Origin of the sequence: Mesorhizobium sp. M0243, from assembly GCF_040321775.1 — a bacterium.
In the GTDB taxonomy this organism is placed as follows: Bacteria; Pseudomonadota; Alphaproteobacteria; order Rhizobiales; family Rhizobiaceae; genus Mesorhizobium.
Genome location: NZ_JAMYSF010000033.1, coordinates 1 through 57,671 on the forward strand (window position 1 = coordinate 1; position 57,671 = coordinate 57,671).

The window sequence follows — 57,671 nt, forward strand, 5'->3', positions numbered from 1 at the left end:
ACGGAAGTCTCCCTCCCCCTTGTGGGGAGGGGTTAGGGGTGGGGGTCCGTGCCGGGCAGACATCTCAGGAATTCCATATGCGATAGCCCTGCCACTTGTGGGGAGATGCCGGTAGGGCAGAGGGGGGCGTGAAGGAACGCCAGCTTTGGTCACTTTCGAATAGCTGACAAGCTGTCAGGTGGCGCATTCTAGCCAATAGAGACGCCGGCGGGACAGCGCCCCCCTCTGGCTTGCCAGCCATCTTCCCCCACGAGGGGGAGATCGCCAATCTCCTACCTTTGCGCCAGCCGGCTGCTTTCCACGGCAATGCCGAGCAGCGCCTGCCTTGCCAATGCGACGGAAAGATCCGGCCGCCGCCTGGTCTGCAGCACCGCCGTCTGGAGCCGGGTCAACGCGCGGCTGAGCGCGTCGACGTTCCAGCGTTCCAGCGCCTTCTCGACCAGCTTGCGCCTGGAGAAAAACACCGGCGGGCGGGCGGCGGCGACGACCGAGGCGGCGTTGCGGTTGCTGGACTCCATCTGGCCGCGCATGGTCTGGATCTGCTGCAACTGCCGCATTGCCGAGGACAGCACCAGAAAGGGCTGGCCGCCGGACTGGCAATGGCGGGTGAAGGCGATATCGAAGTCGCCGATCTTGCCTTCGAGAAGCGCGTCGACCGCGTCGTCGAAAGAGGCGCCGGACACATCACCCGACATGGCCTTGACCTCTTCCAGGCCGATCTCGTTCTGGCCATGGGCGTAGAGCACGAGCTTCTCGATCTCGCCGCGCGAGGCCAGCCGGTCGCCGCCGAGATTGCGGCGCAGCGCCTGCCTCGCCTCCATGGTCATCGACATGCCGGCCTTGCCCAGTTCGGCATCAATGACGCCGTCGATGTCGCGCGCCTCATCGGCATAGCACGGCAGCGCCATGGCATTGTCCGCCGCCTCGACGATGGCGCGCAGGCCGACACCCTTCTTGAGATCGCCGGCCTCGATGAGAATGATGGCATCGCGCGCGGGCTCCGCCGTCAGCGCCTTGACGTCGTCGGCCAATGCCTTCTGGCCGCTGGCATTGCGCACCCATAGCAGCCGCCGGTCGGAAAACATCGGCACGGTGCGGGCTTCGTCGAGCAGCCGGCCCTCGTCGCGGTCGACCTCCGAACCCTCGAGCCTGACCACCGAGAAGGGATCGTCGAGAGGCAGGCCGGTCTTGCCGGCAAAGGCCTTCGCCCGCTCGGAGACGAGGCCGCGATCGGGGCCGTAAAGCAGGACGATGGAAATGCGCGCATCAGGCCGCGCCAACCACCCATCGACCTCATATGCTTTCTTCTGTGCCATGGCGGGTTGGTTAGCATGATGCGGGGGCGGGGTGAATGGAGGTTGGTGATTGGGGCAAAGGATGATGCGCGTGATTTTCTCGCAGCGTGGAAGATTGGCAAAAGCGGCGGAGCGAGTAATCTCCCCCCTTGAGGGGGAGACGTCGCCGAAGGCGACAGAGGGGGTCGTTGCGCGTGGAGCGCTAACCTTCGTCTGCCGCAAGGAGTCGCATCCAGTCGAACCGACCCCCTCTGGCCTGCCGGCCATCTCCCCCTCAAGGAGGGAGATTACGCTTCGCCGCCTTCGCCAATCACCTTATCTTCCGGCAAACCCAGCCCAACCTTCTCCCTAATTGCGCGCCGTCCCCCAACATCGACAAGAAATTTCGTCGACATATCTTCATCTTGGTGCTGGGGAGGCTGGATCGGCCGGCGCGGCCGGGACCGACGTCCGCAGGCTACCCCGACGAATTCGCACTGGCCTGGCGGCGCAGATATGCAAATATCGGCACCAGGCAACATTGGAGGACAAAGGTCATGGCCGATGCTGGGATGTTGCGTTTCCACGTTCCGGAACCGGAAGTGCGGCCGGGCGGGATGCCTGACTTTTCCAATGTGCCGATCCCCAAGGCCGGCTCGGTGCCGCGCCCCGAAATCTCCGTCGATCCGCGGACCATCCGCGATCATGCCTTCTCGATCATCCGCGTGCTGAACCGCACTGGTGAGGCCGTCGGTCCCTGGGCCGGCCTGCTTTCCAGCGACGAGCTGTTGGCCGGCCTGCGCCACATGATGACGCTGCGGACCTTCGACGCGCGCATGCAGATGGCGCAGCGGCAGGGCAAGACCTCGTTCTACATGCAGCATCTGGGCGAAGAGGCGGTGGCTTGCGCCTTCCGCAAGGCGCTGGCGCCGGGCGATATGAATTTTCCGACCTATCGCCAGGCAGGGCTGCTCATCGCCGACGGCTATCCGATGGTCACGATGATGAACCAGATCTATTCCAACGAGGCCGACCCGCTGAAAGGCCGGCAATTGCCGGTCATGTATTCGTCGAAGGAGCACGGCTTCTTCTCGATCTCCGGCAATCTGGCGACGCAGTACATCCAGGCGGTCGGCTGGGCGATGGCCTCGGCGATATCGAACGATTCGCGCATCGCAGCCGCCTGGATCGGCGACGGCTCGACGGCCGAATCCGATTTCCACTCGGCGCTGGTGTTCGCCTCCACCTACAAGGCGCCCGTCGTGCTCAACGTCGTCAACAACCAGTGGGCGATCTCGACCTTTCAAGGCATCGCACGCGGCGGCTCGGGCACCTTCGCGGCGAGAGGCCTTGGCTTCGGCATCCCGTCGCTGCGCGTCGACGGTAATGATTATCTCGCGGTGCATGCCGTTGCCAAATGGGCGGCGGAGCGGGCGCGCAGCAATCTCGGGCCGACGCTGGTCGAATATGTCACCTACCGTGCCGGCGCGCATTCGAGCTCGGACGATCCCTCGGCCTACCGGCCAAAGACCGAATCCGACGCCTGGCCGCTCGGCGACCCGATCGTGCGGCTGAAGAACCATCTCATCGCGCTCGGCGTCTGGTCGGACGAGCGGCACGCGCAGGCCGAGGCGGAAATCCTCGACACCGTGATCGCGGCGCAAAAGGAAGCGGAAAGCCACGGCACGCTGCATGCCGGTGGCAAGCCGTCGACGCGCGACATGTTCGAAGGGCTCTATGCCGAGATGCCGCCGCATCTCAGACGCCAGCGCCAGCAGGCGGGGGTTTGAGCCATGCCGAGACGGACCATGATCGAGGCCATTCGCGATGCCATGGACGTGTCGATGGGGCGCGACGACAAAGTCGTCGTGTTCGGCGAAGATGTCGGCTTCTTCGGCGGCGTATTCCGCTGCACGCAAGGCCTGCAGGCCAAATACGGCAAGAGCCGCTGCTTCGATGCGCCGATCAACGAATCCGGCATTGTCGGCTCGGCCATCGGCATGGCCGCCTATGGCCTGAAGCCGTGCGTGGAGATTCAGTTTGCCGACTACATGTATCCGGCCTACGACCAGCTGACGCAGGAAGCGGCACGGCTGCGTTACCGCTCCAACGGCGATTTCACCTGTCCGATCGTGGTGCGCATGCCGACCGGCGGCGGCATTTTTGGCGGCCAGACGCACAGCCAGAGCCCGGAAGCGCTGTTCACCCATGTGTCGGGACTGAAGACCGTGGTGCCGTCCAACCCACATGACGCCAAAGGGCTACTCATCGCGGCGATCGAAGACCCCGATCCGGTGATTTTTTTGGAGCCGAAGCGGCTCTACAACGGCCCTTTCGACGGCCATCACGACCGGCCGGTGACGCCGTGGTCGAAACATGAGCTCGGAGAGGTCGCCGACGGCCACTACACCGTGCCGCTCGGCAAGGCGGCGATCCGCCGGGCAGGCTCGGCCCTCACCGTGCTCGCCTACGGCACCATGGTCTATGTCGCGCAGGCGGCCGTCGAAGAAACGGGCATCGATGCCGAGATCATCGATCTCAGGACGCTTTTGCCGCTCGACCTCGACACGATCGTCGCCTCGGTCAAGAAGACTGGGCGCTGCGTCATCGTGCACGAGGCGACGCTGACGTCGGGCTTCGGCGCCGAACTGTCGGCCCTGGTGCAGGAAAACTGCTTCTATCACCTCGAAGCGCCGGTCGCTCGCGTTGCCGGCTGGGACACGCCCTATCCGCATGCGCAGGAATGGGACTATTTCCCCGGTCCCGCCCGGGTAGGCCGTGCTTTGCTTGAAACCATGGGGGCCTGAGATGGGCGAACACATCATCAAGCTGCCCGATGTCGGCGAGGGTGTCGCCGAAGCCGAGCTCGTCGAATGGCACGTCAAGATCGGCGACATGGTGCGCGAGGACACCGTGCTTGCCGCCGTCATGACCGACAAGGCGACGGTCGAAATCCCGTCGCCTGTCGACGGCGAAATCCTGTGGCTGGGCGCCGAGATCGGCGACACGGTGGCGATCGGCTCGCCCATCGTGCGGCTGAAGGTGGCAGGCGAGGGCAATGTTGCGGGTGGTGCGACGCCGGCAAAAGTCACGGCTGAGAGTACCCCCACCCCTAGCCCCTCACAAGGGGGAGGGGGACGCGCCACGGCCTCCAAGGGCGGAGCAAAATCTACTTCGCCATCATCAGAGTCCTCCGCAAAAAGCGTGCGAGCAGCGCAGACAGAATCCCCCTCCCCCTTGTGGGGAGGGGCTAGGGGCGGGGGTACTGCGCCGACGTCCGGAGTTGTCGCGCCCGCCGGCGCACCCCGTCCCGAGGGCGAAAGACCGTTGGCCTCTCCGGCCGTCCGTCTGCGGGCAAAAGAGGCGGGCATCGATCTCCGGCAGGTTGCGGGGAGCGGCCCTGCCGGGCGCATCGGCCATGAGGATATCGAGGCGTTCCTGGCGCGCGGCCCGCAGGTCGCCAGGACATCCGGTCTCGCCCGCAACGATACGATACAGGACATCAAGGTGGTCGGGCTGCGGCGCAAGATCGCCGAGAAGATGACGCTGTCCAAATCGCGCATCCCGCACATCACCTATGTCGAGGAGATCGACGTCACCGCGCTGGAGGAATTGCGCGCCGCACTCAACAAGGAGAAGCGCCCGGGCGCGGAGCGGCCGAAGCTGACGCTGCTGCCGTTCCTGATGCGGGCGATGGTCAAGGCGATAGCGGACCAGCCCAACCTCAATTCGCTGTTCGACGACGAGGCCGGCATCATCCACCAGCATGGCGGCATCCATATCGGCATTGCCGCGCAGACGCCGTCGGGGCTGGTGGTGCCGGTGGTCAGGCATGCCGAGGCGCGCGACATCTGGGAATGCGGCACTGAGGTCATCAGGTTGGCCGAGGCTGCCAAGTCCGGCACCGCGACACGCGACGAGCTGTCCGGCTCGACCATCACCATCACCTCGCTCGGCGCCATGGGCGGCGTGGCGACGACGCCGGTGATCAACCATCCGGAAGTGGCGATCATCGGCGTCAACAAGATGATGGTGCGGCCGGTGTGGGACGGCACCCAGTTCATGCCGCGCAAGATGATGAACCTGTCGTCGAGCTTCGACCATCGCGTCATCGACGGCTGGGACGCGGCGGTGTTCATCCAGCGGATAAAGACGCTGCTGGAAACACCGGCGCTGATTTTCGTGGATTGAGGGGATGAGAACCGTCGCAAAGGCCCCCTCACCCGGATTGCCAGCCGAATTGCAAAGGCAATTCGGGGCAATCCGACCTCTCCCCGAGGGGAGAGGAGGTCGTCAGCGCAGGCGCCAGTCTCTTCTCCCCAGCGGGGAGAAGGTGGCCGCGAAGCGGCCGGATGAGGGGGCCTTCCTCACCAAAAAGAGCGTATCCCCATGAAAGAAATCTCCTGCAAGCTGCTGGTCATCGGCGCGGGTCCCGGTGGCTATGTCTGCGCCATCCGTGCCGGGCAGCTCGGCGTCGACACGGTGATCGTCGAGTCGGGCAAACCAGGCGGCACCTGTCTCAATGTCGGCTGTATCCCGTCCAAGGCGCTGATCCATGCGGCGGAAGAGTTCGAGAGGGTCTCACACATGGCGGGCGGCAAGAGCCCGCTTGGCATTTCGCTCACCGCACCGACGCTCGACCTGGCTAAGACGATCACTTGGAAGGACGGCATCGTGAGCCGGCTCAACAGCGGCGTCGCCGGCCTGCTCAAGAAGGCAGGAGTCAAGACCGTGCATGGCTGGGCGAGCTTTCGCGACGGCAAGACTGTGGAGGTCGAGACCGAGACGGGAAGCCAAGTGATCCGCGCCGAGGCGATCGTCATCGCCACCGGCTCGACGCCGGTCGAACTGCCGTTCCTGCCCTTTGGCGGTCCGGTGATTTCCTCAACCGAGGCGCTGGCACTCGGTGAGGTGCCAAAAAAACTTGCCGTCGTTGGTGGCGGCTATATCGGACTGGAACTCGGCATGGCCTTCGCCAAAATGGGCGCCAAAGTGACCGTGGTCGAGGCGTTGCCGCGCGTGCTGGCGCAATATGATGCGGAACTCACCCGGCCGGTGGTCAAGCGGCTCAACGCACTCGGCATCGAGGTGATGCTGGGTGCAAAGGCCAAGGGGCTGTCGACCAAAGGCGACGCGCTGCTGATCGAGACATCCGACGGCAAGAGCGCCAAGGTCGCCGCCGAAAAAATCCTGGTGACGGTCGGCCGCAAGCCGGTGACCGAAGGCTGGGGGCTCGACCAGATCGACCTTGATATGGCTGGAAAATTCATCCGCATCGACGAGCAGTGCCGCACCTCGATGCGCGGCATCTTTGCCATCGGTGACGTCACCGGTGAGCCGATGCTGGCGCACCGGGCGATGGCCCAGGGCGAGATGGTCGCCGAGATCATCGCCGGTCACAAGCGCAACTGGGACAAGCGCGCCATTCCCGCCGTTTGCTTCACCGATCCGGAACTCGTCACCGCTGGTCTTTCACCGGAAGAGGCCAGAGCTCTGGGCGGCGAGATCAAGATCGGCATGTTCCCGTTCGCCGCCAATGGCCGGGCGATGACGAAGCTGGGCGAAGACGGCTTCGTCCGCGTGGTGGCGCGGGCCGACAACCATCTGGTGCTTGGCATCCAGGCGGTCGGGAAAGGTGTGTCGGAACTGGCGGCGTCATTCGGGCTGGCGCTGGAGATGGGCGCGCGGCTGGAGGACATTGCCGGCACGATCCATGCGCATCCGACGCAGGGCGAAGGGTTCCAGGAAGCGGCGCTCAAGGCGCTGGGGCACGCGCTGCATATTTGAGGATGCTTACCCTCCCCCTTGTGGGGAGGGTCGATCCGCGAAGCGGAGCGGGGTGGGGGTCCTCGCCGACCGTCAGCGCTCACCCCACCCCGTCTCGCAGTCTACGCTTCGCTACGCATGCGAGCCGACCCTCCCCACAAGGGGGAGGGTGAAGAACTTCAGCTCGCCAGCCGGCTCACCATCTCGTGCTGGGCATAGGCGCGGCCGAAGCGGTTGGCTAGGAATGCGTCGAGCGCGATGTCTTCCTGCTTGACGAAGCCGGTCGCCGGCAGGCTGCCGTCGGCCAGCATGTCGAGCACGGCGCAGATGCCGGATGCGGTGGTGATCTGGATGGCGCTGCGCACCGTGTCGCCGACACGCTTCGAGTAGATCTTGTTGGCGTAGGTCTCCTGCAGCAGGCGGCCGTTCTTGCGGCCCGAGACGGTGACGAAGACGATGACCACATCCTGCAGCGTCGCCGGCAGGGCGCTCTCGAAAATGTCCTTCAGCACGTCGCGGCGGTGGCGCAGGCCAAGGTCGTTGAGCAGCGCCTTCATGATCGCGGCGTGGCCGGGATAGCGGATCGTGCGGTAGTTCAGCGTGCGCACCTTGCCCTTCAGCGTCTCGGCCAGCGTGCCGAGCCCACCGGAGGTGTTGAAGGCTTCGTAAGTGACGCCGTCGAGTGAGAATTCCTCGCGCTCCTCCAGCGGCGGCACCTCGACCAGTTCGCCCTCGACGATCGCCTCGCAGGGCTCGCAATATTCGTTGATGACGCCGTCGGTGCTCCAGGTCAGATTGTAGTTCAACGCATTGGACGGGTATTGCGGCAAAGCGCCGACGCGCATGCGCACGCTTTCGAGCGTGTCGAATCGGCTGGCGAGATCGTTGGCGACGATCGAGATGAAGCCCGGCGCCAGGCCGCATTGCGGAATGAAGGCGTTTCTGCCGGAGCGCGCCAATTCCTTGACGCGGCGGGTCGAGACGACATCCTCGGTCAGGTCGAGATAGTGCACGCCGGCACTGGCCGCTGCCTCGGCGATGCGGGTGGTCAGATGGAAGGGAGCGGCGCTGAGCACCGCGAATTTGCCGGCGAGGGCGGCTTCCAGCGTGCCGGATGCCTCGATGTCGAGCTCCAGCGTCGCGACCGTGGCCGGCAGTTCGGCGGAAGCGAGCTGTGCTGCCGAGCGGTCGACGAGCGTGACCTGATAATCCCCCGTGGCGGCGAGCATCTCGGCAATGGTCGAGCCGATCTTTCCGGCGCCGACAACGACAATTTTCTTCATGACCGATCCCTCACTGATTGTAAGCCCAGATTCGCAGCTTGCCCGTCGAATGGAAGCGTGGTTTTGTTCGAAACGAAACCATCTATTGGCTAGTCTGCCGAGAAGAATCGTCGAAATGCTCAGTGACGCCGAACAAGCCCTGCTTTCCCTGCTGCGCGAGAATGCGCGCGCCTCGACCGCCGAGCTGGCGCGGCGGCTTGGCGTCTCGCGGACCACGGTACAGAGCCGGATCGAACGGCTGGAGCAGCGCGGCATCATATCAGGCTATGGCGTGCGGCTGGCGCCGGACTACGAGCAGGGGCTGGTGCGGGCACATGTGCTGCTCACCGTGACGCCCAAGCTCGCCGACAAGGTGGTGCGCGCCCTGCGCGGCCTGGCGACGGTCAGGACGCTGCATTCGGTCAGCGGCAATTTCGACATGATCGTCATCGTCGACGCGCCGTCGATCCGCGACCTCGACATGCTGCTCGACCAGATCGGCGCCATGGACGGAGTCGAACGGACTTTGTCGTCGATCATCCTGTCGACGCGGATTGATCGGTGAGGGTCGACGCTGCCAATCTCCCCCCTTGCGGGGGAGATGGCCGGCAGGCCAGAGGGGGGTGCTCAGGCGCTAGCCTCGGCCATCTGCGCCGTGTGACAGATCGACAGGTCGGCGGGACAGCACCCCCCTCTGCCTTGCCAGGCATCTCCCCCGCAAGGGGGGAGATTGGCCGTCACTTCGGCTTTCGCCAATTTCCTTACCTCAGGCATTGGACGAATGGTTCATTTCGCCTACCAATCCAGCGCCGGCGGAAAGCTCACCGCCACCTCAAGGCCAGGCCGACAATCCTCAAGCGTAATCGATGCGCCATGCAGGTCGGCGATGGCCCTGACAAGGCTGAGACCCAGCCCGCTGCCCGGCGTCGAGCGGCTGTGGTCCAGCCGGTAAAGCCTCTGGAACACTTTCTCGCGCTCTTCCGCCGGAATGCCGGGACCGTTGTCGGCGACACCGGCAACGACGCGTTCGCCCTGGCGCGTCGCCGACAGCTTTATCGTCGTGCCCGATGGACAATGGCGTAGCGCGTTCTCGACCAGATTGGCGAACATCTGCGTCAACAGCTCGCGATCGCCATGGATCAGGTCCGTCGTTTCCTGTGATTGCGCCAACGACAGCGACTTTCCGTCGTCCTCGGCCACGTCGGCATAGATCTCGGCGATGGTTTGCAACACCTCGCCCAGATCGACATCGCTGAACCGCGCCCGGCGGGCGCCGGCCTCGATCTGCGCGATACGCAGCAGCGCATCGAAGGTCTCGTTGATCTGCAGGCTCTCGGCATGCGCCTCGGCCAGTTCAGCCGCGATCTTCTGGCCCGACAGATTCTTTTCCGATGCGGTGTCGAGGATCATCTGCAACCGGTTGAGGGGCGTCTTCAGATCGTGGGCGATGTTGGCGCTGACCTGTTTCATGCCTTCGACCAGTGCCGACAGGCGATCGAGCGCGGCATTGACCTGGCTGGAGACGATGTCGATGTCGTCGCCCTTGCCGGTCAGCGGAATGCGGGTGTCCAGCCGTCCATGCGAGACATCCACCATGGTGGCGGCGATGCCGTCGAGACGGCGCTGGACTCGCGAAGCCAGCAGGGCGCCGCCGGCGACCGCCAGCCCGGTGATGATCAGGGTTCCCCAGCCAAAGCTCATCAGCACGATCCTCTCCAGCTCCTCCGTCTCGGAAAGGCTGAAGGCGACGGTCAAGGTGTTGCCGCCGACCGGGCCGGAATAGGCGCGGTACTCGGCGCCGGGCGGCACGCCGGGCATTTCGGTGTCGAACATCGAGAAGCCGTCGGGAAGCCCTGCCGCGGTGAAGTTGCCGGCCAGGCGATTGCCCGTCGCGTCGGTCAGCGAAAACAGCTGCTCCTTCTTGAGGCTGCGCAGGGAGTGGCTGCCGACGGTCTCAACCAGCTCCTTGAGATCGTTCTCGGCATAGGTCGCGGCGACGACCGCGTAGGTCTCCTTGATGGTGTCGTCGAGCCGCTCGGCAAGATCGGCGCTCATCATCTGGTAGACGATGGCGCCAGACAGGACGAAGGCCAGCACGAACAGGAAGGCGAAGGTCAGGGCCAGCCGGAACGGCGTGCTGCGCAGCAGGCGGGACCATGTTCCGGTCATGACGGCGCGTGCAGGCTGTAGCCGGTGTTGCGGACGGTGTGGATGAGCTGGGTTTCGAAGGGCTTGTCGACCTTGGCCCGCAGCCGGCTGATATGGGTCTCGACGACGCTGGTCCTGGGATCGAAATGAAAATCCCAGACGCGCTCCAGAAGCATGGTGCGGGTGATGACACGGCCTTCGCCGCGCATCAGCACTTCCAGCAGGCTGAATTCCCGCGGCTGCAGGTCGATCGGCTGGCGCTGCCTGGTGACCCGCCGCATGATCAAGTCCATTTCGAGGTCGGCGACCCGCAGGACGGTTTTCTGCTCCTGCGCCGCTGGCCGCCGGCCAAGCGCGTTGATGCGGGCGAGAAGTTCGGAAAAGGCGAAGGGCTTGACCAGATAGTCGTCGCCGCCGGCCTCGAGCCCCTCGACGCGGTCGTCGATGCCGCCGACCGAGGTGAGAAAGATCGCCGGCGTCCGTACGCCCGCGGCGCGCACCGCCTTGACCATCGACAGGCCGTCGAGACCGGGGATCATCCGATCGGCGATGATCACGTCGTAATTGCCCCGGGTCGCCGCGAACAGCGCGTCATGTCCGTTGCGCAGCAGGTCGCAGACATGGCCGGCTTCGGTCAGTCCCCTGACGATATAGTCGGCCGTCCTGTGGTCGTCCTCGACGAGAAGCAGTCGCATGAAAGGTCCGGTCCGTTGCCGAGATGGAGAGGCTATCACCGGCACGGGCTTGTTCCTAGGATGTCACGACGCGCAGGTATGGTGGCGCTTTCGTCATACATTCGCGATTGGCGGAAGCTTTCCTGGCTTCGTCCTTGGGATGCCGTGACATCTCCGAGCCGCGTAGCGATGCGGAACCCGACGCCCGCGGGACAGCACCCCCCTCTGCCCTTCCGGGCATCTCCCCCGCAAGGGGGGAGATCGGCAGCTTCGATCCCCCCACCCCTCTTGCAACTCTTGCAACATTCGAGGATTGGCGAAAGCGGAGGTACAGTCAATCTCCCCCCTTGCGAGGGAGATGGCCGGCAGGCCAGAGGGGGGTGTGAAGGATCGCTACTGAAGAAAACTTCCATTCTGCTCTGCACTTGGTCAGCGCACGCACACGCTGAGGTCAATCCGATTCCAGGAGGATCTCATCGGCCTCGTCGCCCTTCAGGGTCATGTGCAGGACGAGCGCAATGATACAGCCGAGGAAGAGCAGGCTGGTGAAGATGGTGCCGAGACCCAGGCCGCCATGCCTGGCCGACCGCGACAGCAGGTCGCCGAAGGAAGCGCCGAGCGGCCGCGTCAGGATATAGGCGAGCCAGAAGGCTTGGATGCCGTCGAGACTGAGCAGCCAGTAGGCGAGCGCTATCAGCGCGATGACGCCGCCGAACAGCAGCCCCGATGTGAGATAGCCCATGTCGAAGCTTTCGGCGACGAGGTCGCCGGCGGCGGTGCCGAGCGCGAAGGTCAGCAGGATCGCCAGCCAGTAGAAGATCTCGCGCCTGGTGGTGAAGATGGTGTGGATCGACAGCGTCCTTTCGCTGGCGTACCAGACCGCGAATGTCGCAGCGAGCGCGACCGAGAAGGCGATGGTTGCCGTCTGCAGGCGCACGCCGAAACTGTCGACGAGGCTGTCCGTCACCAGCGTGCCGACGATGCTGATCAGCACCACCGCCGGCCAATAAGCCCACGGCACATAGCGTTTCCGCGTAAACTGCAGGACAAGGGCCGTGGTCAGGACGCCGGTCATGATCAGCGAGGTGGCGGTCAGCCCAAGCCCGATTGTGTCGGCAAGATAATCCGCCGCGGTCTCGCCGGTGGTGACCGCCATCAGCTTGACCAGCCAGAAGTCGAGGGTGACCTCGGGAACCCTGCTGTGGCTCGGTGCGGCGGGTTGTTGCCTGTTGGGCGCGAGCATGGCTGAAGTCCAGAGGTCGACGGTTGCGGCGGGGCGGTGGCGATCCACCCCGCGCATCGTAAGCAAACGAGTTCACACCGGCCTGTCCGGCGGCATACAAATTCGTAAGAATGGCGCGCAAAAGACATTGGGAATGCCTGGCGGTGCGTTTGATGGAATGCGGCGCCTTGCATCCGCCATTGCTGCTCAACGGCGCGCTGATGGCGGGCGCGATGCCGGGCCCCGCACGTTCGGCCCATCTTGCGCTCTGGCGATCGGTGGTTCTAGCTGCCGAGCGGATGCGGCATGTAGCCGACGAAGCCGGCGATCTTCCAGCTGCCGCCGACCTTGCTGCAGAAATACAGCGTCTGCCATTTCAAGCGGTCGACGCTGCCGTCCGCCTTGGCAACCGAGCCGTCGAATTTCTTGTGCAGCACGGCGCGGTCGCCGTCGACATCCATGTCGCGCATGTTGGTGACGCGAAACAGCGCCTCGCGCAGCGGCTCGGCGAATTTGGTCGCCGCCGTCTCTTTGGCCTGGCGCAGCCATTCGTCGCGATAGACGTCGAGCCTTGGAAACTGCAGCCGCCAGGCGTCGGCATTGCTGAGGAAATGCGCATGCATGCCGAAGAAGCTCTCGGCGACGAAATCATCCTCGACCATGGCCCAGTCCTGGCCGATGAAGGCGTCGATGTCGCGCCGCACCAGCATTTCCCAGAGCGCGTGGCGATCGGCATCGCCTGATGAAAACGGGTTCTTGTCGTAGGTCATTGCTGCTGTCTCCGGTCCGGCAAATGCGTCTGTGCGTTGCGGCTGCAGGGCAGCCCGACAGCGCGCACGATGCAAGCGCCTCTGTAATAAAGCAACATGGATTCCGAAGAATGTTGCTTTCCAACAAGGCCCCTATGAGGATCGTCCCGATCGGGGTAAATGTCGACGCAGGCGGGCGCTGCCATGGCACCCCGTCCTGTCATCAGAGGAGGCTTGTCCCTTGCCGAAAAAGTGTTTTGGAACATCGCATGTGCCGTTGTCGCCAGCCGTGCGGGCCGGCGATCTCGTCTATGTCTCGGGCCAGGTTCCCGTCGGAAGCGACGGCATCGTGGTCAAAGGCGGCATATCGGAACAGACCGAGCAGGTGCTCGCCAACATCAAGGCCGCGCTCGCGCTGGCCGGCTGCACAATGGACGATGTGGTGAAGACCACGGTCTGGCTGGAAGATGCGCGCGATTTCGGCGCCTTCAACGCGGTCTATGCCCGGCATTTCCCCAAAGACCCGCCGGCCCGCACCACGGTCGAATCGCGGCTGATGATCGATATCAAGATCGAGGTCGAGGCGGTCGCCTACCGGCCGCTGTAGGCAAAGCAACGAAGCGGAGGTGACCCCAATGCAATTCGACCTCCTGCTGAAGGGCGGACGGCTGATCGATCCGGCCGCCGGCATCGACGCGCTGCGTGATGTCGCCGTCGCCAATGGCCGCGTTGCCGCGGTCGACGCCGATATCCCGGCGGACAGCGCCACGCGGATCGTCGATGCCGGCGGCTGCATCGTCACGCCTGGCCTGGTCGACCTGCACAGCCACGTCTATTGGGGCGGCACGTCGCTTGGCGTCGATGCCGATCGGCTGGCCGCCAAGAGCGGCACCACGACCTTCATCGATGCAGGCAGTGCGGGAGCCGGCAATTTCCTCGGCTTCCGCCGCCATGTCATGGAGCGGTCGAAGGTCCGCATCCTGGCCTATGTCAACATTTCCTTTGCCGGCATTTTCGGCTTCTCGCAGACGGTGTCGGTCGGCGAGTGCAGCGACCTCAGGCTGTGCGAGCCGCGCGAGGTGGTGGCGGCGGTGCGTGAACACCGCGATGTCGTGGTCGGCGTAAAAGTCCGTTCCGGCAAGCATGCCGGCGGCACCAGCGGCATCGCCCCGGTGGATCTGGCGCTGGAGGCCGCCGACCAGGCCGGCCTGCCGCTGATGGCGCATATCGACGAGCCGCCGCCCGGCCGCTCGGAAGTGCTGCCGCGCCTGCGCAAGGGTGACATCCTCACCCACTGCTTCCGGCCGTTTCCCAATGCGCCGGTGTTCGCCTCCGGCGCGGTGCGGCCCGACATGCGGCTGGCGCGCGAGCGCGGCGTCATCTTCGACATCGGCCACGGCATGGGCTCGTTCGATTTCGCCGTCGCCCGCGCCATGCTTGAGGAAGGGCTGGCCCCGGACGTGATCTCGAGCGACGTGCATCTCTACTGCGTCGATGGGCCGGCCTTCGACATCCTGGTCTGCATGTCGAAGCTGCTGGCGCTCGGCATGCCGCTGGTCGAGGTCCTGCGCGCCGCCACGCAAGCGCCGGCGAGGGCGATCGCGCGGCCTGATCTCGGCACGCTGGCGGTGGGCACCGTCGGCGATGTCGCCGTGCTCCGGCAGCGCCCGGGCCGCTTCACCTTTGTCGATGCGGTCGGCGCGTCATTGGTCGCCGACCAGAGGCTGGTGTCGGAAGGCATCGTTATCGGCGGCACCTGGTGGCCGAACGAGGCGGCTGATCACAACGAGACCGAGCGTTTCGTGGCGCAGGCGTCGCATACGCATGTCGAGGTGGCGGCGAGGCACTTTGGGCACCGGCATGAGTGAAAGTTCTGCGCGACTTCGTCATCCACGGGCGGAGCGGAAGCGAAGCGGACGCGCAGACCCGAGGATCCATGCCGTGACCATTGCCGAAGAATGCGACGGATCAGGATGGTTGTTCGATAGGCCCTTCATCGCCGTTGGTGCATTGAAAGCCGATTCTGGTCCGCTTTCGCGTGCACGAATGGCGCGGCATGGATCCTAGGGTCTGCGCCGCGTCGCTTCGCTCCTTGCTTCGCCCTAGGATGACGAATCCATAGGACGCTCGTTGCTTGAATTGCTCGGTGCCCCGTAAACCGGCGTCTCAATCCCTTCCATCCGCGCCTTGATCTGCAGCGCGACATATTTCGAATAGAAACGCGACAGCGCCAGATTGCCGCCGTGGAACCACAGTGCTTCCTGCGCGGTCGGCTTCCACATGTTGCGCAGCTCGCCTTGCCACGGTCCGGGGTCGCCCTTGACGCCCGAGCCGAGACCCCAGCACGGGCCGACCTTGTCGGCGACTTCGCGCGAGACGATCGCGGCGACATTCTCGTTCATCGACTGATAGCCGGTGCAGGCGATGATGGCGTCGGCGGCGAGTTCGCTGCCGTCCTCGAACAGGATGCCGCTCGGGGTCAGCGATTTGATGGCGACGCCGCTGCGGATGCCGATCTTGCCGTCGATGATCAGGTCGGAAGCGCCGACATCGATATAGTAGCCGGAGCCGGTGCGGTAGGCCTTCATCAGAAGGCCGGTCTCGTCGTCGCCGAAATCGAGGGCGAAGCCGGCGGCGCGCAAGCGGTCATAAAAGGCCGCGTCGCGCGCCTTGATCACCTCGTAAAGCGCCCGCTGGCCCTTGGGCACCAGCGCGAACGGTGTCGAGGCGACGATCATGTCGGCTTTCTCGGTGGTGATGCCGCGCGCCAGTGCGTCTTCCGAGAAGATCTCGAAGCCGACCTCCATCAGCGTGCTCGATTTGACCACCGTCGTCGGTGAACGCTGGATCATGGTGACCTCGGCGCCGCTTTCCCAGAGGTCGACGCAGACATCGTGGCCGGAGCTTGCCGCGCCGATGACAGCGACACGTCTGCCCCGGAATTTCTCGCCGCTGGCATACTGGCTGGAGTGCAGCAATTCGCCCTTGAACCGGTCGGCGCCCGGAAGATCGATCCGCCGTGGCGGGCCGTAGGCGCCGGTGGCGAAGACGATGTGCTTGGGCTTCAGCGTGATCTGCCGGCCGACGCGGTCGACGACCACGGTCCAGACTTTTTCGGCCTCATCATAGGACGCGCTGAGGCATTTGGTGGCGACCCAGTAATTGAGCTCCATGACGTGCGTGTACATTTCCAGCCAGTCGCCCATCTTGTCCTTGGGCGTGAATACCGGCCAGTTTTCGGGGAAGGGGATGTAGGGCAGATGGTCGTACCAGACCGGATCGTGCAGCACGAGCGTGCGATAGCGGTTGCGCCAGGAATCGCCCGGCCGCGCATTTTTCTCGATGACGATGGTCGGCACGCCGAGCTGGCGCAGCCGCGCCCCCAGCATGATGCCGCCCTGGCCGCCGCCGATGACCAGGCAGTAGGGCTGTTCCTCGTTGCCTAGCTCGCGCGTCTCGCGCGCCCGCGCCTCCGACCAGGTCTCGCGCTGGGGATCGGCCTTGTGGCGCACGCCGAGTGGCCGGTCTGCGCCCTTGCGCTCCTCGAACCCTTTCAGGTCTGTCATCGCCGTGAACAATGTCCGGCAGCGGCCGTCGCGCAGCCGCATGATGCCTTCGCCTGACGCCACCGCGGTTTCGAAGCTGAACCAGGCCTCGATGGTGCCCTCCTCCGAAGTTGCCTCGCCGATCAGCTGCCATGCCCTGGGCTTGGCCGTCGCCAGCGTCGTCGCCACCATGTCGGCGATCGCCTCGCGGCCTTCCATGGTCGTGATGTTCCAGGTGAAGGTCAGGAGATCGCGCCAGTAGCAGTCATCGACAAACAGGTTGGTCGCGGCCGCCGCGTCTCCCGCTTCGAGTGCCTTGGCAAAGGACCCGAGCCATGCGGCTGCCTGTTTCGATGGGGCTATCTCGAGCATGTCTTTCCCTCTTCCTGCAACACGCCGCACACGGCGTAAAAATCTCAATTGTCGAACGCGGCGCCGCCCCTCATCCGCCTGCCGGCACCTTCTCCCCGTGAACGGGGAGAAGGGAGCTAGTCTCCGAGCGGCTCCATCTCCTTGCCGGTGCGGTGGATCTGGGCGTTGTATTTGATGCGGCGCACCGTCTCGCGGGCCGAGCCGTCGAGCTTGTAGGCCGAGGCCACCGCCAAAAGGTCGATCGCCGCCAGGAAGGCGAAGCGCGAGGCCGTCGGCTTCAGCGTGTCAGGGTATTCCGGGACCGCCACCGTCAGCCTGACGTCGCAGGCGCGGGCGAGTTCGGTGTCGGGCGCGGTCACGGCGATCGCATTGGCGCGGTAGTGCTTGGCGAGTTCGACGGCCTCGATCACCTCGCGGGTGCGTCCCGTCGCCGAAATGGCGATCACCAGATCGCCCGGCTTGAGCGTCGAGGCGGTCATGCGCATCAGATAGGGGTCGCACTGGGCGCTGACTGTGATGCCGTAGCGGAACAGCCGGTATTGGGTTTCCTGCGCCAGCGCCGAGGAGCTGCCGCCGAGGCCGAAGACCGTAACCTGGCGCGCCTTGGCGATCAGCTCGGCGGCTTTCTGCAGCTGCGCCGGGTCGAGCTGCCGCTCGGCCTCCTGCAGCGCCCGGCGCGCCTCGCCGAACACGGCGTTCCAGAACGGCATGCCATTGTCATTGCTGACGGAGGGCGACTTGGCCAGATAGAGCGCGCCGACGACGAGGCTCTGCGCCAGCTTCAGCTTGAAGTCACGCACACCCTCGCAGCCGATGGCGCGGCAGAACCGGGTCACCGTCGGTTCGCTGACCCCGGCGCGCTGGGCAAGGGCGGCATTGGACGCGTCGACGGCATATTTGACGTCGTCGAGCACGACATCGGCGACACGCCGTTCGGCAGGGCGCAATTCGCTGTAGGAATCCTTGACCAGCGAGATGATGTCGGGAATGCGCCGGACAGGATCGCGCCCCTCGGTATCGGGGTCTGGAACAGGCTCGTCCTGGCTGCCAGCTTCGGTCATGGGGTCCTGGTCTTTCCCTGGGTTGCGAGGCTGTCGTCTTAGCATGTTTGCACGCCTTGGCTCCACGTGCCCGACCGCATCGCAACCGCAGCGTGTCGTTGGGGAAAGCTCACCTTCCTCCTCTCCTCTCCAGTCCGTGTCAGTCCAGAAGTATGTAGGAAAGCAACATGCATTTCAAGGGCGTGAAAATGCCATTAAAACAACCAGATAGGTATATCACCCGATTTTCGTGATACAGTTATCATCGCCGGTGCTTGACAGGAAAGTAGGATAGTTACAGACTGATTTTCGCTGGGGATGAGCCAATGGATCATCGCGCAATCTTCCCGGGGGGCAGATGAACACGGGCGATGCAAAAAAGCCGAAGCTTGGCGTGCAGGCCGCGACCAAGATCTATCACACGGCCTCCGGCGACCTGCTGGCGCTGGACCGTTGCAGCCTCGATGTCAGCGCCAACGAAATCGTCTCGATCGTCGGTCCTTCCGGTTGCGGCAAGACCACGCTCTTGTGGTCGATGTCGGGCCTGCACAGCCTGACCAGCGGCGAGATCCGGCTCGACGGCAAGGCCATCACCGGTCCGCATCCCGATATCGGCATCGTTTTCCAGGAAGCGAACCTTCTGCCGTGGCGCAATCTCGACGCCAACATCCGCTTCCCCTTCGAGATCAAGGGCGAGAAGCCGGACCGGGCGTGGATCGCGCATCTGCTCAACCGGGTCGGGCTCGACGGCTTCGGCGGCAAGTTTCCGCGCGAGCTGTCGGGCGGCATGCAGCAGCGCGCGGCGATCGTGCGGGCGCTGGCGCTTAAACCCTCGGTGCTGCTGATGGACGAGCCGTTCGGCGCGCTCGACAGTTTTACCCGCGAGGAGATGAACCGGCTGGTCGAGGAGATCTGGCTCGACACCAAGACAACCATCGTCTTCATCACCCACTCGATCGAGGAGGCGATCTTCCTCTCCGACCGGGTCGTGGTGCTGAGCGCCCGGCCGGGCCGCGTCGCCAAGGAGTATCGCGTGCCGTTTGCGCGGCCACGCTCGCTGGAGATCATGGCGACGAAAGAGGTCTTCGACCTCACCAACCGTATCAAGATGGACATTGTCGGCGAACGCACGCGGCCAAAAACGCCGGAGCGCCCGAGCGCCGAGATCGTGAGGATCAGACCGTGAGCGGAGGCGACGCCATTCCGGAATTCTCGAAGTCCAAGTCTGGCGATGGCCACGAGGTCAGCCTGACCAACCTGTCCGCCTTCGCCAGTGGCCCCGGCATCAAGTCGGGCAGGGAGGTGGCGGCCATTCTTGCCGTGGCGGTGATCATCATCGGCGGCATCGAACTGGCGCTGCGGCTGTTCCACGTTCCGCTCTACATCATGCCGCCGCCAAGCTCGATCGCCTATGCGCTGTTCGACGAGTTTCCGCTGATCGCGCCGCATCTCGGCTACACGCTGGTCGAGCTGTTGTCCGGTTTTGCGATCGGCGCGATCGTCGGCCTGGTGCTGGCCGCTGTCATCACACAGTTCCCGTTCGCCGAGAAGATCGTCGCGCCCTACATCCTGCTCTTGGTCACCACGCCGATGCTGGCGCTGGTGCCGCTTCTGATCCTGCGCTTCGGCTTCGGCTATACGCCGCGCATCATCGCGGTGGCGCTGGCCGCCGGGCCGATGGTGATGATCAATGCCGCGACAGGCTTTCGCCGCGTCGACAGCGCCAAGATCGCGCTGGCGCGCTCCTATGGCGCCAGCACCTTGCAGATCTTCTGGAAGATCCGCGCGCCGATGGCGCTGCCGATGATCCTGGTCGGGCTGATGATCGGCGCCATCTTCGGCCTGCTGACGGCGGTCGGCGCCGAGATGGTCGGCGGCGGCTTCGGCCTCGGCAACCGGCTGACCACCTATTCGTCGATGATCCAGATGCCGCAGTTCTTCGCCGTGGTGCTGATCCTGTCGACGCTCGGCATCCTGATCTACGTGCTGTTCTTCCTGATCGGCAAGAAATGGGCGAGCTGGGAGGCTTGAACACAAAGGTACGGACGGTGCCCGGGAGGCGGGCGGCAAGAGACTGACATCAAACAAAAAAGGGGAATGCCATGATCAGAAAAATCTCGATGAATCCGGCAGGGATAAGCCGCCGTTATTTCCTGCAGGTGACCGGCGCCGGGCTGGTGACCGCGACGGCGCTTGGCGCCACTGGCCTAAAGGCCAGGGCCGAACCTTATGGAAAATTCACCTGGATCTCGCCGCGCGGCACCCTCGAAGTGCTCGACGACTATCCCTACTGGGCAGCCAAGAAGGCCGGCTATTTCGACGGGCTGGACACCGACATGCAGCCGGGGCCGTCGGACGGTACCGCGACGGTGAAGTTCGTCGATGTCGGCCAGGCCGATATGGGCTTCCCGTCGCCCGGCGTGTTCTCCTTTGCCATCCAGAACGGCATGAAGCTGAAGTCGGTGTTCCACATGGGCGCCCGCGACACGTTCAGCATCGCCTTCCGCAAGGGCGAGGGATCGAACGATCTGAAGAAGCTGGAAGGCAAGACCATCCTGCTCGGCTCCGCCGCCTGGCAGTCGATCACCGACCCGCTGCTGGCCGCACAAGGCGTCGACATCAAGAAGGTGAAATATGTCGAGGCCGGCTGGCCGACCTGGGGCACGGCGCTGGCCGGCGGCCAGGGCGACGCCGCTTTGGCATGGGAAGGGCTGCGTGCCGAATGGATCGCCAAGGGGCTCGACTTTGAATACTGGCTCGGCGTGCAGAATTCCAAGCTGCCGGCCAACACCTTCGTCGTGCGCGCCGCCGATCTCGAGGATCCCGACAAGAAGGCGTTCCTGGAAAAGTACCTGCGCGGCTGGGCGATGGGCCTCGAGTTTGGCTACCAGAATCCACGCGCGGCCGTCGAAGCGGTGTTCGAGCAGTTCCCGACGCTGGCCAAGAATCTCGGACCCGAGCTCGGCACCACCTCGATCCTGCAGCAGATCAATGTCTTCCGTGGCGACATGGACAAGCGCGGCGGCTGGGGCTCGCATGACATGGCGAGCTGGCAGGGCTTCTTCGACGAGATCCACAAGATCGGCCAGATCACCGCTCCGGTGAAGGCCGAGGACGTCTGCACCAACGAGCTGATCGGTCCGGCCAATGATTTCGACAAGGCCAAGGTCAAGGCCGATGCCGATGCCGACGGATACAAGTTGTCGGAAGGTTTTGCCGCGCTCGATGTCGAGAAGATCAAGGCCCATCTGTTCGATTCGGCGATCAAGTAGGACCGGCGACAACAAGACCGGGCGGCGACACGATTGCCGCCCGCAATCCATTGAATGAAAGCGTGGAGGCAGCGGTGTCCGACAAGGTAAAAGTGCTGGTGGTGGGTCTCGGCAATATGGGTGCGTCGCATGCCAGCGCGTATCACCGGCTCGACGGTTTCGAGATCGTCGGCATTATGAGCCGCTCGATCAAGAGCAACACCAAGATCCCGGCCGAACTGGCCGGCTACCCACTCTACGAGGATTTCGATCAGGCACTAAAGGAGACCAAACCGGACGCGGTGTCGATCAACAGCTGGCCGAACACCCATGCCGAATATGCGCTGAAGGCAATCGCCGCCAACTGCCATGTGTTCATGGAAAAGCCGCTGGCCACCAACAATGAGGATGCCGAGAAGGTTGTCGCGGCGGCGCGCGCCAAGAACCGCAAGCTGGTGCTCGGCTATATCTTGCGCGTCCACCCGTCATGGATCAAGTTCATCGAGGTCGGCAAGACGCTCGGCAAGCCGCTGGTGATGCGGCTCAACCTCAACCAGCAGAGCAGCGGCAGCGCCTGGCACTGGCACAAGAACCTGATCGATTCGCTGATCCCGATCGTCGATTGCGGCGTCCACTATGTCGACGTCATGTGCCAGCTGACCGGCGCCAAACCGGTGCGCGTGCATGGCATCGGCGCCAAGCTCTGGGCGGAGGCCGACAAGCAGAATTACGGCCATCTGCACGTCACCTTCGATGACGGTTCGGTTGGCTGGTACGAGGCCGGCTGGGGTCCGATGATGAGCGAGACGGCCTATTTCGTGAAGGACGTCGTCGGCCCCAAGGGCGCGGTGTCGATCGTCGCCGGCCAGCAGGCAAGCAGTGCTGCCGAACTGGCGGAGGTTTCGAACTCCGCCGACATCGACCGCCACACCAAGACCGATGCGCTGAAGATCCATTATGCCGCTGTCGACGGCGACAAGAATTTCTCCAAACCCGACGAGATCGTCAGCATGGAGGACGAGCCCGGCCACCAGGAACTCTGCGATCGCGAGCAGGCCTTCTTCCTGCGCGCCATCCGCGAGGATCTCGACCTCACCGAGCAGATGGATGCCGCGGTCAACAGCCTGCGCATCGTGCTGGCCGCCGAGCAGAGCATCGCGCTGGGGCGGACCATCGACCTGGCCTGAGGTCGCGCCAGGCCCCTCATCCGGCGCGCTTCGCGGCCACCTTCTCCCCGTGGGGGAGAAGAGGTTGGCTCCGGCATCGACAATCTCCTCTCCCCTTGGGGAGAGGTCAGCCGAGCGAAGCGGAGGCTGGGTGAGGGGGCCGCTGCCCGAACGTGGTTATACGGCGAGACAACACAAGCCATCCGCCAGAGGAGAGAGACATGGTCACCGAAAGTCTGCTGAAAACCTATGCCGAGTCCGACGCGCTCGACTTGGCTGGACTGGTGCACAGCGGCCAGGTTTCACCGGCGGAACTGGTGGAGGCAGCGATCACGCTGGTCGAGCGGCTCAACCCGGCGCTCAATGCGGTCATCCATCGCCTCTACGACATGGCGCGCGCCCAGGCCGAAACGGTCGACACATCAGCGCCCTTCGCCGGCGTGCCGTTCCTGCTCAAGGAGCTGGCCTCGTCCTGGACCGGGGCGCCGAACACCAACTCCTCATTCTACCTGAAGGACGTTGTCGCCGATTTCGACACCGAGGTCGTTCGCCGCATGAAGGCGGCCGGGCTGGTGCTGGTCGGCAAGTCGAACGCGCCGGAGAACGGTTGGTCGATCACCACCGAGCCGAAACTCTACGGTGTGACGAAGAACCCGTGGAAGGAAGGCATCACGCCCGGCGGCTCCAGCGGCGGCGCTGCCGCGGCCATCGCGTCGCGCATGGTGCCGATCGCCGAGGCCAGCGATGGCGCAGGCTCGATCCGCATCCCGGCCTCCTGCTGCGGCATTGTGGGCTTAAAACCGTCCCGCGGCCGCATCAGCCTCGCGCCGTTCGGCGACTATTGGTATGGCGGCGCCTATTTTCTCTGCTGCTCGCGCACCGTGCGTGATACGGCGGCCTATCTCGATGCGGTCGCCGGCGCGCTGCCGGGCGACCCCTATACGCCGCCGGTCCCGGACGGTTCCTGGCTCGATCTCTCGGCACGGGCGCCGAAGAAGCTGCGCATCGGCTTTTCCGTCACGCCGCCCAACGGCACGGCGATCGATCCGGAGGTGAAGGCGGCGGTGCTGGCGACCGTGGCGGCACTCGAGCGCCTCGGCCACCATGTCGAGGAGCATGACATGCCGCTCGACGCCAATGCTGTGTGGAAGACCTACACCAACATGACCTGCGTGCAGACGGCGGCGACGTTCGACTACCTTGAGACGGTGGTGGGGCGGCCGGTGACGCCAAACGACGTGGAGGCGGTCACCTTTGCGATCATCGAGCGTGGCCGTTCGACCAGCGGTACGAGGCACATCTCCGATGTCGAGCAACTCAGGCAGGTCGGCCGCGACATCGTCGGCGACCTCGGCGCCTACGATCTCTTCATCACCCCGACCCTGACGCAGCTGCCGCGCCCGTTCGGCTATTACGACATGTCGGAAACAGACATCGATCGCTACAACGCCAAATGGGCGGACTCGGTGTTTGCCTTCCCCTTCAACATCTCCGGCCAGCCGGCGATCTCGCTGCCGCTCGGCTGGTCGAAAGGCGGCGTCCCGATCGGCGTGCAGCTGGTCGGCCGCTACGGCGACGAGGCAACGGTGCTGGCCGCGTCCGCACAGCTGGAGCAGGAGATGCCGTGGAGAGGGAGAAGGCCGGCGGTGAGTGGGTAGGTGCTGGGCACCGCGTGCGGCTTCGAGATTGGCCAAATCCGCCCATCGCTTCGTCATCCACGGGCGGAGCAAGGAGCGCAGCGACGCAGCGCAGACCCGAGGATCCATGCCGCGACTTCAAAGCGTCGCTACGATGAAGAGTTTTGCTCCGCTGCATTCCTCGGCCAAGGTCACGGCATGGATCCTCGGGTCTCCGCGACGGAGCTTCGCTCCTGCTCCGCCCGTGGATGACGAAGGTGGGGAGGCTTCGGCCAATCTCCAGCGTGCAGACTCAAAGCCGGCTATCCAATCCTCTCCAACCGTCTCGGCAGACGATTCATGGCAACAGGCCCGTCCGGTGTGATCAGGAACTGGTCCTCGAGATTGAAGCTGGCGAGGCGGTCTATGTAGAGCGGGATTTCGAAGGCCAGCACCATGCCGGCTTCGATCACGACATCGCTGTCGGCCGCAATGAACGGCCATTGCTCTGAGAAGACGGACTGGCCGACGCCATGGCCGAAATGGCCGCGGCGGTAGGTACGCAGCCCTTGCCGCGCCAGGCTGTCGGTGGCGACGCGATGCACTTGGGCGAGCGTGGTTCCCGGAACAAGGGATGCCAGCCCGTCGTCAAAGGTCCGCTCGGCGATCGCGTGCAGTTCGGCCTGCTCGGCGGATGGCGGCCCGAAGGTGAAGTTGCGCGACATGTCGGAGGCGTAGCCGCCGACCGTGCAGACCATGTCGCACTTCAGCGGATCGCCCGGCATGGCTTTCGCATCGGTGCTTTTGAGCCGGGCGCCGAGCGTCACATATTCGGCTGTGGCGACCGGATGGGACAGGCCGGCCGCGGCCGTGGCGACGCCTTGCCGATAGAGGGCAATGAGATCGGCCTGACGCATGCCGGCCATGGCATCGACCTGCAGCCGCTCCAGCCCGGCCTCCGACAGGATGATGCCTTGCTGCAGCAGATCGATCTCGCGCGGCGACTTGACGGCCCGCAGCCTGTCCAGCACGGTCGAGCCGTCGACCATCGTGCAGCCCGGCAGCAGCGCCTGCATGGCGGAGAAATCAGCGGCGGGAACAAAATCGAGATCGACGCCGATCGTTGCGCGCTCGAGCCCGAAGCCGGTCAGGATCTGCTTCAGCTCATGGACGGAATTGGCCAACTCGAATGTAGCGGGCCGGGTAATGGCAGGCGTCCAGCCGGACGAGCCAAAGCCGGCCACTATGCGCCGCGCCAGCCCTTGCGCTGGCCTCGAGGCGTCAAACGTGGCGAATTCGATCCAGATCGGGTGGCTGCGGATGACGGCGTCGGGCAGAGCCAGTTGCAACTGTCCCGCATTGAAATCCGCCACCACCACGCCGATCGGCAGGCCTTGGCGGGCCGGGATGACGACGAAGCCGGCGCCGGCGCGCCGGAACAGTCCCGCCGGGCCGATCGAGGCGCCGGTCGCATAGTGGAAGGCCTCGGGTGCGCACAGCACCAGCGCCGCGATGCCCGCGCGCTTCATCAGTTGCGCCGCGCGCCTGCGATCGACAAAGCCTGTCATGATTTCCCCACTGTTCGAAGCGGCAACGAAGCACTCCGCGCATCGACAATCAAGCCGCTGACAGCAGCTACTTGATCGATTCCAGCTTGGCGACGGCGGCCGTGAAGCCAGCCAGCGACACCGGGATGGTGACCGGCTTGCGGGTGACCGATTCCATGCCGATGTTCAGATTGGTGCCGGACTTCATTGCCTTGATGAGATCCGCCGACAGCGGCGTGGCGGCATAAGCGCCGTTCTGGTCGCTGGTCTGGATGACAATCGTCGTCTTCTGGCCCTGGTCGATCTGGAAGGAGGCGCCGGACGGCAGGAACAGGCCGTGTGGCAGGGCAAGCAGCATGGCGAGGCTGCCATTGCCGTTGTCGCGGCGCACGGTCACGGTCAGCACGCGCTGCCCGGTCTTGGCCTCGGTCAGGTTCTGCGAAACCTGGCACTGAAGCTCGCTGGTCGCCGAACCGCTGGAGCAGTTCACTGCCCATGGATTGGCATCGGCCGGTTTTGCATTGCTTTCAGCCGGCTTTGGCTGGGCCGGCTTGGCATCTTCGGCAAGGGCTGGGCCGGCGGCCAGACCAAGCCACAGGGCGGTCAGCCCCGCGGCCACGCCAAGTAAATTAGACTTCGCTAAAGTAGCTGTCATGTTATTTTGCCGGACGTCTTGCATGTTTCCTCACCGCGCCCGGTATTCTCCCGAGCACGGCTTGATACAACACCCGCGACTGTTTCGAAAGCTCGACCGGAGGCAAGAAAGCCGGCGAAATTACTGTGACCTTTCGGATACAGCGAACAATTTTACAGGGAGCTTTCAGAAATCGGAGCGCCCGAGACTCGCTATACAATAGAATTCGATTAAGGATTTACACGGGGCGCGTGTAGTCCCCGAAGGACTCGCCAGGGATGGGAACTACCGAGACTTCTCGGCAAGTTGGTGAGATAGCGGCGCGTGGGGAGGATTTCCACGCTCGCGCCGGCTATCGCCGTTCGCGAATCGCCAGGCATCTCTGGAAGACGACGGCGCTGACGACGCTGGCGCTCGGCCTTTCCGGTCTGGCGGCCCATGCCGATCCGAACGGCCTGTGGCAGCCGCAGATCCGCGCTATCATCGGCGCCGACAACAATGGCGGCAACGCCGCGCTCGAAGGTTTCATCCCGCTCAAGCAGACGGCCGAATCCGTGCTGTTCCTGGATGTCCGGGCCAAGCACGATTTCAAGGATGGTTTCGGCCAGGATGTCGGCCTCGGCATTCGCCGCATCGTCAACCCGGACCTGATGATCGGCGGCTACGCCTACCTCAACATCGAGAACTACAACTCCACCCAGTTCACCGCCGCCACGCTGGGCGCCGAGGCGATCACGCCTCATTTCGATGCGCATGTGAACGTCTATCTGCCGATCAAGGGCGATTCAACGGATCACTCGGCCAGCTCGACCCTGTCGATGGTCAGCAACCAGCTGATCGAGCAGATCTCGGTCATCGACCACCGCGACTACGCGGCGTGGGGCATCGAGGGCGAGATCGGTGCGCAGGTGCCGGTCGCCCTGCCCGACAAGCATTCGCTGCGGCTCGACATCGGCGGCTATCATTTCGAGGATCCGCATGGCGACGACGGCAGCGTCACCGGCGCCAAGGCCGGGTTCGAGTATACGATCGGCGATGTCTTCGGCAGCAACACGGAACTGGTCTTCGCCGGCGAGGTCCGCAACGACAATCGCGACGACACCCAGTTCGCCGGCAGTGTGCGGCTGAACATCCCGTTCAATCCTGGCAGCGGCTCGGACAATGCAGACGGGACCGATAGCGGGGCGGAGCCGGTCTATCCGGTCAGCGAAGGCCTTCGCAAGCGCGTCAACGAACGGGTGCGTGGCGACATCGGCGTCCGCGTCCAGTCGCAGACGCTGACCGGCGGCACGACCACGCGCATCGCCATCAACGCCGCCACCAGTGCCGCCTTCGGCAAGTTCTATTTCGCCGACGGCGGCCTCGCCGGCGCCGGCACGCTGGCCGACCCGACGACGCTGGACGACGCCGTGACCAAGTCGGGTGCGAACGGCTTTGTCGTCGCGCTTGGCGGCAACGGCAATCTGACGACCGGCGGCGTGACGCTCGCCAATGGCCAGACCGTCATCGGCGGCGGCGAAAGCGTCACCGCCAGGCTGTTCGGTGGCGGCACCAGCACCTTCAACCTGGGCGGCAGCGACGGCACGATCCAGGGCACCAACGTCGTCAACCCCGTCATCACGCTGGGCAACGGCAACACGCTCAACGGCATCACCATCACGGGCGGCGCCAACGGCATTTTGGGCAACAACATCACTGGCGCGACGCTGACCAATGTGACGGTCACCGGTGCGGGCGGCAACGGCGCCGACTTCACGGGCAGCTCGACCGGCATCACCGGCTCCAACTTCACCGCCACCGGCAACGGCCTCGACGGTCTGCACATCGACGGCGACGGCACCTACAATTTCACCGGCACGACGCTGCTGCAGGGCAATCTCGACGACGGTCTCGATATCACCGGCAAGGGCACCTACACCTTCGCCACCGTCAATGCGCAGGACAATACCGACCGCGGCATCACCGTGCAGGGCACCTCGACCGGCGGGACGTTCACCACCACCGGCGGCACAATATCGGGCAATGGCGGCACCGCCGTCTTCATCGATCCGATCACCGCTCATGTGGTGCTGGACTCGATCAGCCAGAGCGGCGGCACGTCGGGTGTCGTGCTCGAGAATGTCGCAGGCGGCTTCACCGTCAACGGTGCGACGACGATCTCCGACACGACCGGACCGGCGATCGCCATTTCGGATTCGCCGGCGACGATCCGCTTCGGCGACATCAGCATCACCAACCCCGGCGCCGACGGCATCTCGTTTGCCGGCGTCAATGCGGCGGTGGTCGCCGGCAACATCGTCATCTCCGGACTGGGTGTCGGCACCGGCCTCGACTTCTCCGGATCCAGGACCAATTTCACCGCGCAGTCGCTCAACATCACCGGCACCGGTGCTGCCGGCTCGATCGGCATCGACCTGACCTCACCGAGTGTTGGCGGGGCGGTCATCACCATCACCGATGGCGGCGTCATCACCAATGTCGATACCGGCGTGCGGCTGGGCATAGCCGGCACGCCGGGGGCCACGGCCAACGCCGAATTTACCTTCGGCGGCGATTCCAGCTCCATCTCCGGCATCACCGCCTCGCTCGATGCGCGCGGGCTCAATGAGGGCAGCGGCCACTACGCCTTCGGCACGACACAGTTTACCGGCCCGCAACTTTACGATCTGCGCAACTACATCTTCGTCGCGGCCGGGGCTTCGGGCGGCGGCACGTCGATCACCGACCTCGCCTTGATCGATTATGCCGACAGCATTACCGCCAGCGACGCCATCATTGTGCTGGTCAACCGCGGCACAATCGACGACGCCACCGGCTTCTCGCTGAGCGACGGACAGGAACTGGCCTCGTTCGGCAACGGCCGCGAGTTCTCGCTCGGCGGGGTGCCGTTGAATGTCACCGGCACCAACGTCCATCACGACGAATCCATCTCGGATTCCGCGGGCGCGGCAACGCTGACCAGTTCCGGCGGCGGCGATGTCGTGACGCTGGGGAACGGCAACACGTTGCTCGATTTCAATATTTCCGGTGGCGCCGCCGCCGGCATACACGGCCTGGGCATCAATGGCCTGACCGTCCAGGGCGTGACGGTCAGCAATGTCGCAACCGGCCTCTTCCTCGATGGAGTGACCGGTACGGTCTCGGTCGACGACCTGACCGTCCAGACCGCATCTCAAACCGGCATCGCGCTTGTCGGTTCGAGCGCGACCGTCAATTTCACCGGCAACACCAAGATCACCAACGCCACCAGTGCCGCGCTGTCCACCAACAATTTCGACGGCATCGCCACCTTCGACGATCTCGACATCACCGGCGGCGGCGTAGGCATAGGCATCGTCGGCGGTTCCAGCGGAACCTTGACCTTCGGGGTCGGGAGTTCCATCGCCAACACGAGCAGCAACGCCTTCTCCATCAGCAACTCGACGCCCAATGTCACCTACAACGGCACCATCAACCAGACCGCTGCTACCAGCGCGGTGACGATCTCCGGCATGAGCGGCGGCAGCGCCACGTTCGGTGGAGCGATCACCGCCAGCACCGCCACCGCCTTTGCGATCAACCTGAGTGGCAACACCGGCGGCACAATCAAATTCACCGGCGGGCTGGATCTGACCACGACGACCGGCACCGGCTTCAGCGCCACCGGGGGCGGCACGATCACAGTCGCGGCCGCAGGCACGGAGCAGATCACCACCGGCACCGGCCACGCGATCAATCTCGACGGCGTCACCATCGGCACCGGCGGCATGGCGTTCGACAGCATCACGACAGGCGTTGCGGCAGCCACGGCGCTCAATTTCAATGCCGTCTCGGGCGGCCAGTTCCTGGGTGGCAATGTCACGATCGGTGGCACCACTGCCGGCATCAACGGCCTTGCAATCAACGCTTTGTCATCGACCTTCACCATCACCAATCTGGTGACGACCAATGTCGCGGGCACCGATGTCAGCCTGACCAATAACACGGGCTCGATCACGATCCTCGGTGGCACCATCACCAATTCGGGCGCTGGCGACGGTGTCGTCATTTCCGGTGGCAGCGCGACAATCGGTGTAGCGGCCAACATCTCCAGCTCGGCAACCGCGCCAGCCACGGCGGTCAAGGTCGACGGCACCACCGGCGGCTCGGTGACTTTCAGCGGCAGCGTCACCTCGACCGGCAACGGCAATCTTTTCGCGATCGGCTCGTCGCTGCCCCCGGTCGGCGGCGCGATCAGCTTCACCGGCCCGACACTCTCGGCGACAGGCGGCGGCGGTGTGGTTGTTGTCGGCCTTGCCGGCACGGCGACGCTGAACGTCACCGCGCCGCTGTCGATCACCAATGCCACGAGCACCGGCCTGGCCGTCGCCAATGTCGCCAGCACCGCATCGGCGACCTTCGGAGCGGTTACGGTGACGGGCGCTGGCGCGGACGGCATCGGCATCGGCAACAATGCCGGCGCCGTCACCTTCGGCACCACCAGCGTGACGATGGGTTCGACCGTCGGTCCAGCCGGCATCAACTTCGCCCTGACCAATGCCGATGTCACATTTGGAACAACCAATGTGACGATGGGCTCCGGCGCCAACCAGACCGGCATCGACTTCAGCGGTTCGTCAACGACAGCCGATTTTGGCGTGACGACGATCACCGGCACCGACGACCTGACCTCGCGCGGCATCGACCTGTCGTCGACCATCGGCAACAAGACCATCACCTTCCTGCAGGGCTCCAGCATCTCGAAGGTTGGCGTCGGCGTCGAACTGTCGTCCGGCGGCACAACGGCGACCTCCGCCAACGCCAATTTCACCTTTGGTGACGGCAATGCGGGTGACGGGCTGGAATCCTTCATCAGCGCGACCGCCGGCGGCTACACAGTCAACACGATCGGGCTCGATCCGACGCTCGGCAATTATGATTTCGACGATGTCACCTTCTCCGGTCCCGCCCATCTGGCCAGCGCGGTCGGCGCGGTCGTCATGATTTCCCAGGACGGTGGCATCGTCCACGCCAACACGGACGGGCTCAGCGCCGACGTGACCACGGTCACGGCCGCCCAGGCCGATGCCATGACCGGCACGCAGACCTTCGCCTTCGTCGGCACCGTCGATCTCAGCGGCACGCCGTTCACGCTCGATTCGGGCCAGTCGATCGCCGGCTTCGGCAACGGCAGTTCGATCATCACCTCCGGCACCATCCAGCCAATCAATGTCCAGGGCAATCTCGGCGCCACCGGCGGCAACGTCACCGGCAATGAGGGCGTGGTCAAGAGCACGGGCGGCGATACCTTGCAGCTGCTCGGCAGCAACCAGGTGCGCGACACCGCGTTCGACTTCAGCGGCGGCAGCGGTTCGGTCTTCACCATCGACCAGAATGCTACCGGCTTCAGCAATGTCGGCGGCATCGTCATCCAGGGCGTCACGGTCAGCAATGTCGCCACCGGCCAGACGGCGTTCAAGGTTGCCGGCCTCGACAGCAATTTGTCGATCACAGACAACAACATCAACGTTGCCGGCACGCTGCTCGACGTCGATGGCGGCATCGGCAACATCACGGTCACGCGCGGCACCTTGCCCAACAGCGGACCGGCGGGCACGCTGACCGGCGGCGGCATCTCGATCGCCAACCGCAGCGGCGGCACGGTCGATTTCACCGACAAGGTGACGGTCAACGGCAATGGCGTCTCGCTGACCGGCAATGCCGGCTCCACGATCACCTTCGCCGATGTCGACATCACCACGAACGGCGTGACAGCGTTCAGCGCCACCGGCGGCGGCACGGTCAATGTCGTGACCGGCACGATCAACGCCACCAACGCGCAGGCGGCGGCGCTCGACGGCATCACGGCCGGTATCAACTTCGCCTCGACAAGTGCCACATTCGCTTCCGGCAGCGGCGTCGACCTGCAGAACCTCAGCGGCACGGCAAGCTTCGGCACCGGTACGCTGACCAACACCGGTTCGAGCACGTCGTTCAATGTCGGCTCGGGGACCGCAGCCAGCGGCGGCAACGCGACGATTTCCTATGGCGGCACGATCGCCAGCAACGGCACGGGCGCCGCGGTGTCGATCCAGAGCATGACCGGCGGCTCGGTGACGCTGTCGGGCAATCTCACCGATACCAATGCGGCGGCCGGCGGCAACATCGTCGTTGCCGGCAACGACGCGGCCGCGATCACCTTCTCGGGCACCAGCAAGGTGATCAGCTCGGGCGCGACGGACGGCGTGAGCTTGGGCATCATTGGCAATTACGCTTCAGCCGTCCCGGCACTCAATACCAACAGCACGATCGACTTCACCAATGGTGGCCTTGCTATAACGACAATGACCGGGGCGGGCTTCGTCGCAATTGGCGATTTAGGCCCGGCTGACGCAACCTCCACCATCATTACCGTCACCGGCGCCGGCAACGAGATCAATGCCGGCAGCGACGGGCTTGTGGTGTATGGTGCCAATGTCGGCAGCGCCGGCATTACCTTCGACAGCATCTCGGCGGACTCCACGATCCCTGCCCTTCCCGGCGACCCCGGCGGTGCCGGCGTGACGCTGTTGGGCGCCAATCTCGTCGGGGATGTCAACGTCGGCGGCCTGAGGGATACTGGATACACCGGCGCCTGGCTGTACGCCCTGAGTGGCACCGGGGAGGTCAACTTCACCGGCACGATTGATCTCGACGTCCAATATGCCGGGTTCGATATCGGCGGTCCCGAGGTTGGCACCGTCAACATCGCCAATGTCGCCGGATCCACCCTGACCATCGATGGCGGTCAGTTCGGCATCATACAGAGCTCGCAGGGCGGGACCGTCAACGTCGGCGTCAACGGCAGCGCCAGCATCACGAACACCACCCTCTCGGCTATCAGCCTCGGCGGCGGCAATGACCTGGCCTTCACCACGCTGACCTACAAAGGTTCGATCACGGTCGGTGCGGGATCGGTGATAAGCGCCAGCGGCGATGCGACCCGTCTGAACATGAGCGGTTCCGTCGTTTCCACCACGTCATCGACGGCCTTCGACTTCTTTGGCCATGCCGAAGGCATATACGATATTTCGAGCACCATCGATCACAGCGGTGGCGAGGGTGTCGCCATCGGCGGCTCGGCCAACGGCACGGTCACCTTCTCTGGTACCTCGAAGATATTCAACACCGGCGCCAACGATGCCATCGTCAAGGCACCGTCATACGTGATGGACCCGCAGACCAAGGGCACGCTCAACTTCACCAATGGCGGCCTCGTCATCACCACCAGCAGCGGCGCCGGCTTCACCGCCAGCACCTTTGGCCCCGGCACGATCAGCGTCACCGGCGACGGCAACACCATCACCACCGGCACGGGCACGGCGCTGAAGCTTGGCGACGCGACGGCGGTCGTCGCCGGGGCGAAAGGCGCGACGGTCGGCGCCGGTGGTATCAAGTTCGATACGATTTCGACCAACGGTGCTGCGACCGGCATATCGCTCAACAATGTCAGCGGCGGCACCCTCAATCTCGGCGCGGTCGACCTGCAGGGAGTCACCACGACCGGCGTCCAGGTCTCTGGCACGCTCGGCTCGACGCTGAATTTCGCCGGCCTGACCATCGGGCTCAATGCCGCCAATGCGGTCGGCCTCGACCTCAACGGCGCGGCGCTCGGCGCGAGCAACATCACCGCGGACGATTTCGATGTAGCCGGCGGCGGCTTCGCTGGCACGATCGGAATCGACATGGCCGGCACCACCGGCACGGGCACCATCCAGCTCGGCGACACCGTCAACAACAATCCGGCCGGCCAGAAATCGACTATCGCCAATGTCGGCTATGGCGTGCAGTTCTCCAGCACCACCAACGCCAGGCTGGTGTTCGGCGACGGCGCCGGCCCGGCCGAGTCGTCGATCGCAACCACCGGCGGCCAGGTCATCCACACCACCGATAGTTTGCCGACCAATGGCGACTACAATTTCAACGACGTCAATTTCACCGGCGACGTTTCCAACCTGTCATCGATCAGCGTCTACTACGTCACCGAAGGCGGCACCGGCGACGGCAGCCTCGCCAATCCGGGCAGTTACGCGGGCGCACAGGCTTCCACGGCCAACGTCGTGGTGCTGATCGACAAGAACGTCAACGGCGCCCAGGAAACCATCGACCTGAGTGGCACCACGTTCAACCTCGATGACGGGCAGGTGCTGCTCGCCTTCAAGAGCGGCGACGCGGCGGTCGATGTTTCGCAGCTCGGTGTCGACACCAGCAGCGGCGCCTCCGCCGCGTTCCACTTCACCACGGTGCAGAATTCGCCGATCATTTCGGCGCCGGGCGGCATCGACACGCTGCGGCCGGTCCTGCAGAGCAACAACGCCACGCAGGTCATCAACCTGGCGACATCAGGCAGCGGCATCTTCACGGGCGGCATCCAGAACCTGATCGTCAGCAATCTCGGTTCCGGTGCGGGCGTTGCCGTCAACGCCACCGGCGCCTCCAGTTTCTTCGTCAGGAACAACACCATCGCCGCCGGCGGCAACGCGCTCGATTTCTCCACCACGGGAGCTCCGGCCAATACGCTTCTGCTGTCGATTGACGGCAACACGCTGCAATCGACCGGCTCCGGCCTCGCAGCGTCCTTCGCCGGTCAGAACATCAATGCGACCGACAATTCAATTGCGATCAGGTCATTTGCCGGCAACAAGGTGACCGGCGGCGCCGGCAGTGGCGGCATCGCCTTCAACAATGTCCGCTTCGATTCCGACGGCGCCGGCGGCACGGTCAGTGCCGGCACGCTCGGCATCGGTAACCCAGGCGCTCGCGTGCAGGGCAATGGCCTCAGTTTCACCAACACCAGCGGTACCCTTGATCTGGGCACGCTCAGCCTTGCCAACAATGGCGGCACCGGTGTCATCGCCAACACCAAGACCACCAATTTCACGCTGAACAACAGCGGTGGCGTGGTCACCACCAACAACGGCGCGGCATTCGATCTCGATCCGCTGACCGTCAACATGACGTTTGCCACCGTCAGCGCCCTAGGCGGTACCAACGGCATCATTTTCGACGGTGTCGCCGGGACCTTCACCGTCACCGGCGGGACAAGCATCACCAACACGACGGGCTTCGGCATCGATGCCATCAACACCAACACTGGCACCTTCAACTTCAACACGGTGACGGTGAACAATGTCACCGTCCCCAACACAGGCGGCGGCATCCGAGTCCAGACCGGCACGCTCAACGTCACCGGTCTCGCCAACATCGACACGACCAGCGGCGTTGGTCTCTCGCAGGCCGGCGGCACAACCAGCTTCACCAATGGCGTCACCATCGACACCACCGCCGGCACCGGCATTCTCGCCACCGGCGGCACGATGGGCATCACCGCTACGGCTGCCGCCCAGACGGTGAACGCAACCGGCGGCACAGCGATCAATCTCTCCGGTGTCGCCGCCACCATCGCGCTCGATTCGACCTCGTCGGCCGGCGGCGTCAACAATGTCAGCCTGACCAATGTCAGCGGAGCGCTCAATCTCGGCACCGGCGCGCTCAGCGGGGCGACGGGCGCGTCGTTCAATGTCGTCGGCGGTACGGCTGCCGTGAGCTATTCGGGCACGGTCAACAATTCGGGCGCATTCAGTCCGGCGCTGAATGTCCAGAGCCGGCTTGCCGGCGCCGGCCTCGTCGCACTGAGCGGCAATCTGACGGCCAGCGGGCTGGGCGTATCGCTGAACAACAATGCAGGCGGCACGGTGACGGTGTCCGGCGCCTCGAACAGCTTTACCGGTGGGGGCACCGGCATATCGATCACCGCCAATACCGGCGGCACCTACAACATCAGCGGCGCCAGCTACGCCATCGGCATGAGCGGCGGCGGGCTTGGCGTCGATATTGCCGGCAACAGCGCCCCGGTGACGGTCAATTTCAACGGCGGCGGTCTGGCGATCGTGACCTCGGCAGGCGCCGGCTTCAATGCCACGGGCTCCGGCACGGTCAGCGTCACCGGCGTGGGCAACTCCATCGCCACGGGCACCGGTGTGGCGATGAACCTGAGCGGCGTCACCGTCGCGGCCACCGGCATGAATTTTTCCTCGACCAGCAACGGCGCCGGCGGCAACAGCGCCGTCGTCCTCACCAACGTCATCGGGTTGGGGACGATCAATCTCGGCACCGGCACGCTGGTCGGCGGCAGCGCGGCAACCATCGCTGTCAGCGGCGGCACCGCCAACCTCAACTATACCGGCAATGTCAGCCAGGCGAACAATGCCACCCTGGTCAGCGTCGCGGGCGGCCACAGCGGCACGCTCAACTTCGCTACCGGTACGCTGTCGGCGACGAACGGCACCGGCCTGCAGTTCGACAATGCGGACGGCATCTACAGTTTCGTCGGCACGACGACGCTGAATGGCGGCAATGCCAGCGTCGACATCCTCAACGGCTCGGGCGGCACGTTCAATTTCGGCACCGGCACCTCGATCATCAGCCCCAGCGGCACGGCGTTCAACGTCAATGGCGGCACCGCCACCGTCACCTATGCCGGCACGATCACGCAAGCCACCGCCGGCCAGCGCATGATCGTCGTCGCCGACACCGCCGGCGGTTCGGTGAATTTCACCACCGCCGTGGCGAACGGGCTCAACGACACCGGCGGCACCGGCATTGTGATCGACGGGGCGGCGGGCAGCGTCACCGTCAACAATGCCAGCCTGACGGGCACGGCCGGCATCACCATTCTCGGCGATTCGACCAACAATGCGACCGGCACCTACACTTTCAACAATGTCGCCATCCAGACCGACGCGGGGGCTGCGAACAATGCCTTCGTCGTCGATGGCGACCAGGGCACGCCAGGCAATGACGACGTCAGCGCGGTCGTCAACCTGAACAATGTCGACATCACCAATCCTGGCGGCAATGTCGCCAACATCCGCGGCATGGCCGGCGGCTCGGTCAATTTCGACAGCGCCAGCACGATCACCCGCAGCGATGGCGGGCTGGGCATTGCCGTGCTCAGCAACGCCGGCGGCACAATCAACTTCGGCGGCGGGGTCAAGACGCTCTCGACCGGTGTCAACGCCGCCGTCATCCTGACCAGCAACCCCGGCGCGACCATCAACTTCTCCAATGGCGGGCTGGCGATCAACACAACGAGCGGCGACGGCTTCAACGCCACGGGCGGAGGGACGGTGACGGTGCAGGGCACCGGCAACACGATCGCGTCCGGCACAGGCACGGCGCTCAACGTCGTCAACACGACGATCGGCGCCAGCGGGCTGAATTTCCAGAGCATTTCGGCGAATGGCGGCACCAACGGCATCGTGCTCAACACAACGGGCTCGGGTGGATTGACCGTGACAGGTGTCGGCACCACCGCCGGCTCGGGCGGCACCATTCAGAACACAACCGGGCGCGGCGCCAGTTTCATCAGCGCGAGCAACATCACGCTGAAGAACATGAATTTCACCAATGCCGGAACCACCGATCTCGACGCCGACAATTCAGGGCTTTCGACTGGTGACAACCTCGCGACCAACGCGGCCATCCACCTTCAAAACGTCTCTACGGCGACGCTGGACCGGATCGCCATTTCGGGCGGCGCCGAGCAAGGCATCAACGGCAATACTGTTTCGAACTTCACGCTCAGCAACAGCAGCATATCGAATGCGGGCAATGGCGCGGACGAAGACGGCATCCATTTCTACAACATGTCCGGCACCAGCGCGGTCACCAGCACCACGATCACAGGCAGCGGCGACGACAACTTCCAGCTGCAGACCCAGTCCGGCACGCTCGCACTGACGATTTCAGGCGGCAGCTCCACCGGCGCCGTGCTTGGCAGCGGGTATCTGTTCGGCATCCGTGGAACGTCGAACGCCACGATCAACTTCTCGGGTGCCAATTCGAGCAACAACTTCAGCGGTGGAATCGTCGCCGATGCGTTCGACAGCTCCACGATGAACCTGAACGTCATCAACAGCACGTCGAGCAGCAACAACGATCAGCTGTCCGTCAGCGCCGGGGACAACAGCGATGTGAGCCTCGTCGCCACCGGCAACACGCTGAGCAGTACGGCCACGGGCGACTTCGTCGTGGTGAGCCTACTCGGCTCGGCGTTCGACAACGGCTTCACTTTTGACGCTCGAATTGAAAACAACACCATCACGGTCGCAAACGGGCTGACAGCTGATGGCATATCGGTAATCAATGCCGGCGGCGGCGCCATGCGGGTCGGGATCAAAAACAACACCATCGATTATGCCGGCTCGCAACGCGCCATCCTTGTCCAGACCGGACAGGACGGCGCCGGCAGCATCCTGGCCCAGATAACCGGCAACGCGATTGACATCAAACTGGATGGCGCCGGAAATGCAGTCGCTGGCATTCTCGTTCAGTCGGGCATCACGTCGCCGACGGGAGATGGTTCATCCATCGATTTGAACATAGGCGGCGCCGGCGCTCTGGCCAACACCTTCACGCATTCGCTTGGCGGCACCATGGCGGCCGGCGACATCCGGGTACGTCAACGCAACAACGGGACGATCAACCTTAGTGGCTATGCCGGGGCCCCCACGGATCTGGCCGCCGCCATCGCCTATCTGAACAGCCGCAATACAGTTGTTTCTGCATCAACTGCGACGGCCGACTCGACCGGATTTACCGGGCTCGCCACGCCGCCGTTCCCGTGATGACGACGCTGATGAGGTAGAAAGGCCACCACTCGGCCGGTTCAGTGCCGTGATCTTGGTGCGATGATCTACAGTCTTGGATGTGTACTGTCTTCCTGCGCCTCTCGTTATTTAAATACTGTCTATTATTTTATAAAGTACCTATTTTGTTAGGGAGCCAAGTAGACTTTTGTGTCGTTCCGTGTATTCTACTGATATCTTATGAGGGCGCGAGACATGGCCGAGCCATTTCTATCGGAAATCAGGATTATGTCATTTGTCTTCCCGCCTAAGGGTTGGGCACTCTGTAACGGGCAGCTTTTGCCAATCAACCAGAACCAGGCGTTATTCTCACTGCTCGGAACCACTTTCGGCGGTGACGGCCAGGTCAATTTCGCACTGCCCGATTATCGGGGACGTATCCCAATCCACGTCGGGAGCGGTCACACACTAGGCGAGCGCGGTGGCGAGCAAAGCCATACGCTGTCGATTTCCGAAATACCGACACACGTTCACGTTGCGCAGGCAAGCACAAACACCGGTAGTAGCCAGGATGGTGCGGGGAACGTTTTGGGGGTGGTTCCGGGGCGGCTTTATAGCGACTTCGCGAACGTGACGACGCTGAGCCCGAGCACAATTACCAGCATCGGCGGCAGTCAGGCGCATCTCAACATGCAGCCGTTCCTGACGCTGAGCTTCTGCATTGCCCTGCAGGGCATTTTCCCTTCGCCGAATTAAGGAGGCGCGACCATGGCACAGCCTTACGTTGGCGAGATACGCATGTTTGCCGGCAATTTTGCGCCGGCCGGCTGGATGTTCTGCGAGGGACAGCTTCTGCCGATCTCGGAGAACGAGACACTGTTCCAGCTGATTGGCACGACCTATGGCGGCGATGGCGAGAGCACTTTTGCGCTGCCCGACCTGCAAGGCCGTGTTCCGCTCCATCAGGGCAGCGGCTTCATCCTTGCGGAGACGGGAGGCATAGAGGAAGTCAATCTGACAATTTCCCAGATTCCGTCACACAGCCATCCGATGGTCGCGTCCCTGAACATTGGTCAAGATACCAGTCCCAGCGGGAAGGTCGTTGCACAGATTGGCGGTGGCGCCTTGCCATACATCCAGGACACGACCGATACCGACATGGCACAGCAGGCTGTAACAGCCGTTGGCGGCAGCCAGCCGCACAACAATTTCCAGCCGTATCTTTGCATCAGCTTTATCATTTCACTTTTCGGCATCTTTCCGTCGCCGACCTGAGAGGGACATCATGGCTGACCCGTTCGTCGCCGAAATCCGAATCTTCCCCTTTTATTTCGCGCCCAGGGGTTGGGCGTGGTGCGACGGGCAGTTGCTGCCGCTGTCGCAGAACACGGCATTGTTCTCGTTGCTGGGCACGACCTATGGCGGCAATGGCAAAAGCACTTTTGCCTTGCCCGACCTTCAGGGCCGCTCGCCGATGCACCCGGGGCAAGGACCAGGGCTTTCGCTGCACGATCTCGGCGAGACCGGCGGTACGGAAACGGTAAGCCTGCTCGAATCGGAGATTCCTAACCACACCCACGCAATGCGCGACCATGACATCGACCTGGGCGAACTCAATGCGCCGTCCTCGACGCGAAGCCTGGCCAAATCCACCAACGCAACAATCTATACCCCGGCGGCCAACCTGACGCAGATGAGCCCTCAAGCGCTCCCCCCTGCCGGCGGCGACCAGCCGCATAACAATATGCAGCCCTATCTCACCTGCTATTTCTGCATCGCGCTGCAAGGCGTCTTCCCGCCAAGAAGCTGAATTCCGAACTAAAAGGGCAGGACCGTACGATGGCCAAGAACGCAGAACCGAAGTCGAAGGCCCCCGCAGCGAAAGCCCCGGCGCCGAAAGCGGCTTCCAGGGCCAGTGTCCGCCCGGCGCCGTCCAGCCCTCCATCCATTTACCAGCACAAGCCGGCCGGCACGTCGTTTTTCGAACTGTCGCGGCTGATGGTGGTGGGGATCGATTCCGCCAAGGGGCAGTTGATCCAGAAGGCGCAGCTTTCGCCGAACGGGCCATGGCCTTCGGCCTGGTCGTTCATCGCGCCCGGCGCCTGGGTGATTATGACGGCGGGCCTCACCAAGGACGGCCGTGTCGCCGTGGTCGCGCAGCCATCGGGAACCACCAATCTGTCCTTCATCACCGAAGACGCGAACCAGATCGGCCCGGTCGAGAAATGGACCGCGCCGGTGAGCATCGGCACGCCGCTCGGCGCCACCTCCTATCAGAAGCTTTCGATGGCGCGCGATGCCGACGGCCGCATCGAGGTCTTCGTCACCGACAATCAGGGCCGCATCTGGTGGATCTACCAGAATCCGGACCAGATCGTGCAGGTGCAGAAAACCATCACGCCGCCGGGCACGACGACACCGATCGTCGTCACGGTCGACGTGCTGACGCCGCCGGCCAAACCGTGGAGCGACTGGATCCAGATCCCCGGCGGGCTGGTGACGGTTTCGGCGATACGCCAGGGCGACGGCCGCATCGCGCTGTTCGGCATCAATTCGAACCTGCATCTCTATCGCTGCCAGCAGGCGAAGGCGCAGGCCTTGAAGGCCGCCGACTGGACGGGTTGGGTGCAGATCGACACGACCCAGACAGGGGGCTTCATCGAGATGGCGCCGGTGATCGGCCCGCTGGGCGCCACCAATTTGTTCGCCCTGACCCAGAGCGGCCAGGTGCTGCACACGCGCCAGATGCCCGCCGGATCGGATACGTGGACGCAGTGGGCGACACCCGGCTACTCCAGGGCGCCCAACCTGGCGCTTGCCGCCGGCATCCAGGGCGACGGCGATATCGTGCTGGTCGCCGCCGACCAGCAGCACTTCCTCCAATTCAACGCCCAGTGGGACGCCTACACCCAGAACTGGTCGGGATGGCGCGATTTCGGCGCATCCCTTCGCTCGACGCGCCTGACGCTCAACTACAATGCCGACGGCCGGCTCGCTTTGTTCAGCCTGGCGCTCATGCCGAACGGTACCAACGGGCTGTGGACGATCAACCAGATGGGCATCGACAGCTCCGAATGGGAGTATAACTGGACGTCGCTGACCGACAACAATCTCAAGCAGATCGTCGTCGTGCGCGACCTGACGCCGCCGGTCTGACGGTTGATTTCCGGCAGCGTGGCGGAAGCGAAGCAGGCCCGTCCGGTCTGGCCCCGGTCTGACACGGCCGGGCTCGGCTTTCGCGCTGCGACGGAAGCGGACTTGCCGTTCCTGTCGCGGCTCTATGCTTCGACGCGTCTCGAAGAACTCGCGGTGACGTCGTGGAGCGAGGCGCAGAAGGCCGAATTCCTCGGCATGCAGTTCCAGGCCCAGCATGCGCATTACCGAAAACACTATCCCGAGGCCGACTGGCTGGTGGTGGAACGCGATAGCGAAGACATCGGCCGCCTCTATGTCGAGCGCTGGCCAAGCCAGCACCGCATCATCGACATCGCCTTCCTGCCGCATCATCGCCGCAAAGGCTACGGCACCGCACTGCTCTGTGACCTCATCGACGAGGTATGGTTAGCCGGCAAATCAGCGTCGATCCATGTCGAGAAGCACAATCCGGCGAGACGGCTTTATGTCGCGCTGGGCTTCGCGGTCGTCGAGGACAAGGGCGTCTACGACCTGATGGCCTGTGCGCCGCCGGGGAGCGGGGCGGCTGGTTTGTGACGGCGAGCATCGCAAGCGGCGGCTCTCACCAGCTTCGTCATCCTAGGGTCTCCGCGACGTCGCTTCGCGACTGCTTCGCCCTAGGATGACGAACGAAGAGGAGAGGCTTCAGCTAATTTCGAAGCGATCAGACCCTCCCTGCGTCAAGCCTCTAATTGAACACCGCTTCGTAAAGCTGCCCGGTCGCATCGGCGGCGACCGGCACGATGAAGATCTCGTGGCTGCCGCTTTCCCCCGTGAAAAGATAGGTCGCCTGCGGCAATGCGATTTCGCGCGGGCCTTTGAACAGCAGCGAGAAACCGCCACCCGGGCGCGGGCTGGCGGCGATGGGCTTGACCGCGCTCAGTTCGAGCGGGATCTGCCGGCCCCCGGCTTCGACGGTGAAGGTTTGTCCCTGCTCGAAATCCGACACCGACGCCATTCCGTTTCCCTCAATCTGTCCGCTGGAGCGGTTCAGCGTTCGGATCGCTGATCCGGCTTTTGTTTCTTCGCAATTGCCAAGGGAAAACCGCTCCACACTTTTCCTGGAATTTGCTCCAGCGGAGGCACTGTCGCCGCTTCGCCGCAAGCTGTCCAGAGGCGGGCAGGCCGGCGGTCGCGCTCCCCAAGACAATCGGCCGCCGCAAAACCCCAAAATACAGCACCGCCTGTCCTTTTATGCGCGCAAGAGACGCTGTAGTACTTTGTTCCTGCGCGGGATTCCTTTCGATCCAAGATCAGCGCAAACAAGCATAGATCCCGGCTTCGGGACCATTGGCAGCCTGATGGCGTGCGGGAGACGGATGATGGCGGATGCAAAGACGAACGGGACGGGCGATGCGTTGCCGCTGTTCTATTCGAGGCCCGAGGCGCTCAATCCGGCGCGGCACGGCTCGCTTGGCCTGACCGCGCGCAGCGACTTCGGCTTCGCCCGCTCTGCGCACGCCATTCCGGTGGTCGCGTCGGAAATGCCGGCGGCGATGCGCTCCTACCCGATCGTCTTTATCGGCCCGGCCAAGTCGCCGGTGATCATCACCGGTGTGCGCCAGAACGAGAACCTGTTCGTCGATGCCGACGGCAAATGGACCGCGCCGCACTACATCCCCGCCTATGTCCGCCGCTATCCCTTCATCCTGGCCGAAGACCCGACATCGGCCGGCCGGCTGACGCTGTGCGTCGAACGGGCCAGCGACCGGGTCGTCGACCAGTTGCCGGCGCCGTCCCGCGATGACAAGATCCTGCCGTTCTTCACCGGCAACGAGCCGACCGAAGCGACCAAACAGGCGCTCGCCTTCTGCAACCAGTTCCAGATCGACTTCAGAGCCACCCGCGAGATGGTCGAAAAGATCGATGCACACAGCCTGTTTTCACCGCGCCAGAGCAAGGTGACGCTGGAAGGCGGCGAGGTGCTCAACCTCACCGATTTCCAGGTGATCGACGAGCCGGCCTTCAACAGATTGAGCGACGAGGCGTTTCTCGACCTGCGCAAATCAGGCGCGCTCGGCCTGCTCTATTGCCACCTCGCCTCGACCAACAGCTGGACCTCGCTGGTGCATCAGGCGTCGCTGCGAAGGCGGAGTAAGGCTCTCGAGTCTAAAGAGGCAGAGCGCGCAACTTGCTGATCCGCTGAATCGGTATCTCGTGCATAGAAGGCGCGGCGACCAATTTAGTGACCCCTTCGATCTCGGGCCACTTCCAGACGATGGTTGCCGCCACCTGGTTCATTGGCGTTTTCTGGTAAGCGGGCGCCAGAATAAATCCGTGAAGGCCGGCTGATCGCAAAGCCGCTCTCTCGGCTGGGTTTCTCAGAACGCGGCCATCCCCCGAGATGAAGATCCATGTCTCTGGTGCGCTTTGAAGATGTTTGATCCAGTCAATGTCGGCCGAGTGCCGACCGCCAGGAAGGCCTGGCACGTCCTTGATGTGAAAAGCACGATGCCCGTAATGGCTTATGAAACCGTCCAGAGTCGTAGCAAATAGCGGTGCGGTGCAGTTGTCAAACAGCACGTTCACGCCGCAATTCCATGCCCCATGGATGTCTCAAACTCAATAGATCGGCGGACGGACGCTTCCGGCACCAGATAGGCACGGGCGGCGCCAATAATCCCTTCCTGACGCGCAGCTGCTGCAAGGATCGCCGTCGGCACGCTTGAAGCGGCATCAATTGGCTGACCGAAAGACCGCGATGGGTCTACAACGACATTGAGCCGGCGACCGCCGGGCCACCACAAAAGCGGGTTGCCATCGTCGCCAAAATCGACAGTTTTTAAGATCGGCTCGATGATCCCTTTGAACTCATACTGGCGACGAAATAGGTTCAGGAGCCGTTCTCGCTCTTCGCCATCTTCGCCGGTTTCTATGACGGTTACAAAAATTTCCCGGCCGTCCGTTCGAAAGCGGTTGGTTGAAAGCGGACGGTCTTGACCAATGATATCTCGGGCAAGATGTATGGCCGCGCGAACACGCATCGCCGAAACTCCGGCGCGAATGAAGGCATCCGCGACCCGAACTTCCATAAGGTCTCGAAAGCCAAGAAAAACCCGCTCATCCCCCAAATCAACTTCAGGCGACCAAAGTGACGCGTACTTCTGGTCCTTAATGTTGTGGCCTCGGAGCCACCTAGCAATCTTGGCAGGACGGATATGCAAAAGCCGACCCGCTTCCGCAGGCGTGTAGACACCGACTCCGATCAGACTGTCCAATTCGATGCTCCCTTGCCTTATAGATTCAGCGTCTTGGGCGGCTGTCAATATGCGCGCTCAATAGTGACTGATCTGGCAAGCACAATCTACGATTTGCATGATTTTCGCTTTCCGCATGCGGGTAGCTATGCGGTAGCTTGCAACTGTAGACAAAGAAGAAGCCGCACTAGACGGCCTTCTTATCTGCTTGATTTCCTCTAGAGGAAACTGGAGCGGGTGAAGCGATTCGAACGCTCGACCCCAACCTTGGCAAGGTTGTGCTCTACCCCTGAGCTACACCCGCTCGCACGGCGTCTTGGCCGCAAGCCGGGCCTATATGGCTGAAGAGCGCGGCGATTGCAACAGGGAAATCACAGGCTTTTTGTGACACGCCGCGCGGGGCCGGCAAGCCGCCGGCGGGCGCGTGAGTGGCGGGCGGCGGGGCGCCAGCGCGAAGGGCGGTGCCGCTCACCATGATGTCGCATGACGGTCTTGTGTCGGCTGCCCCATTGGCCGTAAACGGCTGGCTTGAGAAACGGAACGAAACCGATGCCGAAGACCGAAGCCGATTTGATGGCCTTTCTCGCTGAACTCGGGATTGCCGCCTCGACGAAGCGCCATCCGCCGCTCTACACGGTCGCGGATTCGCAGGCGTTGCGCGGCGAAATCGCCGGCGGGCACACGAAGAACCTGTTCCTGAAGGACAAGAAGGATAATTTCTTCCTGGTCACCGTCGGCGAGGACGCGGTCGTCGACCTGAAGCAGATCCACCAGGTGATCGGCGCCGCCAGCCGGGTCTCCTTCGGCAAGCCGGAGATGCTGATGGAGCTGCTCGGCGTCACACCGGGCGCCGTGACGGTCTTTGGCGTCATCAACGACACGGCAAACAGGGTCAAGCTCGTGCTCGACAAGGATTTGATGGAGCATGCGGTGATCAATGGGCATCCGCTGACCAATGAGGCGACGACATCGATCGCGGCGCGGGACCTGATCAGATTCGTCGAGGCAACCGGGCACGATGCTGCTATCTTGAAAGTCTCCGTGTGATCGCCACATGGATGGCTTGAGTCAGATGGTCTGAAGCATAGGGCGCCTGGCCGCCGGCCGGCGGCGCCACGGAAGGGTAAAGAGATGAGCGACAACAATCCGTTCGGCGGCTCCTTTGGCGGTAATGGCGGCCAGTACACCACCTCGGTGCAGTATGGTGGAGCGGCGCCGGCGCCGGCGAAAGTCGCGCTTGGCGATGCGCCCGCCGCTCCCGCCGATGTGATCAAGGACACGACGACGGCTGCCTTTGCCGCCGATGTCATCCAGGAATCGCGCCGCCAGCCGGTGCTGGTCGATTTCTGGGCGCCCTGGTGCGGGCCTTGCAAGCAGCTGACGCCGCAGTTGGAGAAGGCGGTCAAGGCCGCCGGCGGCAGGGTCAAGCTGGTCAAGATGAACATCGACGACCATCCCTCGATCGCCGGCCAGCTCGGCATCCAGTCTATCCCGGCGGTCATCGCCTTCAAGGACGGCCAGCCGGTCGATGGCTTCATGGGCGCCATCCCGGAGAGCCAGATCAACGAATTCATCACCAAGGTCGGCGGCAAGGGCAATGGCGCGCCGCCGGTGGCGGAAGCCCTGGCCGCGGCGACCGAAGCGCGCGAGGCCGGCGACATGCAGACCGCGGCCGACATTTATGACGCCATCCTGGCGCAGGCGCCGGAGACGATCGAGGCGATCGCCGGACTGGGCGAACTGTTGTTCGACACCGGCGACACGGAAGGCGCCGAGGCGCTTTTGGCAACAGCCCCGGAGGCCAAGAAGGATGCGCCGCCGCTGGCAGCCCTGCGCGCCAGGATGGCGGTTGCGGCGCAAGCGGCGGCTCTCGGCAATCCAGCCGAGTTCGAGCGCCGGCTGGCGGAAAATCCTGGGGATCACCAGGCGCGCTTCGATCTGGCCATGATCCAGAACGCCAACGGCGACCGCACTGCGGCCGCAGACAATCTGCTGGCCATCATCAAGGCCGACCGAAGCTGGAACGAGGATGGCGCCAGGACGCAATTGCTGCAGCTGTTCGAGGCATGGGGCATGACCGACGAGGCAACGCTTGCCGCGCGCCGCAAATTGTCGGCATTGCTGTTTTCCTGAGCCGTTTGCCGGTTGTTTTGCCGCACGGGCTTGGCGTCGGCCATGACTGCGCCAGATTAGAACTGCCATGACGCGCTTCTGGTGAAGCGATCGGAGGAATATGGTGCAAGCGGGAAACGCGCATTACCGGCTCGCCAAGGATTTGCCGTCGACGATCCCGATCTTTCCGCTCGAGGGTGCGCTTTTGCTGCCGGGAGGGCGCATGCCGCTCAACATCTTCGAGCCGCGCTATCTGCAGATGGTGGACGAGGCGATTGCCGGCTCGCGGCTCATCGGCGTCATCCAGCCCAGTCTCGACGGCGCCTTGCGCGGCGATGGCGAGCCGGAACTCTGCAATGTCGGTTGCGCCGGGCGCATCATCGCCTTTTCCGAGAGTGGCGACGGCCGCTACCTGATTTCGCTGCAGGGCGTGTGCCGGTTCCGCATCGCCCACGAATTGACCGTCAAGACGCCGTTTCGCCAGTGCAAGCCCGCGCCTTTCCTTGCCGATCTCGACGAGGATCAGGCGGACAACGAGATCGACCGGCCATCGCTGCTCAAGGCGTTTCGCGCCTATCTGCAGGCCAACGATTTGGAGGCCGACTGGGAAAGCGTCAGCCGCGCCGAAAATGCCATGCTGGTCAATGCGCTGTCGATGATGGCGCCCTACGGGCCGGCCGAGAAACAGGCGCTGCTCGAAGCAGCCGACCTGAAGACCCGGGCGGAGACGCTGATCGCCATCACCGAAATGGCGCTGGCGCGCGAGAATGAGGACTTTGGCTCGAGTTTGCAGTAATTTGCAGTAAGATGTGTCGATATTCAGGTGAGACCGGCCTGCAAGTGGCGGCTTCCTGCGCTTCCCCGTTCTACCGCGTTGCGGTAGAACTGAGCTCACGTACGAAAAGTACGCTCCGCTCCGGTTCTCAGTATCAGCCATTTTCGACTCGGCCTGACCTGAATCTCGGCACATCTTAGGCCCGCAACTGGCTGGGAAGAGAATCTTATGGCGGCGGACGGACGTGACGAGAGGAAGGTCGACCCCAAGCTGCTGGAGCTGCTGGCCTGCCCGCTGACCAAGGGGCCGCTGGCCTGGGATCCAGAGCGCGGCGAACTGATTTCCAGGGTCGCCAAGATTGCCTATCCGGTGCGTGACGGCATCCCGATCATGCTGCCCTCCGAGGCGCGGACGCTTTCGGTGGAGGACGTGCTCGCCCCGCCGCCGCCACGCTTGGGTGGGCCGGGCTGAGTTCTTGCACCACAGGCTGGCGAGGTGGGCGGGACAGCACCCCCCTCTGGCCTACCGGCCATCTCCCCCGCAAGGGGGGAGATTGGATGTAGTCTCGGCTTTCGCTAATCTCCACGGTTGCTGGAATGTGCGAAAGCGCCAAAGCTGCCAATCTCCCTCCTTGCGGGGGAGATGTCCGGCAGGACAGAGGGGGGTGCTGTCCCGCTGCCATCGAAGTTTTTGACACTACTGAAAATTCCGCCCCTTGGGCATGACCCTTTCCGCTTCTTCCGACAGCGTTGCGAGATCCTGCCGGATCGGTGCGCTTTGTTCGGCGGGGCTGGAGTGATCCGAACGCTCCTTGGCGAGGTCTCCCGGAGGAGCCGCTGGTGCGGCTTCGCTGACCTTCTCCAGAAGCACGGTCAGCCAGGGCGTCAGATCCTCGATCCTCTCGGCGACGATGTGGACCACGCCCGATTCCGACTGCAATTTTCCGGTGACCTTGACGAAACGGGCACCCATGACGATGGGTCGGTAACGGTCGAAGGTTCTTTGCCAGAAGATGACGTTGGCCACCGCCTTGTCGTCTTCCAGCGTCAGGAAGATCGCGTTGCCCTTGCCGGGACGCTGCCGCACCAGCACGAGGCCGGCGACGGAGACGCGCCTGCCATCGCGCACGGAAGGCAGGTTCGCATTGGGGATGACGCCGGCGCGGTCGAGCCGCTCGCGCAGGAAGGCGACCGGATGCGCCTTCAGCGACAGGCCGAGCGCGCGGTAATCATGGATGACATGCTCGCCGAGCGGCATTTTCGGCAGCTTCGTCTCGGGCTCCAGCTCGCGCAGGCGAAGCGCCGGCTGGTCGAACAGCGGCAGCCTTTCGGCGGCGCTCTTGCCGTCGAGCGCGCGCACCGCCCACAACGCTTCGCGACGATCAAGGCCGAGCGAGCGGAAGGCATCGGCCTGCGCCAGTTTTTCGATCTCGCCGACATCAAGGCCGGAGCGCAGCCAGACATCCCGGACGGATCCGTAGCCTGAGCCGCGCCGTTCGACGAAGGCCGCCATGCGCTCCTTCGACAGGCCCTTGATCTGGCGGAAGCCGAGCCGGACGGCATGCTTCGTCTCGATGACGCCGCGCATTTCGGCATGGCGCGGGAGGATACGGGCCGGATCGAACGGCGCCTTTTCCAGCGTACAATCCCACACCGAAAAATTGACGTCGACGTCGCGAATGTCGACGCCATGGTCGCTTGCGTCGCGCACCAACTGGGCCGGCTGGTAAAACCCCATCGGCTGTGAATTCAGGATCGCGGCGCAGAACACGTCGGGATAGAAGGTCTTGAACCAGCAGGAGGCATAGACGAGCAGGGCGAAGGAAGCGGCATGGCTTTCGGGAAAGCCATATTCGCCAAAGCCCTCGATCTGCTTGAAGCAGCGCTCGGCGAAGTCTCGTTGATAGCCTTTCTTGACCATCCCTTCGACCATCAGCGTTTCATAGTTTTTGATCATGCCACTGCGCTTAAAGGTGGCCATAGCGCGTCTTAGCTTATCCGCCTCACCAGGCGAGAAGCCCCCGGCATCGATCGCGATCTTCATTGCCTGCTCTTGAAACAACGGCACACCGAGAGTTCGCTCCAGAATGGCTTGAAGTTCCTTGCTCGGATACTCGACCTTCTCCTTTCCCTGCCGTCGACGAAGGTAGGGGTGCACCATATCGCCCTGGATAGGACCGGGTCGCACGATCGCCACTTCGATGACCAGATCATAGAATGTGCGGGGCCTGAGACGCGGCAGCATCGACATCTGGGCACGCGATTCAATCTGAAAGACGCCCAATGTGTCGGCACGGCAGATCATGTCGTAAACGCGGCTATCCTTTTGCGGAATTGTCGCAAGGGTCAGCCGCCGGTCATACTTGTCCCTTACTCCGTAGTGGGTTTCCAGCAGATCGAAAGCACGCCTCAGGCAAGACAGCATGCCAAGCGCCAGCACATCGACTTTGAGGATGCCGACATTATCCAGGTCATCCTTATCCCATTCGACCATCTTGCGTTCGTCCATCGCCGTCTTGACGATGGGCACGATCTCATCGAGCCGGTCTTTGGTGATGACGAAGCCGCCGACATGTTGCGACAGATGACGGGGAAAGCCCATGATATCGTTGGAGCGTTCGATCACCAGTTTTGCCAGCGGGTCGGTGCGGTTGATGCCGCCAGCGTGAGCCTCCTTCTCGCCAAGTTCGGAGGTCGACCAACCCCAGATCGTGCTCGCCAAAGCGCTTCTGACATCTTCCGACAGGCCCATTGCCTTAGCCACTTCGCGTAGCGCCGAACGGCCGCGATAGCTGATGACGGCTGCGGCCAAGGCTGTGCGTTTGGCGCTGTATTTATTGTAGATATAGGCGATGACCTCATCACGCCTCTCATGTTCGAAGTCGACATCGATGTCTGGAGGTTCGTCGCGCTCCGTCGAAACAAAGCGCTCGAAAAGAACGTCCAGAAGGCCAGGATCTACCTCCGTAATCTCCAGACAATAGCAGATGACGGAGTTTGCGGCGGAGCCGCGACCCTGACACAGAATGCCGACCTCTTCCGAACGCGCGAACCGAACGATGTCGCGAACGGTGAGAAAATAACGGGCGTATTTCTTCTGACCGACAATTTCGAGTTCGTGCCGGATGAGTCCTTCCACTTTGTCAGGGATGCCCTCGGGGTAACGTTTCCTGGCGCCCTCCCAAGTCAATCTCTCCAGTTCCGTCTGAGGGTCGACGCCTGCCTCAGTCGTCTCCTCTGGATAGTTGTGCTTCAGCTCCTCAAGGGAAAAACCCAGGCTTTCCGCAAACCGCAAGGTCTCGGCCAATGCTTGCGGATGCCTGCGGAACAGGCGCGCCATCTCCATCGGTGGCTTCAGATGGCGCTCAGCATTGGCGGTGAGTTGCAGCCCGACCTCGGCGACGGGGGTGTTGAGGCGGATCGCGGTCAGCACGTCCTGCAGCGGGCGCCGTTCGGCGGTGTGATAGAGAACGTCGTTGGTCGCCATCAGCGGAATACCGACGCTCTCGGCAAGAGCCGCGGCCTGCTCGATGCGGAAACGGTCATTGCCGGCGTAGTCGGGCGAAACGGCCAGACGGAGATTTCTGCCGAAACGATCCTTGAGCAGCCGAAGCAAGGCGAGACCGTCCTGCGCCCCCGCCGACAGATCGGGCAGGACTGCCAGCGACATCAGATCCCCCCATTCGAGCAGGTCGCTGCGCTGGAGAAGGGTGGCGCCCTTTTCGTTCTCGTCGCGCAGATTGGCCTGGGTGAGCATGCGGCACAGATGCCCCCAGCCCTTGCGGTCCTGGGGATAGGCGAGGATGTCCGGCGTGCCGTCGCCAAAAACCAGCCGGCAGCCGGGATGATAGGAGAGTTTTTCGACCTTGGCCTGCTGCCAGGCGCGCACCACGCCGGCCACCGTGTTGCGGTCGGCAAGTCCGATCGCCGAGAAGCCCAGGAGCTTGGCCGCGACCACCAGCTCCTCCGGCTTGGAGGCGCCGCGCAGGAAGGAGAAATTCGACTGGATGCCGAACTCGGCAAAGGGAATGACGGTCAGCGCGTTCATGCGAAGACACCATGCATGAACCAGCGCGGCGGGACCTGCGTGTTGCCGTAAAGACCTTGCCGGTAAAGCCAATAGCGGCGACCATCGGCGTCCTCGATACGGAAATAGTCGCGGGTTGACGTGATCGGATCGCTCGCTGCCTCGCGCCACCATTCGGCGGCGATGCGTTCTGGCCCTTCGGCGCGCGTGACCCGGTAGAGCGCGCGCCGCCAGCGGAAGTGCAGCGGTGGTCCTTCCGGCATTTCAGTGGCCGGCACATCGATGGGTTCGGGCGAGCGGAACAGCCGGATTGGCCGTTCCGGCGGAAAAATGGTTTGTGGCGCCTGCAGCCTGCCGGGCTTTTTCGGCGGCGTGGTCCGGCGCGGCGCTTCGGTGAAGGGGATCGTGGCGACGGCGCGCTCCGGCAGATGGCTTTCGACCGCGACCGGCCGGAGAACCGCGCCCTCGCCGAGCCGGGCGCGGATGCGGTCGGCGAACAGCGCGATATCGGCACCGTCGTCGGTCGTTTCGCCAGTCAGATCGGCCTGCTGCATGTCGAAGGTGGCTGCCGCCAACACCGAGAGCCGCACCAGATCGAAACCATAGCCGGCATCGATATCCTGTTCGAGCGCGGCCAGCCTTTCATGGAACAGTTTCTGGATCAGCATGGGTTCGCGCATCGGCCGCGAGGTGCCGATGGCGATGCGGCTGACGGCGCCGTCGACGCGAAAGAGCAGCAGCGCCAGTGTCCTGGCACCCTCGCCGCAGCGTTCGAGATCGGTTTTCAAGGTCGCCGCCAGCATGCCCACCAGCCGTTCGATGTCCTCGGTCAGGGTGACGGGTTCGGCGAGGTGGCGTTCGACCGAAAGCGGCGCAACGGGAAGGCGCGGCGAGACGGCCTCGTCGAGGCGGCCAAGCGCCTGATCGAGGCGCAGGAGCAGCAAGGCGCCAAAGCGGCGGGCGAGCGGCGCGCGCGGTGCCGCCATGACGGCACCCGCCGTGCGCAGGCCGACGCTTTCCAGGCTGGTGCGGGTCGAGGGTTCTATGCGCAATGCGGCCAGCGGCAGGGGCGCCAGCAGCGCTTCCTCCTCGCCTGGCACAACGATGCGGTCGCCGCAAAAGCGTGCCGCCGCCCAGGCCGCACCCGGCGTCGCGGCAAGTCCGGCGCGGACATCGAAACCCTGGTGGAAGAAACGCGACAGGATGTCGTCCAGCATGGCACGTTCGCCGCCGAACAGATGGGTGCAGCCGGTGACGTCGAGAAACAGGCCGTCCGCGCCATCCAGCGCCACCAGCGGGGTGTAGCGGTCGCACCAGTCGGCAAGGCCTTCGAGCAGGCGGCGGTCGGCTTCCGGATCGGCCTCGACGATGTCGATCGACGGATGCATGGCGCGCGCATCGGCGATGCCCATGTCGCGCTTCAGGTGCAGGGCCTCAGCCCGCTCGTCGAGGGCCGAGATGCGCTGTGCGTTGCGGTCGCGATGGCTGATCACGAGCGGCGGGTGAGATGGGTGATCCGACGGCCGGGAACGCCAGGACCGCCCCAGACGCTGGCGCAGGACCCTTTCCGCCGCCAGATAGGGAAACCACAGGGACAGGATTCTTTGGCCGGTTTCTTTCCCCACCTGCTCCTTCGTGGCCCGCTCTTTCGTCGAATGCGCATTCATCGGGATTCCACTCCAGTGTGAATTGTCCAGGCAGGGCCGTGCGGCTCTTGCCGATGGTGAGGGTGAAGGCCGGGCGGCCGATCGAGCCGGCCAGCGGCCCGGCGATGGTGTCGCGCGGCACCGCCGGTGCCGACGTGACGATGAGGCGGACGGGTGCCGCCGTCGGTTCGGGCTCGGCCGCCTGCCGCAGCAGGAACACCGGGCGGCCGGCCGCTTGCGCCCTTGCATGCAGCCGGCGTGTCGCGGTCAGGTCAAGCCGCTGCGGATTGCCGCGAATTTCGAGGATGACAGCGGCGAGCGCCGTCATCCGGGCCGCCTCCTCCGCGACCCACAGCGCATCGACAAGTCTCGGTGCCTCGGAAAACAGCAATTGCTCCGGCTCAATGCCGAACGAGGCGTGAAGCCCCCTGGCATAGGGAAAGCCGGCCTCGCGAAAGATCTCCGATGTGCCGATCCACAGCACCGGCAGCCCCGGCGTTTGCTTGAGGATCAGGCTTGTGAGCGACAAAGCGAAGCCGGCGACGGCCCCGGCATCGCGGGTTTGCGTGCCATGGATTTCGCTCAGGGCGGCCTTCGGCAGGCCGCCGCTCAGGGCGGCGTCGAGGCGCTCGACGCCAATAGGCAGGAACGCGTCCGGCAACGCCTCGGCAATGCCACGCCGGACGATTGTGAGATCGGTGTTGACGTCGGCATCAAAGGGCGCGGCGGCCGGCGCAGCCAAGCGCTCGGGCAGCGTTCCCTCGATTTTCGCGATCTGGCGGCGCAGGGCAAAAACAGTCTCCCGCGCCACGGCGGTCATCGCCATGACGGTCAGCTTCCACTCACATTGTTCCTGTTATGTTCCCTATAGATTCCAGAGCGCATCCCAAGAGTCAAGCAGACACATGGGGAATTTATTCCTCTCCGCGCGGATGACGCAGGCGCATCGGCCCGTGTCATTTGCCGATTACGGTGCGAAAGCCTATATGCCGGGATCAAAGGACAAAGCATGGCACGCATCTACAAGACCCGCACCTGGCACGACGAACTCTCGCCCTCGATGGACGAAATGGAGTTCCTGGCGCTGGAGGCGTACGCCCATCTGCCGGAGGATTTTCGCAAGCTGACCGGCGAGATCGTCATCCAGATCGCCGAATTCCCGACCGACGAGATCATGGACGATCTGTCGCTAGAAACGCCGTTCGACCTGCTCGGCCTGTTTGAGGGACGCGGCATCGCCGAGCGCTGGAATCCGCAGACCGGCGAAGGCCCGAACCGGATCACGCTCTACCGCCGCGCCATCCTCGACTACTGGTCCGAGAACGAAGAGACGCTGGGCGACATCGTCACCCACGTGCTGATCCACGAGATCGGCCACCATTTCGGCCTGTCGGACGATGATATGGAGAAGATCGAAGAGGCGGCGGAATAGCTGGTTCTGCGTCGCGTGAAATGTCCATTCCTATCCAGTCGGTCCAGAACCCAGCGGCGGCAAGGGTTTCTGGGATCTCGCTTCAGATAGGTTGGTCATTCGGCTGATGAAAAGATGCAGCGCCTTGCGCACGGCGAGCGATGGCGGCTCGGACGGATGCCACTCCGGAAAATGACCATCAACCACCATTCGTGCCAACCCATAGACAAAGGCACGAGCGGCAAGAACCAGATGATCGAAATCCGCGTTCGCAGCCAGTTGACCCTGGTGTTGCGCTTGGGTCAGCAGGTCGATCATCTTCCGGCGAATGGCCTCATTCTGACCGCGAAGACTGTCCGACGCGTCGAAATCAATCAGGGTTCGGGAACTGATGATCTGGAAATGCGTGGGATTGGCGATCGCCCATTCCAGATAGCCTTGTCCGATTGCTTCGAAGGCCACGATGGGATCCGCGCTGTCGACTGCTGAAAGTGCATTGGCAACGGCCTCTGTCAGCCGGTTCATGGCCTGTTCGGCGACCGCGGTCAGCAGCGCTGTTTTCGACTGAAAATGCCGGAAGGGGGCGCCGGGGGAAACGCCGGCCCGCTTTGCGGCTTCGCGCACGCTTACATTGTCGGGGCCGCCTTCCTCGACAAGTTGAATTGCAGCATCGATCAACGTGTCCCGCAAATGGCCATGGTGGTAGCCGGTGCGGTGAGGCGTCTTGGCGTTTGCCATCTCTTCTCCTTCGTTTTCGTTCCGGAGGCCTGCTTCACGCATCTGTAGCACGATCCGCGATTTATGTAATCACTGTTTACAATGCAGGCAAGAGCATGTAAGCAGTGATTACAGATGGGATCGGAACAGGCCTGCGGTCTTCGCGGCTCCCGTTTTCCCGGATGAGGAAACGAAGATGCTTGCCAGAACCGCCGAACCCCGCCGTCCGCAATCGCTCATTTCGCTGAGGAGTTCAGCCGAAGAACCTCAGCGCAAAGAGAATTCCACGACCATCCAGTCGAGCGCGGCTGTGCCCAGCGCTACGCTTTATCGGCTTGCCTCCGCGGCCGGCGTCGGAAGCGCGCTTATTCTCCTGGTCAACGCGGCCAAACGCAGCTCGCTCATCGCGACCACCGATCTGACGCAACTTCTCGCACCGGTCGCCGAGATATTGGCGCTTGGTCTTGTCGTCGGCCTGTTTCTTGCGTTTGGCCGGCGCGCGGGCCTGTTCGGCACCATCGCGTTTGTCATCAACTTCGTTGCACTGGCAAGTTTGGTCGGTGTGGAAGTGGTGATCAATCTGGTATTTTCGAAACTTCCGCTGACAACCATCATCGAGCTGCGCGCCGGCCCTCTCGGACTGGCTTTGGTCGTCAGTTCGTTCCTTTTTCTGCTTGGGACACTTGCGTTTGTAATCTCTCTTGTCGTTGCAAGAGGCGTTCCGCGCATTCCACTCGCCCTCTATTTCATTGGCGCAGTGCCTATCGCGCTCCGTGCGTTCGTGCCGGAGTGGGCTCTTGACCTGGGCCTGGTGACGCTTGCGGCAGCCATCGCCTGGCTGGCCGGCTGGCTGTGGATGCGAGCGGAGCCTACCAGTCGCTGAGCTTCGTATCGGGTCCGTATTCCTGGCCGTCTATATCCTTGACCACGGCCTGGCCGCAACGCATCGCTTTGGCCTTCTTGTCGTAGGCATAGGTCGGCGAGCCGAACAGGTGCCAGCCCTTGTTCAGCGCCGCCGTCACCTTGTGGCAGAAGCTGGCATCGTCCGGAGCGGACAGAAAGCGGTAGAGTTTCATTGTTCAATTCCTGTCGTGAGTAGCTATAGCTCGCCCGCATCCATCGAGCATTTATGACCCGATGGCGGCTGCCTTCGCCAGCAGTTTTTCGGCCTGCGCCAAGTGCAGCCGCTCGACCATCCTGCCGTTCAGCGCGATCACGCCCTTGCCGGCATTTTCCGGCAGCGCGAAGGCTTCCTTCACCGAGCGCGCCTCGGCCACCGCTTCCATGGACGGCGCAAAGGCTCGGTTCGCGGCTTCGATCTGGGCCGGGTGGATAAGGCTCTTGCCGTCGAACCCCATGGCTGCGGCTTCCGCGCATTCATGTGTGAAAGCGTCGAGGTCACGAAAATCGTTGGAGACGCCGTCGAGCATGTCGATGCCGCCGGCGCGCGCGGCCAGCACCATCTGCATCAGCCATGGCACGAGGTAGCGTCGATCAGGCGTTGCCAGAATGCCGGTCTCCTTGACCAGATCATTCGTTCCGGCAACGAAACAATTTAGCCGCGAGGCCGGATCACGGCCAAGCTCGGCGATGGCGCCGATGTTGAGCAGCGCCTTGGGCGTCTCGATCATCGCCCATAGTTTCACGCTATCGGGGACAAAATTGTCGTCAAGCACATCGCCGGCCTCGAGCAGGTCGCGCGGCGTGTCGACCTTGGGCAGAAGGATGCCGTCGGGCTCACAGCTTGCGGCAGCCAGCAG

44 protein-coding genes and 1 tRNA gene (1 of these 45 running past the window's edge) are annotated in these 57,671 nt (G+C 63.7%); 25 read left to right on the top strand and 20 right to left on the bottom strand.

The annotated features are described in order from the left end of the window. Positions 1 to 272: 272 nt before the first annotated feature. Positions 273 to 1,316 (bottom strand): DNA polymerase III subunit delta, encoded by a 1,044-nt coding sequence (gene holA, locus NKJ11_RS29255; RefSeq protein ID WP_352794834.1) that lies wholly within the window; start codon positions 1,314 to 1,316, stop codon positions 273 to 275. A 515-nt stretch (positions 1,317 to 1,831) separates the two neighbouring features. Between holA and NKJ11_RS29260 the strand changes: the two genes are divergently transcribed. The 4 genes from NKJ11_RS29260 (at position 1,832) to lpdA (ending at position 7,061) form a co-directional block, all read left to right on the top strand. Beyond that, complete coding sequence (locus tag NKJ11_RS29260; RefSeq protein ID WP_352794835.1) at positions 1,832 to 3,064, top strand: thiamine pyrophosphate-dependent enzyme; 1,233 nt, start codon at positions 1,832 to 1,834, stop codon at positions 3,062 to 3,064. 3 nt (positions 3,065 to 3,067) lie between these two features. Next, complete coding sequence (locus NKJ11_RS29265) at positions 3,068 to 4,081, top strand: alpha-ketoacid dehydrogenase subunit beta (RefSeq protein WP_027162844.1); 1,014 nt, start codon at positions 3,068 to 3,070, stop codon at positions 4,079 to 4,081. Position 4,082: 1 nt separating this feature from the next. Then, positions 4,083 to 5,465, top strand: a complete 1,383-nt coding sequence (locus NKJ11_RS29270; protein WP_352612555.1) for a dihydrolipoamide acetyltransferase family protein — start codon at positions 4,083 to 4,085, stop codon at positions 5,463 to 5,465. A gap of 198 nt (positions 5,466 to 5,663) precedes the next feature. Further along, positions 5,664 to 7,061: a dihydrolipoyl dehydrogenase gene (lpdA, locus tag NKJ11_RS29275; RefSeq protein WP_352612553.1), complete on the top strand. Its 1,398-nt coding sequence runs from the start codon at positions 5,664 to 5,666 to the stop codon at positions 7,059 to 7,061. Positions 7,062 to 7,219: 158 nt separating this feature from the next. Here lpdA and NKJ11_RS29280 read toward each other — a convergent pair whose 3' ends face one another. Then, on the bottom strand, positions 7,220 to 8,323 hold the full coding sequence (locus NKJ11_RS29280) for a saccharopine dehydrogenase family protein (protein ID WP_128305951.1): 1,104 nt from the start codon (positions 8,321 to 8,323) through the stop codon (positions 7,220 to 7,222). 115 nt (positions 8,324 to 8,438) lie between these two features. Here NKJ11_RS29280 and NKJ11_RS29285 point away from each other — a divergent pair, with 115 nt between their 5' ends. Beyond that, the gene (locus tag NKJ11_RS29285) at positions 8,439 to 8,867 is read left to right on the top strand and encodes an Lrp/AsnC family transcriptional regulator (RefSeq protein ID WP_023813397.1); all 429 of its coding nucleotides are present in this window, start codon (positions 8,439 to 8,441) and stop codon (positions 8,865 to 8,867) included. A 230-nt stretch (positions 8,868 to 9,097) separates the two neighbouring features. Here the strand turns inward: NKJ11_RS29285 and NKJ11_RS29290 are convergent, their stop codons facing one another. The 4 genes from NKJ11_RS29290 to NKJ11_RS29305 all read right to left on the bottom strand — a co-directional run bounded on the left by NKJ11_RS29290 (position 9,098) and on the right by NKJ11_RS29305 (position 13,116). Further along, positions 9,098 to 10,471 carry a HAMP domain-containing sensor histidine kinase gene (locus NKJ11_RS29290; RefSeq protein WP_352612551.1) on the bottom strand — a complete coding sequence of 458 codons (1,374 nt, stop codon included), beginning with the start codon at positions 10,469 to 10,471 and terminating at the stop codon, positions 9,098 to 9,100. Continuing rightward, positions 10,468 to 11,145, bottom strand: coding sequence for a winged helix-turn-helix domain-containing protein (locus NKJ11_RS29295; protein WP_352556153.1), 678 nt, complete (start codon positions 11,143 to 11,145; stop codon positions 10,468 to 10,470). Before NKJ11_RS29295 ends, NKJ11_RS29290 begins: the two co-directional genes overlap by 4 nt. A gap of 430 nt (positions 11,146 to 11,575) precedes the next feature. Beyond that, a complete protein-coding gene (locus NKJ11_RS29300; RefSeq protein WP_352679991.1) occupies positions 11,576 to 12,367 on the bottom strand; it encodes a COG4705 family protein in 792 nt (263 codons plus the stop codon). Positions 12,368 to 12,630: 263 nt separating this feature from the next. Then, a complete protein-coding gene (locus tag NKJ11_RS29305) occupies positions 12,631 to 13,116 on the bottom strand; it encodes a hypothetical protein (RefSeq protein WP_352794836.1) in 486 nt (161 codons plus the stop codon). Positions 13,117 to 13,336: 220 nt separating this feature from the next. Here NKJ11_RS29305 and NKJ11_RS29310 point away from each other — a divergent pair, with 220 nt between their 5' ends. Together NKJ11_RS29310 and NKJ11_RS29315 are read left to right on the top strand one after the other, a co-directional pair. Beyond that, positions 13,337 to 13,702, top strand: a complete 366-nt coding sequence (locus NKJ11_RS29310) for a RidA family protein (RefSeq protein WP_352679987.1) — start codon at positions 13,337 to 13,339, stop codon at positions 13,700 to 13,702. Positions 13,703 to 13,730: 28 nt separating this feature from the next. After that, positions 13,731 to 14,963 (top strand): amidohydrolase/deacetylase family metallohydrolase, encoded by a 1,233-nt coding sequence (locus tag NKJ11_RS29315; RefSeq protein ID WP_352794837.1) that lies wholly within the window; start codon positions 13,731 to 13,733, stop codon positions 14,961 to 14,963. A 234-nt stretch (positions 14,964 to 15,197) separates the two neighbouring features. On the opposite strand, the gene NKJ11_RS29320 is transcribed toward NKJ11_RS29315, so the two are convergent. Together NKJ11_RS29320 and NKJ11_RS29325 are read right to left on the bottom strand one after the other, a co-directional pair. Next, entirely contained in the window at positions 15,198 to 17,012 is a 1,815-nt protein-coding gene (locus NKJ11_RS29320; RefSeq protein ID WP_352679984.1) for a flavin-containing monooxygenase, read from the bottom strand. 116 nt (positions 17,013 to 17,128) lie between these two features. After that, positions 17,129 to 18,073, bottom strand: a complete 945-nt coding sequence (locus tag NKJ11_RS29325; protein ID WP_352442372.1) for a MurR/RpiR family transcriptional regulator — start codon at positions 18,071 to 18,073, stop codon at positions 17,129 to 17,131. A 337-nt stretch (positions 18,074 to 18,410) separates the two neighbouring features. Here NKJ11_RS29325 and NKJ11_RS29330 point away from each other — a divergent pair, with 337 nt between their 5' ends. From NKJ11_RS29330 to NKJ11_RS29350, 5 genes are all read left to right on the top strand, one after another. After that, positions 18,411 to 19,238, top strand: a complete 828-nt coding sequence (locus tag NKJ11_RS29330; protein ID WP_127396650.1) for an ABC transporter ATP-binding protein — start codon at positions 18,411 to 18,413, stop codon at positions 19,236 to 19,238. Then, positions 19,235 to 20,083, top strand: a complete 849-nt coding sequence (locus tag NKJ11_RS29335; protein ID WP_352794838.1) for an ABC transporter permease — start codon at positions 19,235 to 19,237, stop codon at positions 20,081 to 20,083. The genes NKJ11_RS29330 and NKJ11_RS29335 overlap by 4 nt, the downstream gene beginning before the upstream one ends. 71 nt (positions 20,084 to 20,154) lie before the next feature. After that, complete coding sequence (locus NKJ11_RS29340; protein ID WP_352794839.1) at positions 20,155 to 21,324, top strand: ABC transporter substrate-binding protein; 1,170 nt, start codon at positions 20,155 to 20,157, stop codon at positions 21,322 to 21,324. 74 nt (positions 21,325 to 21,398) lie between these two features. Further along, a complete protein-coding gene (locus NKJ11_RS29345) occupies positions 21,399 to 22,490 on the top strand; it encodes a Gfo/Idh/MocA family protein (RefSeq protein WP_352794840.1) in 1,092 nt (363 codons plus the stop codon). A gap of 200 nt (positions 22,491 to 22,690) precedes the next feature. After that, the gene (locus tag NKJ11_RS29350; RefSeq protein WP_352753757.1) at positions 22,691 to 24,127 is read left to right on the top strand and encodes an amidase; all 1,437 of its coding nucleotides are present in this window, start codon (positions 22,691 to 22,693) and stop codon (positions 24,125 to 24,127) included. Between the two features lie 281 nt (positions 24,128 to 24,408). Here NKJ11_RS29350 and NKJ11_RS29355 read toward each other — a convergent pair whose 3' ends face one another. Both NKJ11_RS29355 and NKJ11_RS29360 read right to left on the bottom strand, forming a co-directional pair. After that, positions 24,409 to 25,653, bottom strand: a complete 1,245-nt coding sequence (locus NKJ11_RS29355; RefSeq protein WP_128304314.1) for a M24 family metallopeptidase — start codon at positions 25,651 to 25,653, stop codon at positions 24,409 to 24,411. Between the two features lie 67 nt (positions 25,654 to 25,720). Beyond that, the gene (locus NKJ11_RS29360) at positions 25,721 to 26,287 is read right to left on the bottom strand and encodes an invasion associated locus B family protein (protein WP_352794841.1); all 567 of its coding nucleotides are present in this window, start codon (positions 26,285 to 26,287) and stop codon (positions 25,721 to 25,723) included. A 257-nt stretch (positions 26,288 to 26,544) separates the two neighbouring features. Here NKJ11_RS29360 and NKJ11_RS29365 point away from each other — a divergent pair, with 257 nt between their 5' ends. From NKJ11_RS29365 to NKJ11_RS29390, 6 genes are all read left to right on the top strand, one after another. Further along, positions 26,545 to 38,892: an inverse autotransporter beta domain-containing protein gene (locus NKJ11_RS29365; RefSeq protein WP_352794842.1), complete on the top strand. Its 12,348-nt coding sequence runs from the start codon at positions 26,545 to 26,547 to the stop codon at positions 38,890 to 38,892. A 216-nt stretch (positions 38,893 to 39,108) separates the two neighbouring features. Continuing rightward, positions 39,109 to 39,609 (top strand): phage tail protein, encoded by a 501-nt coding sequence (locus NKJ11_RS29370; protein ID WP_127297636.1) that lies wholly within the window; start codon positions 39,109 to 39,111, stop codon positions 39,607 to 39,609. Between the two features lie 12 nt (positions 39,610 to 39,621). Beyond that, positions 39,622 to 40,128, top strand: coding sequence for a phage tail protein (locus NKJ11_RS29375; RefSeq protein WP_128304313.1), 507 nt, complete (start codon positions 39,622 to 39,624; stop codon positions 40,126 to 40,128). A 10-nt stretch (positions 40,129 to 40,138) separates the two neighbouring features. Beyond that, entirely contained in the window at positions 40,139 to 40,663 is a 525-nt protein-coding gene (locus NKJ11_RS29380; protein WP_128304312.1) for a phage tail protein, read from the top strand. A gap of 29 nt (positions 40,664 to 40,692) precedes the next feature. Beyond that, positions 40,693 to 42,009 carry a DUF8189 domain-containing protein gene (locus tag NKJ11_RS29385; protein ID WP_352794843.1) on the top strand — a complete coding sequence of 439 codons (1,317 nt, stop codon included), beginning with the start codon at positions 40,693 to 40,695 and terminating at the stop codon, positions 42,007 to 42,009. Between the two features lie 18 nt (positions 42,010 to 42,027). Further along, positions 42,028 to 42,564 (top strand): GNAT family N-acetyltransferase, encoded by a 537-nt coding sequence (locus tag NKJ11_RS29390; RefSeq protein ID WP_352794844.1) that lies wholly within the window; start codon positions 42,028 to 42,030, stop codon positions 42,562 to 42,564. A 151-nt stretch (positions 42,565 to 42,715) separates the two neighbouring features. Here NKJ11_RS29390 and NKJ11_RS29395 read toward each other — a convergent pair whose 3' ends face one another. Further along, positions 42,716 to 43,132 (bottom strand): DUF6916 family protein, encoded by a 417-nt coding sequence (locus NKJ11_RS29395; RefSeq protein ID WP_352794845.1) that lies wholly within the window; start codon positions 43,130 to 43,132, stop codon positions 42,716 to 42,718. Positions 43,133 to 43,349: 217 nt separating this feature from the next. Between NKJ11_RS29395 and NKJ11_RS29400 the strand changes: the two genes are divergently transcribed. Next, positions 43,350 to 44,165, top strand: a complete 816-nt coding sequence (locus NKJ11_RS29400) for a SapC family protein (RefSeq protein WP_352794846.1) — start codon at positions 43,350 to 43,352, stop codon at positions 44,163 to 44,165. On the opposite strand, the gene NKJ11_RS29405 is transcribed toward NKJ11_RS29400, so the two are convergent. The 3 genes from NKJ11_RS29405 to NKJ11_RS29415 form a co-directional block, all read right to left on the bottom strand. After that, the gene (locus NKJ11_RS29405; RefSeq protein WP_127297740.1) at positions 44,137 to 44,556 is read right to left on the bottom strand and encodes a PIN-like domain-containing protein; all 420 of its coding nucleotides are present in this window, start codon (positions 44,554 to 44,556) and stop codon (positions 44,137 to 44,139) included. The genes NKJ11_RS29400 and NKJ11_RS29405 overlap by 29 nt on opposite strands. Beyond that, positions 44,553 to 45,245, bottom strand: a complete 693-nt coding sequence (locus tag NKJ11_RS29410) for a hypothetical protein (RefSeq protein WP_245490573.1) — start codon at positions 45,243 to 45,245, stop codon at positions 44,553 to 44,555. The genes NKJ11_RS29405 and NKJ11_RS29410 overlap by 4 nt, the downstream gene beginning before the upstream one ends. Positions 45,246 to 45,453: 208 nt before the next feature. Continuing rightward, a tRNA-Gly gene (locus NKJ11_RS29415) sits at positions 45,454 to 45,528 on the bottom strand. 245 nt (positions 45,529 to 45,773) lie between these two features. On the opposite strand from NKJ11_RS29415, the gene NKJ11_RS29420 reads away from it, so the two are divergent. The 4 genes from NKJ11_RS29420 (at position 45,774) to NKJ11_RS29435 (ending at position 48,582) form a co-directional block, all read left to right on the top strand. After that, positions 45,774 to 46,271, top strand: coding sequence for a prolyl-tRNA synthetase associated domain-containing protein (locus NKJ11_RS29420; RefSeq protein ID WP_023810886.1), 498 nt, complete (start codon positions 45,774 to 45,776; stop codon positions 46,269 to 46,271). A gap of 84 nt (positions 46,272 to 46,355) precedes the next feature. Then, positions 46,356 to 47,357 carry a thioredoxin gene (trxA, locus tag NKJ11_RS29425; protein WP_352612537.1) on the top strand — a complete coding sequence of 334 codons (1,002 nt, stop codon included), beginning with the start codon at positions 46,356 to 46,358 and terminating at the stop codon, positions 47,355 to 47,357. Positions 47,358 to 47,460: 103 nt separating this feature from the next. Continuing rightward, positions 47,461 to 48,132 carry an LON peptidase substrate-binding domain-containing protein gene (locus NKJ11_RS29430; protein ID WP_023810888.1) on the top strand — a complete coding sequence of 224 codons (672 nt, stop codon included), beginning with the start codon at positions 47,461 to 47,463 and terminating at the stop codon, positions 48,130 to 48,132. Between the two features lie 207 nt (positions 48,133 to 48,339). Continuing rightward, entirely contained in the window at positions 48,340 to 48,582 is a 243-nt protein-coding gene (locus NKJ11_RS29435; RefSeq protein ID WP_127261272.1) for a Trm112 family protein, read from the top strand. 225 nt (positions 48,583 to 48,807) lie between these two features. Here NKJ11_RS29435 and NKJ11_RS29440 read toward each other — a convergent pair whose 3' ends face one another. Genes NKJ11_RS29440 through NKJ11_RS29450 form a run of 3 tightly spaced genes read right to left on the bottom strand, consistent with a single transcriptional unit; the run spans position 48,808 to position 54,609 of the window. After that, on the bottom strand, positions 48,808 to 52,158 hold the full coding sequence (locus NKJ11_RS29440) for an error-prone DNA polymerase (protein ID WP_352612535.1): 3,351 nt from the start codon (positions 52,156 to 52,158) through the stop codon (positions 48,808 to 48,810). Continuing rightward, on the bottom strand, positions 52,155 to 53,630 hold the full coding sequence (locus NKJ11_RS29445; RefSeq protein ID WP_352612534.1) for a DUF6504 family protein: 1,476 nt from the start codon (positions 53,628 to 53,630) through the stop codon (positions 52,155 to 52,157). The genes NKJ11_RS29440 and NKJ11_RS29445 overlap by 4 nt, the downstream gene beginning before the upstream one ends. Beyond that, complete coding sequence (locus NKJ11_RS29450; RefSeq protein ID WP_352612533.1) at positions 53,572 to 54,609, bottom strand: ImuA family protein; 1,038 nt, start codon at positions 54,607 to 54,609, stop codon at positions 53,572 to 53,574. The genes NKJ11_RS29445 and NKJ11_RS29450 overlap by 59 nt, the downstream gene beginning before the upstream one ends. Before the next feature lie 183 nt (positions 54,610 to 54,792). Here NKJ11_RS29450 and NKJ11_RS29455 point away from each other — a divergent pair, with 183 nt between their 5' ends. Beyond that, positions 54,793 to 55,215: a metallopeptidase family protein gene (locus tag NKJ11_RS29455; protein ID WP_023763026.1), complete on the top strand. Its 423-nt coding sequence runs from the start codon at positions 54,793 to 54,795 to the stop codon at positions 55,213 to 55,215. A 30-nt stretch (positions 55,216 to 55,245) separates the two neighbouring features. On the opposite strand, the gene NKJ11_RS29460 is transcribed toward NKJ11_RS29455, so the two are convergent. Then, positions 55,246 to 55,932, bottom strand: a complete 687-nt coding sequence (locus NKJ11_RS29460) for a TetR/AcrR family transcriptional regulator (protein ID WP_352612532.1) — start codon at positions 55,930 to 55,932, stop codon at positions 55,246 to 55,248. Positions 55,933 to 56,107: 175 nt separating this feature from the next. Here NKJ11_RS29460 and NKJ11_RS29465 point away from each other — a divergent pair, with 175 nt between their 5' ends. Further along, positions 56,108 to 56,794: a hypothetical protein gene (locus NKJ11_RS29465; RefSeq protein ID WP_352612530.1), complete on the top strand. Its 687-nt coding sequence runs from the start codon at positions 56,108 to 56,110 to the stop codon at positions 56,792 to 56,794. Here NKJ11_RS29465 and NKJ11_RS29470 read toward each other — a convergent pair. Both NKJ11_RS29470 and NKJ11_RS29475 read right to left on the bottom strand, forming a co-directional pair. Further along, positions 56,781 to 56,987, bottom strand: a complete 207-nt coding sequence (locus tag NKJ11_RS29470) for a DUF1737 domain-containing protein (protein WP_013528780.1) — start codon at positions 56,985 to 56,987, stop codon at positions 56,781 to 56,783. The genes NKJ11_RS29465 and NKJ11_RS29470 overlap by 14 nt on opposite strands. Before the next feature lie 51 nt (positions 56,988 to 57,038). Continuing rightward, a protein-coding gene (locus NKJ11_RS29475; RefSeq protein ID WP_352442389.1) for an HpcH/HpaI aldolase/citrate lyase family protein crosses the window boundary here: on the bottom strand, positions 57,039 to 57,671 show its 3' portion. It continues 258 nt past the right edge of the window; 633 of the gene's 891 nt are visible here — the last part of the coding sequence; its start codon lies off the right edge, out of view — the gene reads right to left on this strand; the stop codon is at positions 57,039 to 57,041.

Coding starts and splice junctions, on each gene's coding strand:
- holA (WP_352794834.1), bottom strand. CDS start 1,316: ATGGCACAGAAGAAAGCATATGAGGTCGATGGGTGGTTGGCGCGGCCT.
- NKJ11_RS29260 (WP_352794835.1), top strand. CDS start 1,832: ATGGCCGATGCTGGGATGTTGCGTTTCCACGTTCCGGAACCGGAAGTG.
- NKJ11_RS29265 (WP_027162844.1), top strand. CDS start 3,068: ATGCCGAGACGGACCATGATCGAGGCCATTCGCGATGCCATGGACGTG.
- NKJ11_RS29270 (WP_352612555.1), top strand. CDS start 4,083: ATGGGCGAACACATCATCAAGCTGCCCGATGTCGGCGAGGGTGTCGCC.
- lpdA (WP_352612553.1), top strand. CDS start 5,664: ATGAAAGAAATCTCCTGCAAGCTGCTGGTCATCGGCGCGGGTCCCGGT.
- NKJ11_RS29280 (WP_128305951.1), bottom strand. CDS start 8,323: ATGAAGAAAATTGTCGTTGTCGGCGCCGGAAAGATCGGCTCGACCATT.
- NKJ11_RS29285 (WP_023813397.1), top strand. CDS start 8,439: ATGCTCAGTGACGCCGAACAAGCCCTGCTTTCCCTGCTGCGCGAGAAT.
- NKJ11_RS29290 (WP_352612551.1), bottom strand. CDS start 10,471: ATGACCGGAACATGGTCCCGCCTGCTGCGCAGCACGCCGTTCCGGCTG.
- NKJ11_RS29295 (WP_352556153.1), bottom strand. CDS start 11,145: ATGCGACTGCTTCTCGTCGAGGACGACCACAGGACGGCCGACTATATC.
- NKJ11_RS29300 (WP_352679991.1), bottom strand. CDS start 12,367: ATGCTCGCGCCCAACAGGCAACAACCCGCCGCACCGAGCCACAGCAGG.
- NKJ11_RS29305 (WP_352794836.1), bottom strand. CDS start 13,116: ATGACCTACGACAAGAACCCGTTTTCATCAGGCGATGCCGATCGCCAC.
- NKJ11_RS29315 (WP_352794837.1), top strand. CDS start 13,731: ATGCAATTCGACCTCCTGCTGAAGGGCGGACGGCTGATCGATCCGGCC.
- NKJ11_RS29320 (WP_352679984.1), bottom strand. CDS start 17,012: ATGCTCGAGATAGCCCCATCGAAACAGGCAGCCGCATGGCTCGGGTCC.
- NKJ11_RS29325 (WP_352442372.1), bottom strand. CDS start 18,073: ATGACCGAAGCTGGCAGCCAGGACGAGCCTGTTCCAGACCCCGATACC.
- NKJ11_RS29330 (WP_127396650.1), top strand. CDS start 18,411: ATGAACACGGGCGATGCAAAAAAGCCGAAGCTTGGCGTGCAGGCCGCG.
- NKJ11_RS29340 (WP_352794839.1), top strand. CDS start 20,155: ATGATCAGAAAAATCTCGATGAATCCGGCAGGGATAAGCCGCCGTTAT.
- NKJ11_RS29350 (WP_352753757.1), top strand. CDS start 22,691: ATGGTCACCGAAAGTCTGCTGAAAACCTATGCCGAGTCCGACGCGCTC.
- NKJ11_RS29355 (WP_128304314.1), bottom strand. CDS start 25,653: ATGACAGGCTTTGTCGATCGCAGGCGCGCGGCGCAACTGATGAAGCGC.
- NKJ11_RS29360 (WP_352794841.1), bottom strand. CDS start 26,287: ATGACAGCTACTTTAGCGAAGTCTAATTTACTTGGCGTGGCCGCGGGG.
- NKJ11_RS29365 (WP_352794842.1), top strand. CDS start 26,545: ATGGGAACTACCGAGACTTCTCGGCAAGTTGGTGAGATAGCGGCGCGT.
- NKJ11_RS29370 (WP_127297636.1), top strand. CDS start 39,109: ATGGCCGAGCCATTTCTATCGGAAATCAGGATTATGTCATTTGTCTTC.
- NKJ11_RS29375 (WP_128304313.1), top strand. CDS start 39,622: ATGGCACAGCCTTACGTTGGCGAGATACGCATGTTTGCCGGCAATTTT.
- NKJ11_RS29380 (WP_128304312.1), top strand. CDS start 40,139: ATGGCTGACCCGTTCGTCGCCGAAATCCGAATCTTCCCCTTTTATTTC.
- NKJ11_RS29385 (WP_352794843.1), top strand. CDS start 40,693: ATGGCCAAGAACGCAGAACCGAAGTCGAAGGCCCCCGCAGCGAAAGCC.
- NKJ11_RS29400 (WP_352794846.1), top strand. CDS start 43,350: ATGGCGGATGCAAAGACGAACGGGACGGGCGATGCGTTGCCGCTGTTC.
- NKJ11_RS29420 (WP_023810886.1), top strand. CDS start 45,774: ATGCCGAAGACCGAAGCCGATTTGATGGCCTTTCTCGCTGAACTCGGG.
- trxA (WP_352612537.1), top strand. CDS start 46,356: ATGAGCGACAACAATCCGTTCGGCGGCTCCTTTGGCGGTAATGGCGGC.
- NKJ11_RS29435 (WP_127261272.1), top strand. CDS start 48,340: ATGGCGGCGGACGGACGTGACGAGAGGAAGGTCGACCCCAAGCTGCTG.
- NKJ11_RS29440 (WP_352612535.1), bottom strand. CDS start 52,158: ATGAACGCGCTGACCGTCATTCCCTTTGCCGAGTTCGGCATCCAGTCG.
- NKJ11_RS29450 (WP_352612533.1), bottom strand. CDS start 54,609: ATGGCGATGACCGCCGTGGCGCGGGAGACTGTTTTTGCCCTGCGCCGC.
- NKJ11_RS29455 (WP_023763026.1), top strand. CDS start 54,793: ATGGCACGCATCTACAAGACCCGCACCTGGCACGACGAACTCTCGCCC.
- NKJ11_RS29460 (WP_352612532.1), bottom strand. CDS start 55,932: ATGGCAAACGCCAAGACGCCTCACCGCACCGGCTACCACCATGGCCAT.
- NKJ11_RS29465 (WP_352612530.1), top strand. CDS start 56,108: ATGCTTGCCAGAACCGCCGAACCCCGCCGTCCGCAATCGCTCATTTCG.
- NKJ11_RS29470 (WP_013528780.1), bottom strand. CDS start 56,987: ATGAAACTCTACCGCTTTCTGTCCGCTCCGGACGATGCCAGCTTCTGC.